The organism is Paenibacillus filicis (assembly GCF_038070315.1).
GTDB lineage: Bacteria > Bacillota > Bacilli > Paenibacillales > NBRC-103111 > Paenibacillus_G > Paenibacillus_G filicis.
The window spans coordinates 230,687-275,842 of record NZ_JBBPCC010000009.1 but is presented as its reverse complement, the minus strand read 5'-3'; the positions used below and the strand labels follow the sequence as shown (position 1 = coordinate 275,842).

Annotated in this window: 39 protein-coding genes (1 of these 39 running past the window's edge); 3 read left to right on the top strand and 36 right to left on the bottom strand. The window is 56.9% G+C overall.

What is annotated here, in order from left to right:
- The 4 genes from WMW72_RS16055 to addB form a co-directional block, all read right to left on the bottom strand.
- On the bottom strand, positions 1–898 hold an 898-nt coding region (locus WMW72_RS16055), incomplete at its 3' end, for an AAA family ATPase (RefSeq protein WP_341416515.1).
- 46 nt (positions 899–944) lie between these two features.
- Entirely contained in the window at positions 945–2,126 is a 1,182-nt protein-coding gene (locus WMW72_RS16050; RefSeq protein ID WP_341416514.1) for an exonuclease SbcCD subunit D, read from the bottom strand.
- A 16-nt stretch (positions 2,127–2,142) separates the two neighbouring features.
- Complete coding sequence (addA, locus tag WMW72_RS16045) at positions 2,143–6,210, bottom strand: helicase-exonuclease AddAB subunit AddA (protein WP_423227553.1); 4,068 nt, start codon at positions 6,208–6,210, stop codon at positions 2,143–2,145.
- Positions 6,210–10,058, bottom strand: a complete 3,849-nt coding sequence (gene addB, locus WMW72_RS16040) for a helicase-exonuclease AddAB subunit AddB (protein ID WP_341416512.1) — start codon at positions 10,056–10,058, stop codon at positions 6,210–6,212. Before addB ends, addA begins: the two co-directional genes overlap by 1 nt.
- Positions 10,059–10,229: 171 nt before the next feature.
- Between addB and WMW72_RS16035 the strand changes: the two genes are divergently transcribed.
- Positions 10,230–10,439 carry a hypothetical protein gene (locus tag WMW72_RS16035; protein WP_341416511.1) on the top strand — a complete coding sequence of 70 codons (210 nt, stop codon included), beginning with the start codon at positions 10,230–10,232 and terminating at the stop codon, positions 10,437–10,439.
- Here WMW72_RS16035 and WMW72_RS16030 read toward each other — a convergent pair.
- The 20 genes from WMW72_RS16030 to gpr form a co-directional block, all read right to left on the bottom strand.
- Positions 10,436–10,999, bottom strand: coding sequence for a nitroreductase family protein (locus tag WMW72_RS16030; protein WP_341416510.1), 564 nt, complete (start codon positions 10,997–10,999; stop codon positions 10,436–10,438). The genes WMW72_RS16035 and WMW72_RS16030 overlap by 4 nt on opposite strands.
- Positions 11,000–11,021: 22 nt before the next feature.
- Positions 11,022–12,392 (bottom strand): class I SAM-dependent rRNA methyltransferase, encoded by a 1,371-nt coding sequence (locus tag WMW72_RS16025; RefSeq protein ID WP_341416509.1) that lies wholly within the window; start codon positions 12,390–12,392, stop codon positions 11,022–11,024.
- Positions 12,393–12,708: 316 nt separating this feature from the next.
- Entirely contained in the window at positions 12,709–13,137 is a 429-nt protein-coding gene (locus WMW72_RS16020; RefSeq protein ID WP_341416508.1) for an NUDIX hydrolase, read from the bottom strand.
- 104 nt (positions 13,138–13,241) lie between these two features.
- Positions 13,242–14,663: a tRNA (N(6)-L-threonylcarbamoyladenosine(37)-C(2))-methylthiotransferase MtaB gene (gene mtaB / locus WMW72_RS16015; RefSeq protein ID WP_341416507.1), complete on the bottom strand. Its 1,422-nt coding sequence runs from the start codon at positions 14,661–14,663 to the stop codon at positions 13,242–13,244.
- Positions 14,664–15,479, bottom strand: a complete 816-nt coding sequence (locus WMW72_RS16010; RefSeq protein ID WP_341416506.1) for an RsmE family RNA methyltransferase — start codon at positions 15,477–15,479, stop codon at positions 14,664–14,666.
- Between the two features lie 167 nt (positions 15,480–15,646).
- Entirely contained in the window at positions 15,647–16,336 is a 690-nt protein-coding gene (locus WMW72_RS16005) for a site-2 protease family protein (protein WP_341416505.1), read from the bottom strand.
- 11 nt (positions 16,337–16,347) lie between these two features.
- Entirely contained in the window at positions 16,348–17,322 is a 975-nt protein-coding gene (gene prmA, locus WMW72_RS16000; RefSeq protein WP_341416504.1) for a 50S ribosomal protein L11 methyltransferase, read from the bottom strand.
- A 195-nt stretch (positions 17,323–17,517) separates the two neighbouring features.
- Positions 17,518–17,709, bottom strand: coding sequence for a hypothetical protein (locus WMW72_RS15995; protein WP_341416503.1), 192 nt, complete (start codon positions 17,707–17,709; stop codon positions 17,518–17,520).
- Positions 17,710–17,750: 41 nt separating this feature from the next.
- The gene (locus WMW72_RS15990; protein ID WP_341416502.1) at positions 17,751–17,942 is read right to left on the bottom strand and encodes a YfhD family protein; all 192 of its coding nucleotides are present in this window, start codon (positions 17,940–17,942) and stop codon (positions 17,751–17,753) included.
- 147 nt (positions 17,943–18,089) lie between these two features.
- Positions 18,090–19,208, bottom strand: a complete 1,119-nt coding sequence (dnaJ, locus tag WMW72_RS15985; RefSeq protein ID WP_341416501.1) for a molecular chaperone DnaJ — start codon at positions 19,206–19,208, stop codon at positions 18,090–18,092.
- 156 nt (positions 19,209–19,364) lie between these two features.
- Positions 19,365–21,200 carry a molecular chaperone DnaK gene (dnaK, locus tag WMW72_RS15980; protein ID WP_341416500.1) on the bottom strand — a complete coding sequence of 612 codons (1,836 nt, stop codon included), beginning with the start codon at positions 21,198–21,200 and terminating at the stop codon, positions 19,365–19,367.
- A gap of 34 nt (positions 21,201–21,234) precedes the next feature.
- Positions 21,235–21,807, bottom strand: a complete 573-nt coding sequence (gene grpE / locus WMW72_RS15975) for a nucleotide exchange factor GrpE (RefSeq protein WP_341416499.1) — start codon at positions 21,805–21,807, stop codon at positions 21,235–21,237.
- An 82-nt stretch (positions 21,808–21,889) separates the two neighbouring features.
- Positions 21,890–23,434 (bottom strand): TCP-1/cpn60 chaperonin family protein, encoded by a 1,545-nt coding sequence (locus WMW72_RS15970; RefSeq protein WP_341416498.1) that lies wholly within the window; start codon positions 23,432–23,434, stop codon positions 21,890–21,892.
- The gene (gene hrcA, locus WMW72_RS15965; RefSeq protein ID WP_341416497.1) at positions 23,431–24,462 is read right to left on the bottom strand and encodes a heat-inducible transcriptional repressor HrcA; all 1,032 of its coding nucleotides are present in this window, start codon (positions 24,460–24,462) and stop codon (positions 23,431–23,433) included. The genes WMW72_RS15970 and hrcA overlap by 4 nt, the downstream gene beginning before the upstream one ends.
- Positions 24,463–24,628: 166 nt before the next feature.
- Complete coding sequence (locus tag WMW72_RS15960; protein ID WP_341416529.1) at positions 24,629–25,090, bottom strand: N-acetyltransferase; 462 nt, start codon at positions 25,088–25,090, stop codon at positions 24,629–24,631.
- Positions 25,091–25,176: 86 nt separating this feature from the next.
- A complete protein-coding gene (gene hemW, locus WMW72_RS15955; protein WP_341416496.1) occupies positions 25,177–26,343 on the bottom strand; it encodes a radical SAM family heme chaperone HemW in 1,167 nt (388 codons plus the stop codon).
- A 199-nt stretch (positions 26,344–26,542) separates the two neighbouring features.
- The gene (gene lepA / locus WMW72_RS15950) at positions 26,543–28,354 is read right to left on the bottom strand and encodes a translation elongation factor 4 (protein WP_341416528.1); all 1,812 of its coding nucleotides are present in this window, start codon (positions 28,352–28,354) and stop codon (positions 26,543–26,545) included.
- 90 nt (positions 28,355–28,444) lie between these two features.
- Positions 28,445–28,834: a hypothetical protein gene (locus WMW72_RS15945; RefSeq protein WP_341416495.1), complete on the bottom strand. Its 390-nt coding sequence runs from the start codon at positions 28,832–28,834 to the stop codon at positions 28,445–28,447.
- Between the two features lie 68 nt (positions 28,835–28,902).
- On the bottom strand, positions 28,903–30,162 hold the full coding sequence (locus tag WMW72_RS15940) for a stage II sporulation protein P (protein ID WP_341416494.1): 1,260 nt from the start codon (positions 30,160–30,162) through the stop codon (positions 28,903–28,905).
- A gap of 232 nt (positions 30,163–30,394) precedes the next feature.
- Positions 30,395–31,393 (bottom strand): GPR endopeptidase, encoded by a 999-nt coding sequence (gene gpr / locus WMW72_RS15935; RefSeq protein ID WP_341416493.1) that lies wholly within the window; start codon positions 31,391–31,393, stop codon positions 30,395–30,397.
- A 196-nt stretch (positions 31,394–31,589) separates the two neighbouring features.
- Between gpr and rpsT the strand changes: the two genes are divergently transcribed.
- Entirely contained in the window at positions 31,590–31,862 is a 273-nt protein-coding gene (rpsT, locus tag WMW72_RS15930; protein ID WP_341416492.1) for a 30S ribosomal protein S20, read from the top strand.
- A gap of 136 nt (positions 31,863–31,998) precedes the next feature.
- On the opposite strand, the gene holA is transcribed toward rpsT, so the two are convergent.
- From holA to WMW72_RS15910, 4 genes are all read right to left on the bottom strand, one after another.
- Positions 31,999–33,018 (bottom strand): DNA polymerase III subunit delta, encoded by a 1,020-nt coding sequence (gene holA / locus WMW72_RS15925; protein ID WP_341416491.1) that lies wholly within the window; start codon positions 33,016–33,018, stop codon positions 31,999–32,001.
- Positions 33,019–33,189: 171 nt separating this feature from the next.
- Complete coding sequence (locus tag WMW72_RS15920; protein ID WP_341416490.1) at positions 33,190–34,512, bottom strand: zf-HC2 domain-containing protein; 1,323 nt, start codon at positions 34,510–34,512, stop codon at positions 33,190–33,192.
- A gap of 73 nt (positions 34,513–34,585) precedes the next feature.
- Positions 34,586–35,146, bottom strand: a complete 561-nt coding sequence (locus WMW72_RS15915; RefSeq protein ID WP_341416489.1) for an RNA polymerase sigma factor — start codon at positions 35,144–35,146, stop codon at positions 34,586–34,588.
- A 269-nt stretch (positions 35,147–35,415) separates the two neighbouring features.
- Positions 35,416–36,327 (bottom strand): EamA family transporter, encoded by a 912-nt coding sequence (locus WMW72_RS15910; protein WP_341416488.1) that lies wholly within the window; start codon positions 36,325–36,327, stop codon positions 35,416–35,418.
- A gap of 276 nt (positions 36,328–36,603) precedes the next feature.
- Between WMW72_RS15910 and WMW72_RS15905 the strand changes: the two genes are divergently transcribed.
- A complete protein-coding gene (locus WMW72_RS15905; RefSeq protein ID WP_341416487.1) occupies positions 36,604–37,806 on the top strand; it encodes an MFS transporter in 1,203 nt (400 codons plus the stop codon).
- 146 nt (positions 37,807–37,952) lie between these two features.
- On the opposite strand, the gene WMW72_RS15900 is transcribed toward WMW72_RS15905, so the two are convergent.
- The 8 genes from WMW72_RS15900 to WMW72_RS15865 form a co-directional block, all read right to left on the bottom strand.
- Positions 37,953–38,300, bottom strand: a complete 348-nt coding sequence (locus WMW72_RS15900) for a VOC family protein (RefSeq protein WP_341416486.1) — start codon at positions 38,298–38,300, stop codon at positions 37,953–37,955.
- Positions 38,301–38,548: 248 nt separating this feature from the next.
- The gene (locus WMW72_RS15895; RefSeq protein ID WP_341416485.1) at positions 38,549–39,361 is read right to left on the bottom strand and encodes a metallophosphoesterase; all 813 of its coding nucleotides are present in this window, start codon (positions 39,359–39,361) and stop codon (positions 38,549–38,551) included.
- Positions 39,358–40,335: an ABC transporter ATP-binding protein gene (locus tag WMW72_RS15890; protein ID WP_341416484.1), complete on the bottom strand. Its 978-nt coding sequence runs from the start codon at positions 40,333–40,335 to the stop codon at positions 39,358–39,360. Before WMW72_RS15890 ends, WMW72_RS15895 begins: the two co-directional genes overlap by 4 nt.
- Entirely contained in the window at positions 40,332–41,315 is a 984-nt protein-coding gene (locus tag WMW72_RS15885; RefSeq protein ID WP_341416483.1) for an ABC transporter ATP-binding protein, read from the bottom strand. The genes WMW72_RS15890 and WMW72_RS15885 overlap by 4 nt, the downstream gene beginning before the upstream one ends.
- Before the next feature lie 11 nt (positions 41,316–41,326).
- Positions 41,327–42,145, bottom strand: coding sequence for an ABC transporter permease (locus tag WMW72_RS15880; protein WP_341416482.1), 819 nt, complete (start codon positions 42,143–42,145; stop codon positions 41,327–41,329).
- Positions 42,146–42,150: 5 nt separating this feature from the next.
- A complete protein-coding gene (locus WMW72_RS15875; RefSeq protein ID WP_341416481.1) occupies positions 42,151–43,095 on the bottom strand; it encodes an ABC transporter permease in 945 nt (314 codons plus the stop codon).
- 14 nt (positions 43,096–43,109) lie between these two features.
- The gene (locus tag WMW72_RS15870) at positions 43,110–44,693 is read right to left on the bottom strand and encodes an ABC transporter substrate-binding protein (RefSeq protein ID WP_341416480.1); all 1,584 of its coding nucleotides are present in this window, start codon (positions 44,691–44,693) and stop codon (positions 43,110–43,112) included.
- A 23-nt stretch (positions 44,694–44,716) separates the two neighbouring features.
- Positions 44,717–45,156: the 3' portion of an MBL fold metallo-hydrolase gene (locus WMW72_RS15865; RefSeq protein WP_341416479.1), read on the bottom strand. The gene runs 295 nt beyond the window's last position; 440 of the gene's 735 nt are visible here — the last part of the coding sequence; its start codon lies beyond the right edge, outside the window — the gene reads right to left on this strand; it ends in the stop codon at positions 44,717–44,719.

Genomic DNA, 45,156 nt, shown 5'->3' with positions numbered 1-45,156 from the left:
CCGCTCGCCTGCGCACCAGCGGGCGCAGCCGTTCCGCCTCAGCCGCGCGGGCGAGCCGTCCGGCCAGCGCAGCGAGGCGCGGCGCATCCGCAGCGAGCTCCGCGCGGCGGATGCCCTGCGCGTGATGCTCGCGCTGCAGCTCGCGCACCGCGCGCCGCTCGGCGGCGAGGCGCTCGCAGGCCGCCAGCGCTTCGCGGGCGGCCTGTGCCGCAAGGCGCGCCTCGTCCAGGCGCGCTTCGGCAAGCGCCAGCGCCTCCGGCGACGCGTCGCCCAGCCCTTGCTGCTCGGCCTGGAGCTGCTTGAGCCCGGCATCGGCCTCTTTGAAGCGCGCCGACGTCTTGGCGCTAAGCCGGTCGCCGTATGGCTCCAGATGAAACAGGCGCTGCAGCATCGCACGCCGGTCTTTGCCCGCCAAGGTAAGGAACTCTGCGAACTTGCCTTGCGGGAGCACCACCGCCCGGGTGAAGTCGGCCATCGACAGGCCGAGCAGCTCCTGTACCTGATGATTCACCTCACCGGCTTTATCTGCGAGCACCACTGTCTCCCCGTCCTGATAACGGATCAGCCTGCAGACGCTGCCCAGCATGGACAGCTCGCCATTGCGCTTGAACTGCCGGTCTACCCGGTAGCGGATCGCGCCGCCGGGGGATGACAGCTCAAAGCTGAACGACACGGCCAGCAGATCCTCGGCCTGATTCATCACGGCCTGGGTACCACCGGGAGCGCGCTCCACTTTGCCGAACAACGCCAATGTGATCGCGTCCAGCAGCGACGACTTGCCGCTGCCCGTCGGACCGAATATGCCGAAGACGCCCGCTCCCGTCAGGGCGGCGAAATCGATCTCCTGCAGCTCCCTGTAGCTCTGCAGGCCTGTAATTTGCAGCAATATCGGCCTCATGTCAAGCTCCTCCTTATGTACACCGGCAAGTTACCCGTATAGGCTGCTATCCAGCCGCCGGCTCCTCCTCTTCATCGGCCAGCAGCTCCAGAAACAATCGGGTCAGCTCCGCCTCCGGCTGTGCCCCGCCCGTCTGCCGCTCGTAAAACCGCCGGAACAGCTCGTCCATCGGAACCTTTGCCACCTGAAGAACCGTTTCCGCTTCCGTTTGAAGCTCCGGATACAGAGGCCGAATATGGATCAGCCCTTCCCGCTCTTGCCGCAGCCGGTGAATCTGCTCCAGCGAGATCATTTCCTGCAGATGCACCTCCAGGTCGATCCAGGCGGTGGCATCCTTACCTTCCTCCAGCCAGCGCTGAACCTCGGCAAGACCGCCACGAGCCGTCCAGGTCACGAGCGGCCGGCCGCAGGACAGATAGAGCTCCTCCAGCACCGGCTCTCCCCCCGGCTTGATCTCGATAATCGTCACCGACTTGGCCTGCCCGGCTTCAGAGAAGCTGTAGGCCAGCGGAGACCCGCTGTAGCGGAGCAGGCAGTCACCACTTGTCTGCTGCTGGGGCCGGTGCAAGTGGCCCAAAGCCGCATAGCTTGCGCCCACAGACAGGGCCGAAGCATCCACGGTATAGGCTCCGCCTACCTGAATCGGACGTTCCGATTCCGTTTCCTTGCCGCCCATCACATACAGATGGCTCATCAGCAAATTTACCGTATCCGGCCCAAAGTGACGGGCCTGCTCCTGGGCGATATGCCGCACCCGGTCCGAATAAGCTGCGCGAAGCACCGACTCATCGGCCTCCTCGGTCAGCAGCTCCTTGAGCCGGGATTCCGACGGATAGGGCAGCGCGAACAGAACTGCACTCTCCCCGGTGCGCGCCACGTCAATCCGGTGTACACGCGGCTCCGGCAATCCGATCAGCTTCACGCCCAGCTTGTCCGCCAGCGGCGCGGCTGCCGCTAGACGATCAGGATGGTCATGATTCCCGGCGATGACATACACCGGCCGCCTCCCTTGATCGGAGAGGCGGGCGAGCGCTTCATAGAACAATTGCTCCGCCGCTGCCGGAGGATTGACGGAATCATACACGTCACCCGCCAATAGCACGAGATCAATCTGCCGGTCGCTAACGATAGCCGCCAGCTCGTCGATGAACGCCTCCTGCTCCGCAAGCCGGCTGCGCCCTTCGAGCGTACGTCCCAAATGCCAATCCGCCGTATGCAAAATACGCATAGCTTAATCCCTCCCCTTACAATTCCACGATATGAGCCCCGTCGAACAGAAAAACAAACGTGCCCTTCACCGGCTTCTTCCAGATCGCCTCGACGGCGCGTGAGTAAAGCTCCAACTGGAGCCGGTATTTTTCGGCAAGCCGGTTCGGAGACGAGCCCTTGAGCCTATCCGTCTTGTAATCGACGAGCACGAGACCGTCCCCTTCGTCGATGAGGCAATCGATAACGCCCTGAAGCATCACGGTTTCCGTGTTCAGCGAAGCATCCTCGCCTCTGTACACATCCGCCGCAGGCATGCCGAAGCTGAAGGGCAGCTCGCGGTACACCTGCCGGGCGGATAGCAGGCGGCCGCCCAGCCCGCTGCTGAAGAACGAGGCGATAACCTGCGGATCGACCAGTGCCTGCTGAGCCTCTGTCAGCAGCTCCCGGCTGACCATATCCGCCAGAGTCGCCCGGATATCATCCTCTCCCGGAAGGCGGTTCAGCGGAATATGCTGCATCACGGCGTGGAAGACCGAGCCTCGTTCTGCCGCGTTCAGCTCCCGCTGCTCGATAAAGCGCGGCCTGCGGACGATCAGCGGCTGGTAACTTTGCCCAGATCCAGGCTTCACGGAGTCTTTATCCGTATGGCTCGCCTTATCCGGTCCAGCCTGCATAGTTTCCCGGGTCGAAAGCCGCACCCCGGCTCCCGGCTCCGTCTGCCCCCACACTGCCGTTGCGGCATCTTCCGCAAACAGCTCCAGCAGCTTCTCGTGTTCCGAAAGCCGTTTCAGCTCGGTGACCGAGGTCTTGGAGAACACCTGGGTCGCATCCGGATGCTCGTACTTCCAGGACAGCCTCCGCCAGACGTCGCTTTCCCACCGCTCGGTGCCGTCCACCGGCTCCTGACGCATAACAGAGCTCCATCGTTCATCGGCAGCCGCCGCTTCCGTTCCTGACGCCGCCTGCGCGATGTAGGCAAACCGCTCAGGGCTGAATACCTGAATATGCCATTGCGAAGCTTCCTGCCGCATCGACGGATGCGCTCTGCCGTCCAGCCCTATGGCTTCCCGGAGCGTCTCTCCATTCGGATGGCGCATCAGCGCAGGACCGATCCAATCCAGGTAGCACTTCGCTGCAGCCAGTGTATCATCAGGCAGCGCAGGTTCCGCCAAATCCGCATGCCTTGCCCACGAACTGAGCAGCTTCTCCAGCCCGCGAACACTGGCAACGAGAATCAGCTTCTCCTTGGCCCGAGTAAGCGCCACGTACAGCACCCGCATTTCTTCCGCGAGCATTTCCATCCGGATCTTCTGCTTGATGGCCAGCCAGGGAAGGGTCGGATAGCTGACCCTTGTATCCGGCTCCAGGAGCTTAGGACCGAAGCCCAGCTCCTTATGCAGCAGGAAGGCGTCCGTCAGCTCGCGCCGGTTGAACATTTTGCCGCAGCCGGCCACGAAAACGACGGGAAATTCCAGCCCTTTGCTTTTGTGAATGGTCATGATCCGGACCACGTCCTCCTGCTCACCCAGCGCCCTTGCGGTCCCAAGATCTCCTCCACTGTCCTGCATCCGCTCCACGAAACGCAAGAATCGGAACAACCCCCGCAGACTGGTGGCCTCGTACTGTCTGGCCCGGTCGTACAGGGCGCGCAGATTGGCCTGACGCTGCTCCCCGCCGGGCAGCCCGCCTACAAAATCGAAATACCCGGTCTCCCGGTAAATATTCCAGATCAGTTCGGCAAGCGGTCCCTGCAGCGATTGCATCCGCCATACGCCAAGCGCCGCCTGGAAGCGCCGCAGCTTGCTGCTCAGCGGGTCCACATCGCTCTCGGCAGCCTCCGCCCCCGGAAGATGCAGAGCGCGTGCAGCCTGCAGCCCGTCTTTACCCGTTTGCTGCAGCAGGGCGGCGGCGGCATCCTCCCCGTCTTCGACAGCATCAGGCTCTGCCGTCACAAGATCGGACGAAGCTCCTGCCGCATAAGCGCGCACCGCATCGAAGAATGGCCCGTTCCTGCGTGCGATACGGATCGCAGCCAGCTCCTCCTCGTTCAGTCCGACGAGCGGGGAACGAAGCACGCCTGCTAAGGGGATATCCTGATACGGGTTGTCGATAATTTTCAGTAGGGACAGCACGACCTGAACTTCTGTCGCCGTGAAATAGCCGGTATTCAGCTCCGCATACGCAGGAATCCCCTGCTGCCGGAGTTCTTCGATCAGCACAGGCGCCCACTGCTGGGTTGCCCGCAGCAGCACGACGATATCCTTGTAGGCGATGTCCCGCATAGCTTTCGTCGATTTGTCGAAGACCTGGTACTTGCCTCCGCCGTCTGCTCCCATCATCGTGCGGATGCGTTCGGCGAGAAACCGTCCTTCGAGCTGCGCCGTCTCCATGTCGCGCGCCTCGGATGCCGCTTCTGATCCGCCAGCGTTATCTCCCGGCTCCCCATCAGCCTCGGGGATGCTCTCTTCGGACGGCTCGGCCATCGCGGAACGGTCGATCAGCACAAGCTCGGCCGCACGTTCGCCGCCGTCTCCCTCGGGATAGGCTGCGCCGTAGGCCAGCTCCGCACGCTCGTCATAGTCGATCTCTCCGACGCTTTCCTTCATAATCTGGCGGAATATATAGTTCGTTCCGTCCACGACCTCCCGGCGGCTGCGAAAATTCCGCGCCAGATCGATGCGCTGCCCCGGCTCCGCTCCATCGAGCCTGTAGCTCCGGTATTTCTCCTGGAACAACCCCGGCTCCGCCAGACGGAACCGGTAGATACTCTGCTTCACATCGCCGACCATAAAACGATTGCCCGGCTGTTCCCTCGAAATAAGCGCGACGATCGTCTCCTGGACGCGGTTGGTGTCCTGATATTCATCGAGCATGACTTCCACGAACTGCTCGCGGTATTCCCGAGCGGCTGCAGACGGCAGTAGCCCTCCGGGACCGGACTCGGCATCGTACAGGATCTGCAGGCAATAATGCTCCAGATCACCGAAATCCACCAGTCCCTTGTCGGCCTTGGCTAGGCGATACGCTTCTCCGAACTCCGTGACGAGCGAGGCCAGCGTGCGCATCAACGGAGCCATCCGTTCCAGCTCCCCCGCGTATTCCTCCAGACTGCGGCCGAACCACTCCTCCTTCACCGACGCCAGCTTGTCCTTGGCGCTATTCCTAAGCTCCTTCACCTGCTCCTGCAGCGCCTTGTCCACCTGATCGCCCTTGCAGGGCTTCAGCTTGCCAAACGCCGCACCCTGGAAAGCGTGGTACAAGTGATCCCAGGAAGTCCCCCCGCTCATCTCCAGCAAATAGCCCACCGTCGCCAGATCGTCATCCAGATTGGACAAATACGGCTCAGGCCCTCCAGGGCTGCCAGCCAGACGGACCGCTTCACGCAGCAGTCCTTCCATGCCTTGAAGCTCCAGCCTCACGGCCGCTTTCATGCTGGCCAGCCACGGATGGCTTTCTCCCTCCGGACGCTCCTCGAACAAGCGCACACAATCCTGCAGCCATTGCTCCGGCCACGGATGGCTGCGCGAGTCGTCGTACAGACGCTGCACCAGCCGGAACAGGCCATCGTCGTTTTTGTCCCCGCTGAATGTGTCCGCCAGCAGCCAGAACGGATCGCCTTCAGCCGTCTGGCCGTACCGCTGCTCCAGCAGCTCCTCGAGCAGCTCCTGGCGCAGCAGCGCACTTTCCGTTTCATTGGCAATCCGGAAGCCGGGATCAAGCCCGATCGACTGGTAATGCTTCTGGATCACCTCCATGCAGAAGGAGTGCAGCGTCGTAATGAAGGCCCGGGGAATAAGCGCCAGCTGTCTGCGCAGATGGTCGGAACCCGGGTCCACGGACAGCGCCTTCTCGAGCGCATCGCTAATCCTGTGGCGCATTTCGGCGGCAGCCGCCTTCGTAAAGGTAGCGACCAGAAGCCGGTCAACGTCAATCGGCTCCTGCGGGTCCGAGATGCGGCGAATGATGCGCTCCACCAGCACGGCGGTTTTACCTGATCCGGCGGCGGCGGCTACGAGCACGGAAGCTCCACGCACCGCGACCGCCTTCCATTGATCGTCCGTCCAGGTGCTGTTTTCCGGCTTTGGCATAAAATTCGTCGTCATCAAGCTCCCCCACCCTTCCTGTTGCTATCCTTATGACCGGTCTGTCTCTCGCTAGCCTTCAAATCCACTCCGTTCGAGAACCCCTCATGCTGCTCAGCCTCTGGGTCTCCGCCAGTTTCCAAGGCTGCCAGAGGCGTAGGCCGGGACGCTGCGGGACGGAATGTCCGTGGTGCTGGTGCCCCGTTCCGGGGTGTATGGGTATCCTCAGCCTCCGGCTGACGCTTCGGAACCGATCCTGTCGTTCCATAATCAGCCAAACCCGTATCTACCGAGGACCGGCCCCCCTCATCGGGAGCCTGTGTGACCCGGCGCTCCATCAGCTCCAGAGCCAAATCCTTGCCAAGCATCGGCAATTGCTTATAGCTATTGCCGGCAAGCTGCGAATCGAATTGGCATACCGGCTGGAAGGAGCAGGTCTGACATGCGACCGTCGTTCCCTTACGGTACGGCTCAATAGCGATATGACCGTCGGTCATCGACGTGCCGATCTCCCGGATCGTCCGCTGCACATGCCGTCTGACTGTACTCCATTCCTGCTCTGTCGCCACGGAGGAGGATTTATAGAACCCCCCATCCGTCTTCAATGCTACGGGCAGCAGCTCAGAGTACCCGCTCGCCCCGATCAGCGCGCTGTCCATCAGTCTGACCGTATCCGGATCGGCCGTCAGCAGCCCTTTCATCTTGAACCTTTTCTTCAACTCCTTGTCCACCTGCTCGGCACTCAGCGCATTCTTTACCTGCAGCACTGGGTTGTGAACATGGAAGTACAGCACGCCCGCCGGCTGTGCCTGAGTACCCAGCCAAAGCGGAGAATGCCTTAGAATGACGTCCAGATAGGTCATCATCTGCAGCGAAAGGCCGTAATACACATCGCCCAGCTGCAGTGCCCTGGAGCTCGACTTGTAATCGATCACCCGCAGCAGCGCCCCGTTCTCGGTATCCGCCCGGTCGATCCGGTCGATACGCCCGCGCAGGTTCATTCTCACGCCGTTGTCCAGGTCGTAATGCAGCGCCGGTATCTGCTCACCGGCTCCGAACCCAATCTCCAGACCGATCGGCTGGAATTGTCCCCTCTTGGCGTGCTCGCCTAGCATAAACGCCGCCCGGCCGATCACCTGCTTCAACTTGCGGGCGATATAGTGATACCGCTTGGAGCTCAGCAGAATTTCGCCCTGCAGCCTCGGCGAGAGCGCGTCGATGACGAGCGCCGCCCGGCGCTCACATTCCGCTGCCGTCATGCCGCCCCAATCGGCGCCCTCGGCGACGATCTGCTCGGCGAACTGGCTGAGCGCCGCATGGAAGAGCTGCCCCACATCCGGCGCCTCGAGCCGAAACATCCGCCGTTCCTTCAGCCGCAGTCCGTGAGAAGCGAACTGCGAGAACGGACAGGCGACGAAACGCTCCATCCGGGATACGCTCGTATCGATCGTATCCCCATACAGCTCCCGGCTCGTAGCCTCGGCGAGCGGAGCGATCCGATTCGTGTATTGCAGCGACTCCGTCATCCGCGCCAGCTTCCCGCTGAATGCAGGCTGCCTCGCAAACCAATTGTACACCGACCACCATACACCATGAATCGGGGCTCCCCGCATCCATTGCTTGAGCTGTACGACCAACAGCGACAACGCCTTGTCCGGATGCGATACAAAGTCCAACTGCTCTCCGGTCTCTGCCTGCGCTTCAGGCTCGTTCAGCATCAGCCCTTCCGTCAGATCCGGAAACAGCCTCTTCAACTGGCGGATGACATCGGACGGGAGCAATGATTTTCCTTCCTCGTCAGCGAGCGGGTAACTGATCCACAGGCCGTCGCTCGGCGTGCATAACGCGTTGTAGATGAGGAAGGCTTCGTCGAGCAGCCTCCGCCTGCTGTCCTCCGCGAGCTGCAGCCCCTGCGAGGCCAGATGCAGCCGCTCGGCTTCGGTAAGCACCCCGCTCTCAACGATTTTGGCAGGCATCACGCCTTCATTCACGCCCAGCACGAATAGATGCCGAACCCCTGCGGAGCGCGTGCGGTCCATACTTCCGATCAGCACCTGATCGAGGGTAGGCGGAACAAGCCCGAGCTTGATACTCTCCGCACCAGCCTCCAGCAGCTTAACGAATTGCTCCAGCGACGTTTCTTCATCGCCCGTCAGCTCGACGAGCTGGTCCAGCATATCGATCAGCTTGTCCCACACCTGCGCATGCTCACGTGCTTTCTCCGGCTGGCCGTTTTTGAGCGCAGACTGTCCCCAGGCCTCCAGCCTTTCCGGCACATGAAGCCCGGTCAGCAGCTCATACAGCGCCTCCACCCGGCCCCGGACCGTCTTTCGTTCCCGCAGCCGGTCCTGGAAGGCGCCAAGAGGCTCCGAGACCAGCCTGCGATAACGGTTGATCGAGCGCAGGAAGGCCGAGTCCCCGCCCTGATCGTTCTCCTCGTGCTCGATGGATGTATGATAACGGTAAGTCCAATCCGTTCCCTCACGCCATCTGGACCCCTGAATGCCGAAGGCGAGCACGTAGTTCTCCAATTGATCGAAGCCAAGACGGGAAACCCGCTCTCCGGCCTGGCCTGACTCCTTATCGTCCCGTTTCTGCATCGGCAGAAAAAATCCCGTCTTGATACAGCGAAATACCGCGTCATACCGCCAATGCTGCCGGGCTACCTCCAAGGCAGACCGGACGAACTCCACCAGCGGATGATGCAGCACCGAGCGCTTCTGATCGAGGAACAGCGGGATTCCATAATCCGCAAATGTGCCTGCAATCAAATCCCCGTATGCTTCAATATTGCGGATGGAGACGGCGCAGTCCCGCCAGCGCAAGCCTTCCTCGCGGACCAGCCGCCGGATTTCGCGGGCAATACCCTCCACCTCCGCGCGCCGGTGTACAGCTGCGGTGATGTGCAGAGCGCTGCTTGCTCGCTCTTCCGGCCTCATCCGGTAAGCCGGCTTCACACCCATTCCCCAATGCCGCTCCAGATGGGCCAGCACCGGGTTGGACGAGAATCGTACAGGCGGCGAAGCCTCCAGCACGACGGGTGGCTTAACGTCCAAGCCTAGCTCGGCCAGACGCTGGGACACTTGCATCATCGTGCGCGCCGTCGGGTGGAATAGCTCCAGCTCGTGCAGCGAAGTTCCTGCGGCGTAAGGCCGATCCAGATTCAGCGTCATGCTAACTTCGTCCGCATGCAGCGCCAATTGCTCCACAACCGCCGACTCCTGCGGTGTAAAGCCGTGAAAGCCGTCCATCCAGCAGGCCGCATGGCGCAGGTAAGCAGACTGACCGATTTGCCCGGCCAACAGCGTCAAATAATCCTCTCCGTCCAGGTACAATCTGGACAGCTCTGTCTGAAACTCGGCATAGACAAGCTGCAGGTCATGCAGCTTATTGGCAAACGAAGCCCCGCTCCGTTCAGACGAGGCAACGCGAGTGCCGTAAAAATCCGCCAGCTCATCTGCCGAAATCCGATAACGCTTCAGCTCCGTGAAGAGCTGGTTCATATGATCCAGATATCCGGCCTGATCCGCAGCTCCATGCATGCTTCTCAGCCGGTCGCGGTGCTTATGTAGTAAGCGGTGCAGCAGCAGTTTCTTACCCGTATCGTCGATCGGAAGCCTCGCTGTGCCCCCGACCTCCTGCATCACGCGCCAGGCCAGCCGCCGGAAGCTTAATACCTGGGCACGAAGCGTACCGCCCAGCTCAGGGTCTGATATCAGCGCATACTCAGCCTGGAACGTAGCCTGCTCCGGCACCAGCCAGATCAGCGCCGGTCCCTGCGGAGCTTCCTTCAGCTCCTTCTTGATTTCATGTAGACAATAGGTCGTTTTCCCCGTTCCGGCCCGTCCGAGCACAAATTGAAACGCCATATTCCACTCTCCCCCTCCAACCGTACACATGCCAAGGCTCTACTATTCTATCAAATAAAGTCTGTTTTGGGTTCTTCAAGAAGATCTTACCAAAAAGCGGCGATGAGTTCATACCTCTCTCCTATATTATAGCATATTCCCTGCATCAGGAACATTTGTTCTCTATGAATCTTGCAGTCCGATCAGGCACTCTCTGTCGATGCATTGGCCATTAACCGGCCGGCCTCCCTCCAGATCCCCGCCCAAATACAAACACCCGCCCGGCTGCTGCGCTTGAGAGCGCTAGCGGCCAGACGGGTGTCCGTCTGCTTCCAGATTCATAGATTGGGGCAGATGCCGTTCTCCCTAGCGGGCAAGCGGATGCTGCAGAACGTCCCTTAGTCTATGATCCATTCCGTTTTGTCTTCTGCCGGTCTGCGCTTGCCTGCTGGCAGAGGGCTAGCAGGATACCCGAGATAAAGAAGTCCGACCAGCTCCTCTCCTTGCTCCAGCCCGAAGGTCTGCTGCATAAGCGGATGGTACATCGGTTCGCCGGAACGCCAGATGGCCCCCAATCCGAGCGCATGAGCCGCCAGCAGCATATTCTGCGTAGCCGCATGAGCCGCCGCATACTCCTCGATGCGGATCACGCCTTTCTCCGGGGATGGAGAGACGGCTACGGCGATGACGACCGGAGCACGGAACGCTTTCCCCCTATGCTTACCGGCAGCCTCTTCGGACAGATCACCACCGGCCGCTTCCGCAGCAATAGCCGCATAAGCCTCTCCCAGCCGGCTGCGTCCGCTGCCTGTCATCACGAAAAACCGCCATGGCTCCGTCGCATGATGACTGGGCGCCCAGTTGCCCGCCTCCAGAATGCGCTCAATGACCTCTTTGCCGACCGGCTCATCCTTGACGCGCCCTGTCGTCCGTCGTCCTTGTATGGCTTCGAAAATATCCATCTCCAGCCCCACTCCTTTACCGCTACCTTCGAGTTCTTACTTCAAAAATAGCGAATTTCAGATAATGTCCTTCGTCCACACCCAAAATACGGGGGTGGTCCTTTCCGGCTGCGCGGAATTCGATCAGACGCAACGTTTTGCCTGCATCCTCGGCTGCCTCGCGGATCGTCTGCAGAAACAAGTCGGGCTTCATATGATAGGAGCAGCTGGCCGTTACCAGGTAGCCGCCTTCATTGACCAGCTTCATTCCGTGCAGATTGATGTCCTTGTACCCGCGGCATGCGCCTTCGACAGCGCTTCGGGATTTGGCGAAAGCCGGGGGATCCAGGATAACGACATCCCAGGTTCTTCCCTTGGCCGCCATCGGAATGGACGTATCCACCTTGCGGCGGTCCGCCTGCCCCCTGGTCTCCCGCTGCTCTTGACCGCGAACCTGCGCGCGCAAGTAATCGAACGCATCCGCAACCACAAACTCCACCCGCTCGGCGAACCCGTTAAGCTCCACATTGCGTCTGGCCGATTCCACAGCATGCTCGGAAATGTCCAGACAGGTTACTTTCTTGGCTCCGTATTGGCACGCATGCAGCGTAAAGCTCCCCGTATGCGAGAAGCACTCCAGTACGGTTGCCCCATCCCAATAAGGGAAGGTCACTTCCTGGCCGCTCTTATTCACAGGAATCCGCTTCGTGGTTCCATCGTCCATCAGCTGATCGACCGTTCGGATGCCGCTGCGCCCACCCCAGCCCAGCATCAGCGGTGCGATTGCCGCCCGGTTCTCGCGCTGGTCGAAGAAGTAGCCCGTCTTCTGGCCGTCCACGATATCGACCTCCACGAGCAGACCGTTCTCGCGAATCGTCACATGGTTCGGACATTCCCCATACAGCAATCCCTTACGGCGCTCCAGTCCTTCCAGCTCACGCACGGATACGTCGCTCCGCTCGTAGATGCCGGCAGGCTGCATGACCTCGATCAGCGCGGACAGCAGCGCTTCTCTGGCAACCTCCATCCCCAGCGTGAGCACCTGGACGACGAGAATATCCTCAAACTTGTCGACAATCAGACCGGGGAGAAAGTCCGCTTCTCCATAAACAAGCCGGTACGACCGGGCATTCGGCACGAACCGTTCGCGCAATTGTCTGCACGTCTGCAGCTTCTCAGCAAACCACTCCTGCGTCAAAGCCTCCCGCGGTTCGTACGAGACGATACGCACAGTAAGCTGCGACGCCTCATTGTAATAGCCGGTTGCCAGATAAGCACCGTCATGACGATGCACAGCCACAAGACTGCCGGGCACAGGCTCACCCTCTATACGCTCGATCTCCGTCCGGTACACCCAGGGGTGGCCTTCCTCCAGCCGCTTCTTTCTTTTCTTCTGCAAATAAATCGCTGCCATGCGTCTGCTCCTCCGCCTCTACTACCAAGTTATCCTTATCAAGTCGGGATCGCGGAACTGCTCCGCTCCCTGACGGGTTCATAGCCCGCTTTCCAAAAATAACGGAACCACGGTAACTTATCCGCCGCACTCCGGGGAATGTGGATGCTCAGAGCTTTCAAGCACAGCATAAGGTATCCTGGTTCCGCTATTTTCCTCGTCTGATTGATTGTGCATCTACACAGAAAACCCGGCTGCTGGGCAGCCGGTTCTCCGCCTTCCATACGTCACGCCGATGAATAAGCAGCCGGGCGGCCCGCCGGAGCCCGGTCCCTGCCTAGTTCACCTCAAACCCAAGCGCCGTCAACGCTTTTCTAAGCACACTATCATTATTGCCGTATCCGGAAGTCGTCTGCTGATGCCAGGCATCCAGCGGCTCCAGCCACTCCACGCCGCGGATTTCTTCCACTTGTGCCTGGAGCTCGCCGCCCGTAGCTTCAACCAAGTAATAATGCACTTCCTTGTCGACCGGACCGACACCAGTCAGCTGGAATTGATAGGAGATCGTCTCCAGAGGCCGGATGATGCTTCCCTGGATGCCCGTCTCCTCCAGAATCTCGCGCAGAGCCGTCTGCTCCACCGTTTCTCCCGGTTCCATCTTGCCTTTGGGCAGCGTAATCTTCCCGTATCTGTCCTGGATCATCTGCACCTGAAGCCCGTCAGCGGCTTTCCGGTATACGACTCCGCCTGCTGAAATTTCCTTCATCGACAACATCCTTTCCGCATGTACCGCAGCAAGCGCCCCTCTATGTCAAGGCTCCACTCTTGCGTGGGCTTCTGGTATTGATTACAATGCTGGGCCGTAACGGGCTAGACGATGGCTTTAGCCGCTTGCCCGGGAATGGAGTCCGCGCTATCTGCTGCAGACCTTACAGGGCTCGCCAGCTTCAACGCTCCCTTTCCTGCCGTCACAGCTCCGGGTGCGCCAACGATCTCGCCGCGGCATTCGTTCACGCCCGGGGCCGTTACTTGTACCCGGCATACCCGGCCGATCCATTCCTCGCTGCCCTCGAACACGACGGACAGATAATTATCCGAGTAGCCCATAATCAAGCCGCTGTCCAGCTGACCCTTATACTCCCGCTCAGGGATAATCTCCAGCTCCTCGCCGACGAAGCGTTCCGCATACGCAAGCTGCAAACGCTCGGACAAGTCGATCAGTGCATGAACGCGGGTGTTTTTCACTTCCTCGTCCACCTGATCCTCCATACGGGCCGCAGGCGTTCCCGTACGCTTCGAGTAAGGGAAGACGTGCATTTCGGAGAAGCCCATCCGTTCCATAAAGCGGTAGCCCTCCTGGAACATCTCTTCTGTCTCGCCAGGGAACCCAACAATCACATCCGTGGTAATCGCAACGCCCGGCATAATGCGGTGAATATGCTCAATCTTCGCGGCGAACTCCTCGGTCGTGTACTTGCGGCGCATCCGCTTCAGCACCTCATTGTGCCCTGCCTGGAGCGGGATGTGGAGATGGCGGCACATTTTGTCCGAATGCTGGAGCACCTCCAGCACCTCATCCGTAATCTGACTGGCCTCGATGGAGCTGATCCGGATCCGCTTCAAGCCCTCGACCTTATCCAGATCCCACAGCAGCTTAGCCAAACTGTAGTCTTCCAAATCCTCGCCGTAGCCGCCTGTATGGATACCCGTCAGCACGATCTCCTGATACCCGGCGTCGACAAGCATCCGCGCCTGGTTCAGCACGCTTTGCGGCTCGCGGCTGCGCATTAGTCCGCGCGACCACGGGATGATGCAGAAGGTACAGAAGTTGTTGCAGCCCTCCTGAATTTTCAGAAATGCCCGCGTCCGGTCGGCGAAATCAGGAACGTCCAGCTCCTCGAACGCCCGCGTCTTCATAATGTTGCGTACAGCGTTGATCGGCTGGCGCTCTGCCTCGAGCTGCTTGACATAGGTCAAAATTTTATCCCGGTCCTGGGTGCCGATGACCAGATCGACACCCGGGATCGCCAAAATTTCCGCAGGTGAGGTTTGGGCGTAGCATCCCGTTACAGCCACGATGGCCTCGGGATTGCGTCGGATGGCGCGCCGGATCATCTGGCGGCTCTTCTTGTCTCCGGTATTCGTTACCGTGCAGGTATTGATGACATAAATATCCGCCGTCGATTCGAAATCGACCTGCTCATAGCCTTCATGCTTAAATAACTGCCAGATCGCTTCCGTATCATAGAAGTTTACCTTGCAGCCGAGTGTGTGAAAAGCGACTGTCGACATCTATTCTTCTCCTCCCATTTCTCCGGCCTCGTACAGGATACAAGTGAGACCTACCATCGCCGCGGTTTCCGTCCGCAGGATACGCTTGCCGAGCGATACCGCCCGGCAGCCGGCTTCCTCTGCCAGCGCCGCCTCGCGCTCGGTAAATCCGCCTTCCGGTCCGACAATCAGCAGCAGCTTGAGCCGCTCCTGACCGGGTGCACCGGACTTGTCAGCCCCGGCTTCCAAACCTTGGCCCGCAGTGGCGGACTTTAGAAGGGCTGAGCGGATCAGCGCGCGCAGCTCCTGCGCATCCTGCTTCTCATAGCAGAACCAGGCCGCATCGGCGGCAGCCGCAAGCTCCATAAGCCCCTTCCAGTTCCTTACCGCATCCACGGCAGGAATCCGGTTGCGGTGAGCCTGCTCAGCGGCCTCCTTGGCAATCTTCTGCCAGCGGTCTAGCCGTTTGCCTTCCTTCTTGGCATCCCACTGCACGACCGTCCGTTCCGAGGAGAAGGGGATGAAGCGAGCCGCCCCGATCTCCGTTCCCTTCTGAATCACCAGCTCCATCTTGTCGCCCTTGGGCAGGCTCTGAGCAATCCATACGTCGACGGAAGGCTCGCGGTCCATCGGCAGACGTTCCTCAATCTCAGCGTCCACCTCGCCACCCTCCAGCGTACGGATGACGACGAGCGCTTCCTGCAGGGCGCCATCGCTGACGATGACGCGGTCGCCGGCCTTAGCCCGCATCACGCGGATCAAATGATGGGCGTCATCGCCCGATATCTTGACATGATCAGCGGAAAATTGTTCCGGCTGAATGAAATATCTTTGCATCGCAACCATCGCTTTCACAAAAAAAAGGTGAGACCGTTATACAAATTACGTAGAACGGTCAACCTTCATCATACACGTTTTTCGATTAAATTACCAGTATAAGCCCTGGAATCATCAAGGCTGCAGGAAGCACCAGGACCAGCCTTCAGCCTGAGCCATCTGCCAGCCTACAGACCGTTTAGCGGCCCGAAAACCGGAGTTAGCACCCGGATGAAAAAGCCTAATATATCGTATTGCAACGCAAAAATCGGACCCAGCGTGACCGCACGGAGCGGGGGAATGAAGAACATGAGCAGCACCGCGTAGAACAGCCACTGCTGCACCTGCTGCAGCTTGATGGCCCAGCGGACCGGCAGCAAATCCTCCAGAATCCGGTAGCCGTCGAGCGGCGGGAAAGGAATCAGATTCAGAATGAACAGGAAAATATTGGTGATGACCATGTACCTCAGAAACGTAGAGACCGCCAACGCCGTCCCTGCGCTCATCCCCTGCAGCCAGCCGAAGCTGTGCACCATGAACATCAATACCAGACTGATAAAGCCGAGCACTAGATTACTGAACGGTCCTGCGAAGGACACCGCGATCCCCATCGCCCTCGGACGCTTGAAGCGCCCACGGTTGATCAGGACTGGGCGCGCCCAGCCGATCCCCACGATCAGGAAAAAAATCATCCCCAGCCAATCCAGATGAGCGCGCGGATTCAACGTGACGCGGCCCATCGCCCGCGGCGTAGGATCACCGAACTTGTCCGCCAGGTAAGCATGCGAGAACTCATGTACGGTAAAAGCCAGCAGCAGCACAAGAAACACAAACGGCAGTTCGGCGACGGGGTAGGCTAGGAAAGAATCCCAGTTCATGCTTGCCTCACCTACGGCTTTCTGGCGACGAGCACAACCCAATCTTGATCCTCGTTCACCTCGGATACGATAAAGCCTACCGCAGCAAGCCCGTCCTGCACCACTTCCTGCTTGCTTTTAATAACACCGGATACGATATATGTTCCGCCGGATACCAGCGCATCGTACACGTCCTGGACGAAGAGCAGAATAATCTCTGCCAAAATATTCGCGACGACCACCTGTACCGGAAGCTGTACGCCCAGCGCGGACGATCCGCTCTCACGGTTTTCGTTCAGCACCTGCAGCAGATCGCTGAGCTTGATCGTGATCCGATCCTCCAGCCCATTGAGATGCGTGTTCTCGGTAGCGCTGGATACGGATACCGGATCGAGATCGAGCGCGAGCACATGCTTGGCTCCCAGCTTGGCGGCCGCAATAGCCAGGATGCCGGACCCTGTCCCAACGTCGATCACTTCATCGCCGCTCTGAACAACCTTCTCCAGCGTTCTGAGGCAAAGAGCCGTCGTCGCATGGGTTCCCGTACCGAAGGCCATACCCGGATCAAGCTCGAGGATAATCTCGCCCTCTCCGGCCTCATATTCCTCCCAGGTCGGCTTGATCGTCAACCGGTCGGACACGCGCAGCGGCTTGAAATATTGCTTCCACGCCGTCGCCCAATCCTCGTCATCGACTTCTTTCCAAGTGTAGACCGGATTCCCCGTATCGATATCGTAATCAGCCAGCCGTTCAACGGCCGACTTCAGATCGGCAAGCACGGCTTCGGTATCCGTGCCTTCGGCAAAGTAGCCCTTGATCTCCGCGCGTCCCTCGGGAATGTCATTGAGCGGCAGCTCATACCATTGCCCAAGCGAAGTATCGCGCTGCTTGTTCAAGGTACCGGACTCCTCGATGGAAACGCCCCCTGCGCCAAGCTCATGTATAAAGTTCGTGATCATTTCGATCGCTTCTTCGGTCGTATGTACGGTAATTTCATGCCAACGCACCGGTTTTCCTCCCCTATCGGTCAAATAAACGCATAACCCCAAGTATACAACAATTATGAAGGCCGGTAAAATAAGTGGCTCTACCCGATGACATCACACTTATTCTTTCACTGGTTTCAGACAAAAACAGCTCCCGGCTTGAGTGGTCTCATAGCCGCGGAGCCGTTGGCAGTTGGATGCATGGTGAAGCCTTGGTCAGCAGCTGCCGCCCGCTTCGCGGATGACGCGTAGCGCCTGTTCATAAGCAGAGTCGCTGACCATACCCGTCAATTGAAGCTCATCCTGATCGATGTGCAGATCGGAAGCCCGCAGCGCCTGCAGCTTCGGGATACAGCTCAAGGCTTTCTCCGGGGAGCGGAAGGAAGCTGCAATTCCTTTTTCCGTCATGAGTGGGCCTCTCTTCTTATGTTTTCGTTGTGTTTAGCCGCTCAGGAATGCTCCTGACGGGCATCGGCCTGCGCAGCACGCTCGGCCGCTTCCCGGTCGTCGGCGTCAGCCAGCGACTCGGAGAATTCCACGTCTTCGTTCTCAGCTTGCGGAAGACGCTGCTCTTCATTGGACGTAGCTATGACGGTAGCCTCCTTTCGATGAGAGGTAATGGACCTTTCTATTGTGAGCATAATCTGCCCGAATATGCGGAAGCATCGGAAAAACCCGGAAAAAAACAAACTCCGGGCAAAACAAAAAGCCTGTTGATCTGTATCAACAGGCGGACGGAATGGCCAGGTAAGACCTGTTATCCGTTGGGGTTATGAGCCTGTGCGCGTTTACTCGCCCAGGAATGCTTTTTTCATCCGTTCAAAAATCGACTGGTTCTGCTCATGCGTATGCTCGCCGCTGAGACGGCTGAACTCGCGCAGCAGCTCGCGCTGCTCCTCGCTCATCGAGGTCGGCGTCACGACGACGACCTTCACATGCTGATCACCCTGACCGTAGCCTCGCAGATGCGGAACGCCCTTGCCCTTGAGCCGGAAGTACGTATCCGTCTGGGTACCAGCCGGAATCTTCAGCTTCACCTTCTCGGTCAACGTCGGGATTTCGATCTCATCTCCGAGCGCTGCCTGCGCGAAGGTAAGCGGAACCTCGCAGTAAATATCGTCGTTCTCCCGCTCAAAGAATTCATGCGGCTTCACGCGGATCACGACGTACAGATCTCCTGCCGGACCGCCGCGCAGTCCGCCTTCGCCCTCGCCCGTTACCCGCAGCTGAGCGCCGTCATCCACACCGGCCGGGATATTGAGGTTGATGGTGCGCTGCTTTTTGACTTTGCCTGCGCCGTGGCACGTGCCGCACTTGTCCTTGATGATCTTGCCTTGCCCTTGACAAGCCGAGCAGACGCGGCGGTTGACGATGCGGCCGAACGCCGTATTCTGCACAACCTCCTGCTGTCCCGTACCATGACAGACGCCGCATGTATCCGGCTTGGTGCCAGGCTTCGCTCCGCTGCCTTGGCAGGTATCGCAGTTTTCAGTACGCGGAATGACGATATCGGTTTTCTTCCCGAACACCGCTTCCTTGAAATCAACAGTCAGCGTGTATTGCAGGTCGTTGCCGCGCTGAGGCGCATTCGGATTGCGCCGCTGGCCGCCGCCTCCGAAGAACATATCGAACAAGTCGCCGAAGCCACCGCCGAAGTCTGCTCCGCCGCCGCCACCCATACCTTGGTTAGGATCCACATGGCCGAAGCGGTCATACTGAGCTTTTCTCTGATCGTCACTCAGCACGTCGTACGCTTCTTTCGCCTCTTTGAACTTCGATTCGGCGTCATCGGCTTTGTTGACGTCAGGGTGATATTGACGGGCAAGCTTGCGGTAGGCTTTCTTAATCTCTTCCTGCGAAGCGTCCTTACCTAGCCCTAGCACTTCATAGAAATCGCGTTTACTCATCCTTCACTCCCACTCCCTAGCCTTCCGTTAAAGCGGCGTCCTCGCGGATGCCGGGGCTTCTTCCAGTAAGAAAGCCGAAAGTCAAAGCCGCTGCCGGCTTTGACTTCACGACTTACCGTATACTAGACGCAGCCTCTACCATTGTACGACAATTACTTACTTCTTGTCGTCTACAACTTCATAATCGGCGTCAACTACATTGTCTTTCTTGGAAGCGCCTTGCGGCTCGCCGCCCGCTTCACCAGCGCCTTGGGCTTGCGCCGCTTGCTCGTAGAGCTTCACGGACAATTGCTGTACGATCTCCGTCAGTTCTTCGCTGGCTGCCTTGATCTCATCCAGGTTGTCGCCCTCGAGTGCTTTTTTGAGCTTCTCTTTACCCTCGTTCGCTTTAGCGATCTCCGCCTGATCGACCTTGTCGCCGAGGTCCTTGATCGTCTTATCCACCGAGTACACCAGTTGATCCGCATTGTTGCGGGCTTCTACGGTTTCCTTACGCTTGCGGTCTTCCTCAGCGTGGGATTCGGCATCCTTCATCATGCGATCGATTTCTTCATCGGACAAGCCGCTGGAGGAAGTGATCGTGATTTTTTGGCTCTTGCCTGTGCCTTTATCCAGTGCGGATACGTTGACGATCCCGTTGGCATCGATATCGAAGGTAACTTCGATCTGCGGAATGCCGCGCGGAGCCGTTGGAATATCGCCGAGAATAAAGCGGCCGAGTGTTTTGTTATCGTTAGCCATCGAACGCTCGCCTTGCAGAACGTGAATTTCAACGCTTGGCTGGCTGTCGGCATAAGTTGTGAATACTTGCGATTTGGTCGTAGGAATCGTCGTGTTACGGTCGATCATCTTCGTGAAGACGCCGCCTGCCGTTTCGATACCTAGGGACAGCGGAGTAACGTCGAGCAGGACGACATCCTTAACATCGCCTGTCAGTACGCCCGCTTGTACAGCGGCACCGAGAGCTACAACTTCATCCGGGTTAACACCCTTGTGAGGGTCTTTGCCTGTCAGACGCTTAACAGCTTCCTGTACGGCAGGAATCCGTGTGGAGCCGCCGACGAGGACGATTTTGTCAATTTTGTCAGCCGTCAGGCCGGAATCGCTAAGCGCTTGGCGAGTTGGGCCGAGCGTGCGCTCTACCAGTCCTGCGGACAGCTCTTCGAACTTCGCACGGGTCAGGTTGATCTCCAAATGCTGAGGCACGCCGTCTACAACCGTAATAAACGGCAGGGAGATGGTTGTCGTCAGTACGCCGGACAATTCCTTCTTAGCTTTCTCAGCTGCATCCTTCAAGCGTTGAACAGCTGCCTTGTCTTTGCCCAGGTCGATGCTGTGCTCTTTTTTGAACTCGGCTACCAGGTAGTCGATAATCACTTGGTCGAAGTCGTCGCCGCCGAGTTTGTTATCGCCGCTAGTCGCTTTAACTTCGAAGAAGCCGTCGCCCAGCTCAAGGATCGATACGTCGAACGTACCGCCGCCAAGGTCATAGACGAGGATCGTCTGGTCTTCGGATTTCTCCAGACCGTAAGCGAGTGCCGCAGCCGTAGGCTCGTTGACGATACGCAGTACTTCCAGACCGGCGATTTTGCCCGCATCCTTCGTTGCTTGACGCTGGCTGTCATTGAAGTAAGCCGGAACGGTGATAACGGCTTGGGTAACCGTTTGGCCCAGGTAGGCTTCTGCGTCAGCTTTCAGCTTCTGGAGGATGATCGCGGAAATTTCCTGCGGCGAGTAATCCTTGCCGTCGATCGCTTCCTTGTGGTTCGTACCGATGTGGCGCTTGATCGAAATGACGGTGCGGTCCGGGTTCGTGATCGCTTGACGTTTAGCCGTCTCGCCGACGACGCGCTCGCCGTCCTTCTTAAAGCCTACAACGGATGGGGTTGTGCGGTTTCCTTCGGCGTTAGGGATTACGACGGCTTCGCCGCCTTCCATCACGGCAACGCAGGAGTTCGTGGTTCCAAGGTCAATCCCGATTACTTTACTCATGAGGAAATGCCTCCTTTATTTGATTGAATCGATGTTATGAGCTCACTTTAACCATAGCCGCACGCAGCACTTTGTCCTTCAGAAGATATCCCTTCTGAATTTCTTCGACAACGATGCCTTCCTCGTGCTCTTCGGATTCCACCTGCATAATCGCCTGGTGGTATTCCGGATTGAACGGCGTACCGACGGCTTCCATCGGTCTCAGTCCTTCCGCCGCCAGCACTTGGTCCAACTGACGGAATATCATATCAATACCCTTTGCGAGGGCGTCATAATCTTTGTTATCCTTGCTGGCCGACAGCGCGCGCTCGAAGTTGTCAACGACCGGCAGCAGCTGCTCAATCACCTTGAGCGAGCCGTACTTAGCCGTCTCTTCCTTTTCCTTCTGCGTCCGTCTTCTGAAGTTATCGAAATCGGCTTGGGTACGCAGCAAACGCTGGTAGTGCTCCTCAGCCTGCTTCTTCGCCTCATCAATCTGCGCTTGGACAGCATCGGATGGTGCATCGGCAGTTCCCGTTTCCGCTTGCTCGAAAGCTTCATATGTAGCGGATTCGACCTGCTCGTGTTGACCGGCCTGTTCTTCTTGCTTCTTTTCTTCCGTATTCAAAATCTGTCACCTCCTTAATCAAATCTGTTCCTCTATCTATTGTAACCACATGGGTAGACCCGAAACCCGCCAGCCGAGAGAACTACTCTTCCCGTAACTGGCGCATCCGGATGACCGTGTGAATGCGCAGCACCGCTGCGGCCACCTCGCCAGCCGCCTGCAGCGCATGCAGCTTGACATCGGCTGGGTCGACGACTCCGGCCTCAGTCATGTCCAGCACAGCTCCGGTATCGCAGTCAATGCCGAGGGCATCGCTGCCTGCCTGAAGCTGGGCGGCCTTCGCTTCCTCGACCTTCTCCAGCGGGTTGTAGCCGGCGTTGACCACGATCTGCGACAGCGGCTTGCGCAGCGCGTGAGCGACGGCTTCGACACCGAAGCCCTCCATCCCCCGCACCGTCTCGCGGTAGCGGTCCAGCTCATGCGCGGCGGCAATCTCCGCTGCTCCGCCTCCGGGCAGCCAGCCGCTACGCAGGGCGGCCTGCAGCGCCGATGCCGCATCGCGGGCGATGCGCAGCCTCTCCCCCGCTATCTCGTTCGTGCTCGCGCCGACGACGATGGAGACCTGCGGTCGGCCGCGCCCTTCGGCGATCCGGACGCAGCCGAGCCGCTCATCGTAGGCGATATGCCCGGCATAGCCGAGATAGCCTGCCCAGTCTGACGCCGGCCGGTACAGCGCCGAGCGGCGCACCGGGCGGGCGCCGGCGTATTCTGCCAACCGCCGCAGCAAGGAGCGCGGTACTCGCTGCAGAACCATGATTCCGCGGTCGGTACAGAACTGCTCCGCCTCGGGGTCTACGCTGCGCTCGCTGGCCACCAGCCCTACACCCAGCTCGGACAAGCGCTCCAGAGCTGCGACAAAATGCTCCCGAAGCTGCAGATGCCTGCGATAGCCGGCCTCGGTCGTCAGAGCCTCTTCCTCGACCGCTTCCGGGGCAAACTCATCCTGAACAATCAGGACATGTGCCGCTCGCTCGGGGAACTCGGCCTGGGCGTTGGCCGGGCGCTTGGATACAATCAGTCCCGGCCATACCTCGCCGCGGGCTTGGCCCAGCGACTGCACGACGTCGGCGAACCGGAATGTTTCCTCGCGCAGCTTGGCTGCGCCAAGCTGCCGCGCTGCGCCGACGATCAGCTCGGCAAGATCAGCCTGCTCGCGGCCTGCCACATAGGCGATCCGGTACAGCACCGGATCTTCCAGACCCTCGATCGGTCGGGCCCGTGTCGTCAAGGAGCGGGCTGCCTGAGCGACACCGTCCTGGATACCCCGGACCACCTTGGCCACCGGCACGCCGCGTGTAACTTGTCTTGCTCCTTCGGCGACAAGCGCTCCCGCAAGCACGGTAGCCGTGGTTGTGCCATCACCCACCCGCTCCTGCTGGGAGCGGGCGACCTGGACGAGCAGCTGCGCCGCGGGATGAGAGACATCCATCTTCTCCAGGATCGTAACGCCGTCGTTGGTGATAATTACCTCGCCGTGGGAGCCAACCAGCATCGTGTCGAGCCCCTTAGGGCCCAGCGTCCCTTCCACAGCGGAGCAGATGGCTTGAACGGCATTCAAATTGTTGCGCAGTGTGGCGTATGCCTCATCGCCCTCTTGCCCTGCGCCCGGCGGTCTCGTCTGACTCATTTATACCAACGCTCCATGAGCTGAGTCATGTCTTTGGACAAATGGTCCAGCAATTTGATCATCTTGGCATAATCCATCCGCGTCGGTCCCAGGATGCCGATCGTACCGAGCATCTGCCCTTCATACGAGTAGGTGGCGGTGATCAAACTGCAATCATTGACAGCCTCCAGCTTGTTCTCGCTACCTATGCGGACCTGGATACCGCTTGAGGCCCCCGTACCCTCGAAGAGCTGGATAATCTTCGGCGTTTCGGCGAGAAGGTCGAGGATGCTCTTCACCTTGTCTACATCCTTGAACTCCGGCTGCGTCAGCATATTCGTCGTGCCTCCGAGGAATACCCGCTCTTCTTCGCGCTCGATGATCGAATCCAGCATAATCAGCAGCTCTTCATAGCCCGATACGTAGCGGCTCATCTCTGAGGCAATCTCCGTATACAGCTTGGACTTGAAGTGCAGCAGCGGAACGTTCTTCAGCTTGGCGTTCAGAATAGAGACGAACTTCTCAATCTCCGACATCGGGATGCCCTCGGGGATGGTGACCGTTCTGTTCTCAACCTGCCCCGTATTGGTCACGACAATCGCCACCGCCGTCCGGTCGTTGAGTGGAACGATCTGCAGATGCTTCATCGTCGTCGTCAGCATCTCGGGACCCATGACGATCGACGTATACGGAGTCACCTGGGATAAAATCATCGCCACCTGCTGGATGACCCGCTCCATCTGCTGAAGACGGTCCGCGAAAAACCGCTTCATGACATCGACATCCTCATCAACGCTTTGTTCTCCGTAATGCATCAGATGATCGACATAATAACGATAGCCTTTATGGGAAGGAATCCGGCCCGCCGACGTATGCGGCTGCTCCAGAAAACCCATTTCTTCCAAGTCGGACATTTCATTGCGGATGGTGGCGGGACTAAACCCCACGTCGCCGCGTTTGGATATGCTGCGAGAGCCGATCGGCTCCGCGGAACGGATATAGTCATCTACAATGGCGCTCAATATATGTCTTTGTCGTTCGGTTAGCATATGCGAAATCCACCTCCGGGTTGAGGACATTTTTATCCTCATTAGGCTATAGACATAGCCCGAAGCGTCCCCCGGCCACTACGCCGGTCTTGCGCTTCGTTAGCACTCCAGTCTAGCGAGTGCTAAGCTACTACAAAAATAACAGACCTCAAGGGTCTGTGTCAAGTCAATCCAATCTTTTGAGCACCGCGATTTCATCGCAGCAGTGCTGTTTTTTACAGTGAATGCAATCCCGCCATACCTTCTCCGGGAAGATTTCCTTCTGTACAACCGTGAAGCCTATTCTTTCAAAAAAGGCAACCTCATAGGTGAGCGCCATAATTTTTGGAATCCCTTGCTTACGAGCGTCTTCAATGAGCAGGTTGACGATCGATTTGCCGATCCCCAGACCCTTGTAGCCATCGGTCACGCCCAGCGACCGGATCTCCACCAGATCCGGGCCCAGCTGGGTATTGGACCCGCAGCCGACCAGCTCCCCGCCTACTTCGGCAACAACGAACGTATCAAGCTGTGCGGTCAGCATCTCCTTCGTTCGCGGAAGCATGATGCCTTTCTCCGCATAGCCTTGAATAATGTTATACAATGTATCGATATCCTGTTCGGTTGCCTTCCGGCAGGTCAGGGTCATAGTCACTGTGAATCCCACCAATCGAATGTAAGTAAGAATGATATGAATAAATATACATCATAACGTATAAATAGATCAATCATTTTTTAAACGATTTCGGCTGCCTCCAGAAACTGGCCGAAAACGTCATTGCCCAGCAGAATTCCATGCTCGCTCAGCTTGTAGCCATCTTCCGTTTCCTCCAGCAGTCCTTTGTCCAGCAAGCCCCTGATCGCGGTGCCGAATACGGCTTCCAACGAGAGCTCGAACTGCTCCGTAAAGTCCATACGATGGACGCCCCGCAACAGCCGCAGTCCGACCATCATGAAGTCTTCCATCGCTTCGGTCCGGTCCACTTCATGCTTGTCCAGCAGAGGAAGGCCCTTGCGGGTACTGTCGATATAAGGCTGTACGCCCTTGATATTCACATGGCGTCTGCCGTGAACATAGCCGTGTGCGCCTGCCCCCAATCCGTAATAAGGCTGGTTGAGCCAATACGTCGAGTTGTGCCGGCTCTCGAAGCCCGGCTTCGCAAAGTTGCTGATCTCGTACTGCCCGTATCCGGCCTCGCTCAGCCGCTTCATGATATGAAGGAACATGCCTACTTCCTCTTCCTCCTCAGGAAGTGGCAGGTCGCCCCGTTCATAGAGGGCGTGGAACAACGTATTCTCTTCCACCTTCAAGCTATAGATGGAATAATGACGCAGATCGAGCGCCAGCGCCTCTTTCAACGTTGCTTCCATAATCTCGATCGTCTGCCCCGGCAGCCCGAACATCAGATCAATAGACATGTTCGTGAAGCCCGCCTTGCGCGCGTTCTCCAGGCTGCGGTATACGTCGTCCGTATTGTGAATACGCCCGATCCGCTCCAGCAGTGCATTGTTGAAGGACTGCACGCCGAAGCTGATCCGGTTCACGCCGCCTGCCTTCATCGCCTGCAGCTTCTCCAGATCCGTCGTCCCCGGATTGGCCTCCATCGTAAATTCGATATTCGGGGCCCACTGGCCGAAGTAAGTCCGAACCCGCTTCAAGAAGCTCTCCATCTGCTCGGGGGTGAGCACGGTCGGCGTTCCGCCTCCGACGAAGATGGTCTCGATCTCGCCGGGCGGCACGCTGCGGACCGTCAGCTCCATCTCCCGTTCCAGGGCGTCCAGGTAATCCATAACAGGTTGGCCTTTCAATATATAGGAGTTGAAGTCGCAGTAATGGCACTTGTTCGTACAGAACGGGATATGCACATAAACCGCGGCCGGCGTTTGTGTAAGGTGCTTCATCTCGGGGTACCTCCTTCTGCGCTGCCTGGACGTACCGTCTCTTGCGGCACGCTCCGCCTCTTGCGCCATAGCCAAAAGCAGGGATTCGCTATCCGGCGGAATCCCTGCTTGGCGCACTGCTTCATACCTCTATTGCTTAAAGAGCTTGCGCTTCTTTCATTTCATTCCTTGTATGCCTGTAGGACAGTATGAAGCCGTCCTACTCGTCGATCTTCAGTACGGCCATGAACGCCTCTTGAGGCACTTCCACGCTGCCGACCTGCTTCATCCGCTTCTTACCTTCCTTCTGCTTCTCGAGCAGCTTCCGCTTCCGGCTGATATCGCCGCCGTAACACTTGGCAAGTACGTTCTTACGCATCGCTTTGACCGTCTCGCGTGCGATCACCTTCTGCCCGATCGCAGCCTGGATCGGCACCTCGAACATTTGCCGCGGGATGAGCTCGCGCAGCTTCTCGCAGATGATCCGTCCGCGGTTGTAGGCGCGGTCGCGGTGAACGATGAACGAGAGCGCATCCACCTGCTCGTTGTTGAGCAGAATGTCCATCTTAACCAGATTCGTCCGCTTGTAGCCGGATAGTTCATAGTCAAACGACGCATAGCCCTTGGTGCTGGACTTCAACTGGTCGAAGAAGTCGTACACGATCTCGGACAACGGAATATCGTAGGTCAGTGTAACCCTTGTCGTATCCAGGTACTCCATGTTGATGAACTCGCCGCGCTTGTTCTGGCAAAGCTCCATGATCGCCCCGACATAATCATTCGGCACGATAACCTTGGCCTTCACGAAAGGCTCCTCGACGAACTCGATCTTGCCCGGCTCCGGGAAGAGCGACGGGTTCTCGATGCTGAGCACCTCGCCGTTCGTCTGCGTCACGCGGAACACGACGCTTGGCGCGGTGGTGATCAGCGGGATATTGAACTCACGCTCGATCCGCTCCTGGATGATCTCCATATGCAGGAGGCCGAGGAATCCGCAGCGGAAGCCGAAGCCTAGTGCCGTCGACGTCTCTGGCTCGAAGCTCAGCGAAGCGTCGTTCAGCTGCAGCTTCTCCAGCGCTTCACGCAGGTCGTTGTAGTCGCTGGTCTCAATCGGGTACAGACCGCAGAATACCATCGGGTTGATCTTGCGGTAGCCCGGCAGCGGCTCCAGCGTAGGATTCTTCGCATCGGTTACCGTATCCCCGACCCGGGTGTCGCCGACATTCTTGATCCCGGCTACGATAAAGCCGACGTCGCCGACCTCCAGCGAATCGACGGTTCCCATCCGCGGCTTGAATGCGCCAACCTCGATGACTTCGAACACCTTGTCCGTCGCCATGAACTTAATCTTGGAGCCGGAACGGATCGAGCCGTCGATAACGCGCACGTAGACGATAACGCCCTTGTAAGGGTCAAAGTGGGAGTCGAAAATGAGCGCCTTCAGCGGATTCGTCGATTCTCCCGTAGGAGCGGGCACCTTCTGTACGACCTGCTCCAGAATCTCCTTGATGCCGATGCCTGCTTTGGCCGATGCCAGCACCGCTTCGCTGGCGTCGAGACCGATAACATCCTCGACCTCCTGCTTCACACGCTCTGGGTCTGCGCTAGGCAAGTCGATCTTGTTGATTACAGGCAAAATCTCCAGGTTATTGTCGAGGGCCAAGTATACGTTAGCCAGCGTCTGGGCCTCGATCCCCTGTGCCGCATCCACGACGAGCAGGGCGCCTTCACAGGCAGCCAAGCTTCGCGACACCTCATAAGTGAAGTCGACGTGTCCGGGCGTATCGATCAGGTTTAATATATAGTCCTCGCCGTCATCGGCGCGGTAATTGAGGCGGACGGCCTGCAGCTTGATCGTGATGCCGCGCTCGCGCTCCAAGTCCATCTGGTCCAGCACCTGATCCTGCATCTCGCGGGAGGTCAGAGCGCCTGTAAATTCTAGAATACGGTCTGCGAGCGTCGATTTCCCATGGTCGATATGGGCGATGATGCAGAAATTTCTAATTTTCGTTTGTCTGGCTTGAATATCCATCGGCAGCAAAACCTCACTAAACTCGCTTTTTGTACAATAACTTTCATTATAGCAGTTGTGAAGTCCGCCAGCAATGAGCAGCGCCATCCTTTATTTCAGAAGCTTTTCAAACAAAGACACGACAGCGCGGATACTGTGATAAGCCATGATCTGCAACAGCTCTCCCGCTTTGTTCCCGACACGGTTGATCCCCGTCTCCGTCGCCGGGTCTTCCGGACGCTTGGGGGGCGCCGCCTTGACCGACTGCTTGGCGTCCTTGCCAGCCGTTTCCTGTGGCCGCGCGGCGGCAGATGCCTTAGCCCCTGCAGGCTCTGCACCGAGAGCCCGCGCCGCGTCCGATGCCGCTCCTGACGTGCCAGGGGCAAGCGGGCCGTGAATCCGTTCCGTCCCTTGCGTAGCCAGCGACACACCGAGGAATAGACAAAAGGCCATCCCCAAAGCTACAACCCCGAGCCTCACCCAACCTTTTCCACCAGGCATGCCGCTCTCACTCCCCCATTAAGCTCAGTTATGGCCGATACCTTATCGGCAGACGCAATCAGCTTGGATTAGCTGGACTTCTTCATGTCCTCCGGCGTGCCAGGGCCAGGTTTGGCATCCACCTTCTCGGCGTTCATCACAACCTCGGCTATCGCTATGGCCAGCGCGTCGGCTGTCCGGTAGCATTCCTCCAGGGTGTTATCCACTCCGCCCACCTCGATCAGAGCGCTGTTGGAGGAGAATGTCTGGTTGTACACGCCATTGCCTTCACCCGACTTGGCATGGATGCCCTTGGAGAGCCCGGGAAATTTGGCCTGCAGCACTTTGTCGATCCGCTCCGCGAATTCATAATTTTCCTTGTAGTTCGGATTTTTGCCGCCGATGATGAAATAGACCTGCGCATAGGTTTTGCCGTTGATTGTGGCGGTCGTCTTATCACGGCGCTGAGAATCACGGTGGATGTCGAAGAAATATTTCAGATCCGGATGGCCGGCCGACGCCTCCTGCAGTGTTTTGAGCGAGTATTTATATGAATAGTAGTAGTTGAAGCCCTTCTCAATGGCTGGATAATTTTTGTCCGAATGCACCGCGCCGATCCCTTCTTTCTCCAGCCGCTGTGCGAGCCTGAGCCCAACCTGCGTGACATTTTTCTGGGGATCATACGCCTTATCGGGGTCTTTCTCTCCGGGAAGCTCGGGCAGATAGGATTCCTGGTTATGAGATTGATAGATGAAAGCAACATTCCTGCCAGCCGTCACAGGAGGCTGAGCGGTCTGCACGGTGGAGCCAGGAACGGCTGGCCCGGCTGGCGGAGCCGGCGTACCTGTGGGGATAGCTGTGATGCCACCGGCTTCGCCGAGGTTATCGCGGTTGAACACATCGGACCGCGGACTGTAGTCCTCCGGCGCGTCGATACCGCCTACGGCTCCGTTGAGCGGAACGGACCTGGTCTGCACCATGCCGGGAACCTCACGCGCAATCATGGTTTTCGGATCCTTCGGGTTGAAGTCGGTGACGAGCGCAAATAAAAAGTTCGATACATTGGATTGGGAGAAGGTGAACGTCTTCCCGTCTTCCTTGAGACCCGGCACCTCGAGCCCCATCATATCCATAAAAAATCGGCTCGATACACTGGCCGCAAGCCCCTTCATCGAGGCGTTCGGAGAGCTACCGGAGACGCGTGACTGCACATAACCGAGCAGACCCAGCGCTATAAAAAAGATCAAGCTTCCTATCATCAGGAGCGAGATGGTTTTGGAGTAAACTCCTAGCGCTTGTCCCGTCTTGCGGAACTTGCTTGCGTGGAAAGTGACGGCAGACCATTTCATCGTTCTAATTCCTCCTCTGCGTCGGATCGGTATCGATCACTGCTGTGGCGAACGGGAACGTTGCCTCCCGTCTCTCTAGTAACTACTCTATGAACGCTCCTAGAGAGATAGAACTGCGAATCTCGCAAGTCAGCTGGGATATCTCTCAAAGTGCCAGAGACGGAGAAGCCGAGCCGTTATACAGAAAAAGCCGGCCCCCGCAGCATGGCGGAACAGCCGGCTTGCATCGCCGTCAGTGTGTGTAGGCTGACACATTATTCGCATCCACAGCCTGGTGCAGCGCCGCATTCAGCCCGCTCGCGATAATGTTCGCGATGTCCTCGATGAACTGGTCGATTTCCTTCGGCGTCACCAGCAGATCATGCCCGAGCGGATTCAGCACTTCCTTCACCAGCTCCAGCCGCTCCTGCTCCTGCATCGTGTCCATCATCCCGAGAATCTGCCCCGTATTGGAGGTCTGTCTGGCAAAATGGGCATGCATCATATCAAAGGCATTATTGACAATCGTAGAGGCGTAGACCACCGTCGGCACACCAATGGCGATGACAGGGACGCCCAGCGAGTCCAGCGTCAGCCCCTTGCGCTTGTTGCCGATTCCGGAGCCGGGGTGAATGCCGGTGTCTGCGATCTGAATCGTCGTATTGACCCTCTCCAGCGAGAGGGAAGCGAGCGCATCGATTGCGATGACCAGATCTGGCCTGGACTGCTGCACGATCCCCTGGACAATGTCGCTGGTTTCGATCCCTGTCGTACCGAGAACGCCCGGCGCTACGGAGCTGACAGGCCGGTACCCGGGACTGACCTCGCCCGGCATCAGCTCGAAGTAATGCCGCGTCACCATCACATTTTCCACGACCATCGGGCCGAGTGCATCGGGCGTGACGTTCCAGTTGCCGAGCCCGATGATCAGCACGCTCGCATTCTGCGGGATGCTCAGCTTCACCAGGAACTTCTCGAACTCCTGGGCAAACAGCGTAGCTACCCGGTCCTGCAGGTCCGTATCCTTCTTGCGCAGCTCCGGCACATCGAGGGTCATATAATGTCCGGGAAGCTTCCCGATCGCCTGCGAGCCCTCCTGAGATGTAATATCGATGAGGCTGATGCGGATGCCCTGCTCCTCCCTCTTGGTCATCTGCACGCCGGGAATAGCGGTTCCCGAGGCTGTTGCGAGATCATGCGCCTCCAGCGCCAGGTCCGTTCGCACCGAATAGGCGCTCAAATCTAAACTCATCGGTCGGTTCCCCCTTGGTTAGTTGGATGCTGTCTCCAATTATTGTGCGATATTGGCTGGACGGTTATGCATGGGCGATCTGGATACGTTTTCCCTCACTCTATTGCATTTTGGAAATGCCCATGTTAGAATATCTAGAGTTGTCAACAAATCATGCTAAATGATTGTTCGCAAGTTGTAGTAGGAGGTGAACGTCATGCCAAACATTAAATCCGCGATTAAACGTGTGAAAGTGAGCGAGAAGCGCCGTCAGCGCAACGCATCTCACAAATCCGCGCTTCGTACTGCTGTGAAAGCTTTTGAAACGGCTGCAGCAGGCAGCAACGTAGAAACCGCTAAGGAAGCTTTGATCACTGCCAGCAAAAAGCTGGATAAAGCAGCGACCAAAGGTCTCGTGCATAAGAATACCGCTGCCCGCAAGAAATCCCGCCTCGCGAAAAAGCTTAACGCGCTTGCCGCTCAAGGCTAAGCGACAAGATACAAGCATGCGACAAAAGCGAAGACCATGCACCTCATTCGAGGCTGCATGGTCTTTTTGTTAGACCGCTATCAAGTATGTGAGGAACCACCCTAAATCATAGAGGAGGCCTTAGCCTCCTCCCCCGTCACGCTGCCAGCCTCAGCAAAAACATCTCCAGGCCAAGCACCTTGTCGATCTTGCCGCTCTTCATCTGATAATCCAGCTCGCCGAGCTGCTGCAGGATGCCCGTCAGCCTCTTGGCTTCGAACCGTCCCGCCTGGCCCGCGGCGATCTTCACCGCATAGGGATGCAGCCCGATTTGCGAAGCGATCTGCTGCTGGGAGTACCCCTGCTGGGTCAAATCCTTCACCTGCAGCATGATCCGAAACTGCCGGGCGACCAGGATCACGATCTTGATCGGCTCTTCCTTGCGCCGCAGCAGCTCGGCCAGCATGGTGAAGGCCTGCTCCATCTGCATCTGCACGATATGCTCGACCATCTGGAAGATATCCTGCTCTACGGTCTTGGTGACCAATTGACCGAGCTCGGCTCCGGTGATCGTGCCGCCCGCGCCTATGTACAGGTAGCACTTCTCCACCTCCTTGCCGAGCGTCTGGAGGCTGGTCCCGGTGTACTGGATCAACTGCTCAGCCGCACCTGGGGCAAAGGAGAACCCCGCCTTCGCCGCCTGCTGCTGCACCCACTGAATCAGCTCAGCCTCTGCCAGCACGGCGCACGGCACCAGAGCCCCCGCTTCCTTCAGCGTCTTGACGATTTTCTTCCGCTCGTCCAGCTTGTCCGCATCCACGGTCAGCACCAGAACCGTAAAGTCAGCCGGAGATTTCAAATAAGCAGCCAGACGGTCGAGATTATGTTCGACCTTGCCTGTATCCTTGGCCCCTGTCAGGAACACGGCCCCGGAGGCGACAACCAGCTTGCGTTCGGCCAGAAACGGCAGTGTCTCCGCCTCCTCCAGCACAGCATCGATCGAGGTTTCTGTCAGATCGTACCTGCCCACGGCAAAGGCTCGCTCCTCAGCCGGAATCAGCTTGTCCGTCAGCTTGTGCACGAGCTCCTGAATCAGGTAGCTTTCCGAGCCGTAAGCGATGTATACGGGCGCAATCTGCCCCTTTGCGATATTCTTGAGCGCCTGCTTGTAATCCATTGTTCATCCAACTCCGTTACATTCGTTCAGATTGGCTATCCGTTCATTCATCATAGCAACAACAAAGGGATTACGTCAAAGCCGTTTTGGCGGCAATCACATAATCCCTCTCGATGTGTACTCATACAGCCTGCAACCCTGCGGCAATTACGCGGGAAGCCGGAATGCTTGTCAGTTCTTAATTTCAACCTCGGTCTGAGACTTCAGATCGATCTCAAAGGTTCTCGTCTGTTCGTTCATCTTCACGGTATACTTCAGTTTAAGACCGTTCCACGACAAAAGCTCGATGCGATCGGCTCCCGTCCATTGGTCGAACTTGGAATGGTAGGCTTCCTTGCCGTTCTTATCGTAGATCATCACGAGATTATCCTTCACAGCAGCCTTATAGCTCTTATCCGCAGATTCCAGCTCGTGCTTCGGCGCAGGTGCTAAATCGGGTACAGCGAAGGTCGGACCTAGGACAGGCTCCTGCTCTTCATTCCTTTTCTTGGCTTCTTGGCTCGAATCGGCTACGCCCGCAGAGGTAATGCCCATAGCCTTGTCCGCTTCAGGCGGCGCCTGCACAGGCGGTCCGATTGGTGCTTTGCCCTCCGTCGGCTGGCCGTACTGCTCTTGATGCTTCGCGCCATCTGGAAGGGACCCTGTCTTCTCCGCAGGCGTATCGGACTTCTTAGAGGCATTGCCGACAGGCTCCTGCGGTTTGGGGTCCTGCGTAGAAGGCTGAGCCGGATTGGCCGGCGGCTGAGGCGCTCCCATGCTGGTCACCGGCTTCTGCGAAGCGTCGGCGGCTGCATCGGGCTTCTTGTCCGCAGACTCCACAGGCTCCTTCTGACTCCTCTCCACTGCGGGATCCTTAGGCTGCTCTGTCACTTGCAGCTGCGAGGCGGTATTCCCTGGATCCTCAGCAGCAGGGACTGATTTCTGCTCCTGGATTTGTCCGGATGCACCGCGGGAGGTATCGGCAGCTAAGCCCTGTGCACTGCCGCTAGCCTGATTGGCTGAGCTTGCCTCGCTTTTCGTCTGGCTTGCCTTGGACGCAAGCTCCTCCGCGACCTTGTTGGAGACAGGCGGGGCTTGCTGAAAGACTATGAAGCCGAAAATCAGCCCTGCCGCAACGACCCCTCCGAGCACCGGAAACGAAACCCATTCGCGCATCTGACTGCGCCAGCCCGCTCCGCGAGAAGAGCGCGGACGGGAACCCGGATCTTCCGCGACAGCCGTGCTCTGGCTGGCCGCTTCCTCCTGCGATGGAGCTATCCAGGCAGGGGCCGCTCCCCCGGCTTCGGCTTCGAGGCGCTCAATTTCAGGCAATATGGCGTCGACCAAGCTATAAGGAGGCACGACCTTAGGCAAGCTCTCCAGCTCCGTCGATACTTTAACAAGACGTTCGAACAGCTCAGAGCAATCCGGACACTGCTGCAGATGCCCCAGCATCCGGGCGTATTCGGTTTCTTCGAGATCCTGGTCAAGGTATCTCTGCATCAGTTCGATCACCTCTTGACACATCATCCCCGTACACTACCTTTCCTAACGATTCGTATATCGACTCTAGTGTTGTTCCTTTACATTATCCCCGTACCGCATCGCTGCGTTGTTGTTTGTTATAATCCTTCAATATGCCCTGCAGTTGCTGCCTGGCCCTGAACAAATACGACTTCACCGTGTTGATGGGCAAATCCAGCGATTCCGCAATCTCATTGTACGAGAAATCCTGTAAATACCTGAGTACGACCACTGATCGATGATGCTCGGGGAGCTTGTCGATCGCATCTCGGATGTCCTGCGCGATATACGTAGACATAACTTCGTCTTCCACCGTTTTGTGATCGGTAAAGCTCATATCGTGCTGCTCGATCGAGACCGTTGGCTTTGTCCGACGGAATTTGTCAATACAAAGATTGGTGACAATACGCTGCACCCACGTTTTGAACTGAGCCTTCTCTTCGTAGGAGTTGATTTTAGTATAAATACGGATTAAGGCTTCCTGGGCGGCGTCTAACGCATCCTGCTCATTGCCCAGGATATAATAAGCCGTGCGATAGACATGATTCTCTATTTCTCGCAATAGGGTAATTAGAGCGTCGCGATCGCCCGTCTGGGCAGCCTTGATCAAATCTGGCGCTACCACTGGGATCCCCCTCTCTTGCAACCTTATAAACGTACCCATCTGCACAAATGTTGCACTTTGTTTATCTTATCAAATTTTGGCTTTGATGTACTAGGGAAACGATTCCCTGAAACGACACGATTTGCTGCATGATTATACGCGGCATAGCCGGATTTGTTTCGGTCGCGTGCGCAAGAGCTCCAGCAGCCCTAGAAAAGAACAAAAACCCTCCTTAATGAGGGTTTCTGCTGTCATCTATAATCTGGCACGGCTACGGACCGGAATTCACATCATAGAAGCTTTATTTTCTTGCCTGCAGACAAGCCGGCTCTGGATTCAGACAAACAGACGCCTGCCAGAATCAAGACAACCCCGATCCACTGCCAGCCATCCGGCTGTTCCTGGAGCAGCCAGGCGGAGCAGATCATGACCACCGGCAGCTCGACCGATCCAAGAATCGCGGCCAGGCCGGTATTCAGTGATGGAACTCCCTTAGCAAACAGGTAAGGGGGCAAGATCATGCCGAACAAGCCGAGCACCAGCGCCCACAGCCATAACCCTTCCTGCAGCGAGCCGTTCCATAAAAATTGAGGCGGGTACACGAGCAGCACGACGATCGCCCCGCCCGTCAGCATCCATGCGCTTCTGAGCGATGCGGGCACCTCGACGGCCACTCTTCCGCTAAAGTACATAAATAACGTGTAGCACACGGCCGCAAGCAATCCGAGCGCAATGCCTGCAGCATCATAAACCGCCTGACCGCCCGTCAGCAGACCCGACGCCAGCAGCGTGCCTCCGCCGACGATGACCGCCCCGATAACCTGCATCTGTCCGGGACGCTTACGGTGAAACAGCCACTCTACAGCCAGGCCCATCCAGACGAATTGGAACAACAGCAGTACAGCGAATGACGCATCCAGCCTCTGAAGGGACTGATAGTAGAAAATACCGGTTAGCCCCGTAAAGGTTCCGCTGCCTACCATCTTGAGCATCGTCCTGAGCGTCAAGGCCCGGCATCGCTTCCAATATGGCATACTGAACAGCCACATGACCAGACAACCCGTCAAAACCTGGCTTCCCGTAACCTCTCCTGCCGTGAATCCGCCGGCATAAGCCAGCTTCACGATACTGGAGAGAACGCCGTAGGAAGCCGCACCCACAAGTACATAAACGACCGCTCTCCAGCGGTTGTTCTTCTCCATGGTCCGTCCTCTTTGCTTTTTTCCCTCACCCACCCGCACGATTGTCTTCTCTAAGACACCTGCCATCCCAGAAATATAACAGAAAAGCAGACCTTACACAACATGCAATGTTTGCACGATTTGCTTTCAAAAAAAGAGTGGTTACACCATCTTATCAAGTCCCTCTAAATCATATATAATAAAGCCGTCGTTCATGCTGCAGACATCATGCTCCGGGACGCGCTTGCCGCACCTCATCTTTGAAGGCAACCACCAAACACAGGGAGTGGAATGAACTTGCAGCTTACCGGAACCGTGCGCAAAATGCTGATGATGAACGCATCTGCAACCGTTATTTTCAATTACATCGGAATTTTCGTCAATCTGTACATCTGGGAACAAGGCCACCGGATTTTTGACGTGGCCTGGTTTAATTTAATTATGTTTCTGGCATGGGGCTTTGCCTTCGCCACCAGCTCCCGGCTGCTGTCACGGTACACGACGAGACTGATGATTCAGACGACCGCCATCTGCGGAGGACTGACCTTCCTGCTGCTGACGACGCTAACCCTGGATAACCGGCTGCTCTGGATCGCCATCCTCGCTATGCCTGTCGGATGTATGTGGGGAACCTATGCTTCGACCCAGAATATCACGTTGACCCTCATCGGCAAGGGCCGGGACTTCGAGCAATATTTCGCCACATCGAGCATCGTCGGACAAGTAATCTCCATCATCAATCCGGTTGTATCCGCTCTCGTGATCCAATGGGTCGGCTACAACGGCTCCTTTATGCTCATGTTTGTGTTTGTCACGATCCTGATGGTGGTGTCCTTCTTCATTCCCAAGGTGACACTGTCGGGCCAGTCTGAGACCGTATTCCTCGGCATGGGCTTTCGTCAGGTGTTCTCCTATAGCGCTCTTCGCTGGATGATTCCCTCCTGCTTGGCGGCCGGCATCGTTCTGCAGTTCCATAATCTGTTTACGCTGATCTTCACTTTCTCCGTCTCCGGCGACAAGCTTGTGATCGCGCTGCTGAACGTTTTGTATACGGTTTCTACGATGCTGGCCATGGTGTTCTACCGGAAGCTTCGCATTCCAGAGCGGCGCTGGCTAATCATCGGTGTCGTCGCGATGAGCGCGGGATTTCTATTCCCATTGCTCCAGGTATCGGTATTCCTCGTTCTGTCCAATATTATGATGACCATCGGGATGTTCTACTTCGGCACCGTGTGGAATACCGAGCACTTCCGGCGCATCAGCCAGCATTCGGCGATTGAGCAGGCCCGTATCCTGATCTGGCGGGAGTGGCTGCTTATCGTATCGCGTGTCGTGATTCTGATCTGGATTCTGGGCATCGAAAATTTCCAGGGCGTTCCGTTCGTGCTGCTGCTGGTCATCTCCATTGCCGGGGCGCTGGCCATCCCCATCTTCTCCAAGAAAGCGAAGCAAGCCGAGGAGGCTGCCTCTGTCATCAAAGTCCAGCCGGCAGATGTGTAGACGACAGTAGGCTTTAATACATGGCTCTGTTAAAATTAAATGTTAATTTTTATATATAGGAATTAGGGGAACCTTCATTTGTCGAGGTTCCCCATTCTTGTTCAACTAACGCCCAGTTAGCTCCATAGCAAATGAATTACAACTCGTTATTTCTCCCAAAGCTCGATCAGTCGACCTTCAGGATCTTCAATCCAAATAAACTGTCCAAATTCACTACTCTCTTTTTTCTTTGCAAGAGGTACACCCATATGCTCAAGATGCTTAATAGTGTCGTTTAGATTATGTACTTGGAAATTTAACATCACTTGTTGTTCGGTTGGAAAATAACTGTCATCCTCGGTAAAGAAAGAAAAGATAGTCTCATTTCCTAATTGGGGTTTTATCACAGTCCCATTCCAATTTTCTATTTCAATCTGCAGCACTTCACTGTACCATTTTTTTATAGCTTCAAGATTCTTAGTTCTCCAAAATATTCCTCCAAAACCTAGTATCATCGTATCTAACTCCTGTCTGTCATCAAATTTTTAGCTATCCGATTACATTAGATATTCGAGATTTACATTGAAGCTCCTTTTCAACTATATAGTGCCCAATAGTTATATAAGCACTACGTAATACCTGATCAGTCCGTTGGATCCGTTCACTGGCACCTTGCGAATCTCACCCTTGATTATCCCAAACAAACATAGAAAGACCGCTGGAGAAATGAACCCCAGCGATTCTTTGAGCAAGCACAGTAAATCTATAGAGTGATCGTCTGCAAACAGTCGCGTATTTCTTCGACCGCCGACGTCTTTCGCCACTCTTTGCGGTATCCGAGACAAGCGCAGACCAGCTCCGTTCCCTGATCCTCATATTTCTTCCTGTAATGGACATGACCCATAATCCCGTAGCGCACGTCATAGCGCCGGTAGAGGTTCGCATATTCCGTGCTCCCGAGAAACGCGTTGAAGTACGACCACTGCGGATGAGGCATAGGCACTTTAAAATACGGATGCGTCAGCATATGCGTAACCATGACGATCTGCTTACCTTGGTGTTCGGCCAGTTCCCGTTGCAGACATTCGTAAAAATACTTGTGAATGTCGCGATTGCTTCTTCCCCACGTCACATAAAGGCTGTCCTGCCACGTCCGGTCCATCCCATGCATGCGCTCGAAATCGTCGAACGTATAATCCGGCTCGCCCATCGTGTAATCGTACCAGCCGGAGCTGCCGATGACGACCCAGCCGTTATCCAGCTCGTAGGGTCTTTCGCTTAAGCATCCTTCGAACGATTGGAATTGCCGGTAGATGTCCCACGTGTCGCGTATTCCGTTATCCTTGCTCCAATAATCATGATTCCCCGGGACGAAGAGGACGGGGAAATCGCACTGTTCCTGCAGCCCATGAAGGACCGCTAGACTGCGGTTCACGTCGTTCGAAATATCTCCGGCGATAATCAGGCCGTTCAGCCCGCGCTCGGCGGCAACCTCAAGCAGCGCTTCTTCGATCGGCGGTTCGCCTGAAAGCTCGTTAAGATCTACGTGCAAATCCGATATGACGCCTAATTTCACGTATGGTTCGCCTCCTCGTATAAATGGCAGCTTACTTCGTGTCCTTGACCGACGCGCTTTAACTCTGGCGCCGTCACTCGGCATTTGTCCATCGCCAGAGGACATCTCGGATGAAACGCGCAGCCACCCGGCGGATGGATCGGGCTTGGCACTTCACCCTGAAGCGTCACTCGTTCCTTTTTTCTCTCGGCATCGGGAATCGATGAAAAAAGCGCCCGGGTGTAAGGATGAAGCGGCTCTATCCCCGGCTCCCCAGCCGTGAAAATCTCCACCATCTTCCCCAAGTACATGACGCCTACCCGGTCACTTATATATTCTACAACATTCAGATCGTGGGAGATAAATAGATAAGTTAACCCCCGTTTTTGCTGCAGGTCTTTGAGCAGATTCAAAATTTGCGACTGCACGGACACGTCCAGCGCAGAAACGGCCTCGTCAATGACGATGAACTTGGGCGTAAGCACCAGGGCGGCAGCGATGCCGACACGCTGCTTCTGCCCCCCGCTCAGCTCGTGGGGAAACCGGTTCACATAGCCCGGATCCAGGCCGACCTGCTCCAGTGTCTCAGAGACAATCTTCCGCCTCGTCTGCTTATCTCCCATCTTGTGAATGATCAGCGGCTCTTCAAGAATCCAGCCGATCTTCTTCTTCGGGTTCAACGACGAATACGGATCTTGAAATACGATCTGGATATCCCGGCGGAGCGATTTCAACTCGCCTCTTGAAAGTCCGCTTAGGGTACGACCCTGGTAGATAAGATCTCCACCCGTTTGCTTCACTAGCTGCACGAGCAGTTGACCCGTTGTTGATTTGCCGCAGCCGCTCTCACCGACCAGTCCGAAGATTTCTCCCTCGTTGATCTGAAAAGAAACTCCGTCCACCGCCCGCACAACCTGCTGTTTCTCCAGCAGCCTCTGTTTCGGAACGGGATAATGCTTGGTCAGCGAGCTGGCCTCGATCAGAACTTCCGTCATATAACCCTCCCGCCGTTCGCGTACAAGTGGCACCTGACCTGGTGCCCGGCAGCCACCTGCGACAGCTCGGGAGTGACCGACTCGCAGAGATCGGTGGCACTCGGACATCGGCCTGCAAACGGGCATCCCGGCCCTCGATCGGTGATCGAAGGGACACGGCCGGGAATCGTATAGAGCGGACGACCCCGCTTATCCGCGCTGGGAAGTGACTGCAGAAGCCCCACCGTATACGGATGCTTGGGGTGATCCAAAATCTCCGCTACCGGAGCGTCTTCCACGATATATCCGGCATACATGACGATCACCCTGTCGCATACCTCACGAATCACACCGAGATCGTGGGAAATAAACAAAATGGCGGTGCCTATCGAACGGTTCATATCACGCAGCAGATCGAGAATTTGCCCCTGAATCGTCACATCGAGCGCCGTAGTCGGCTCATCGGCGATCAGCAGCTTCGGACTGCAGATCAGAGCCATCGCGATCATAATTCTTTGCATCATGCCGCCGGAGAGCTGATGGGGATAATCGTCGTACAGACGTTCCACCCGGGACAGTCCGACTTTGGCCATCATCTCCATCGCTAGCCGCTTCGCCTCCTGCTTCGAGACGGACAGATGAGTCATAGCCATCTCGGCAATCTGCTTACCGACCGGCATCAGCGGATTAAGCGCCGACATTGGATTTTGAAAAATCATCGACACTTGCTTGCCTCTGACCGTGCTCCACCCTTCCGATGAAGCTGGCTCCATAGGCTGGCCGTTTAGTATGATCCCGCCCTTCGTCATCGCCGCCGTCTCGGGCAGCAAGCCCATCACGGACAAGGACGTCAGGCTTTTTCCACATCCGGATTCCCCGACGATCCCGACCGTCTCCTTCTCCTCGACCTTAAACGAGATTTGCTGCAGCGCCGGATACGCTCTCTTCCCGATCGTAAACGCAACTTCCATATCCTTAAGCTCAAGCAAGGCGCTTGCCATGATGGTACCTCCTAAGCCTTATTGTCGTAAGCGTCTCTAATCCCATCTCCCAGCAAATTAAACCCCAGAACCATCGCCGTAATGACTGCACCTGTAATGAGGACGTACCAGGGAGCATTCACGATGAACGGCTGAGCCTCACTCAGCATGCGGCCCCAGCTCGGATCGGGCGGCTGTACGCCCAGCCCCAAGTAGCTCAGCCCGGCTTCAGCGAGGATGGACCCGGAGAAGCGTAAGGAGGCCGCTACGATAAGCGGCGAAGTGATATTCGGCAGGATGTGGCGAAAGATGATGCGCAGAGGGCCTGCTCCTCTCGCCACGGCGGCTTTAACGAACGTGAACTCCTTGTATTGGATAAACCCGCTGCGGGCGATTCTCGAAAACGAGGGTATGCTCATCACACCAAGAGCGATGATCGTATTGCCTAGCCCGGGGCCGAATACGGTGACAAGCATAATCGCGAGCAGGATGCCGGGGAACGCGAGCTTCGCGTCGATGATCCGCATCAGAATTTCGTCCAGCCAGCCGCCCGCGTAACCGGCGATTGCGCCGATGATCAAGCCGAAAAACATACCGATCGCTACAGACGTAAAACCAATCAGAAACGCCGTTTGTGTTCCTTCCATCACCCGGCTGAAAATATCCCGCCCGAAATTATCCGTCCCCCACCAGTAATGGGCTTGCGGAGGGGCGAGGCGCATCGCCGTGTTCATCTCATTGGGCCCATACGGGGTGTAGAACAGGCTCGTCACCATGAGCACGAGGAGCAGGGCGATCAGACTCCCGCCAATCATCATAGGTTTGCTTCGGACCAGTTGTTTCCATTTCATCTCGTTCACCTTTTCAGTCGGATGCGCGGATCTATGACCCGATACAGCATATCGACAACAAAATTGATACAGACGACGATCACCGCAATATACAGCACCATCGTTTGCAGCAGCGGCAAATCGCGCGTACCGATCGAGGTGATCAGCAGATTGCCGAGCCCCGGCAGCGCAAACACATTTTCCACGACGATGCTGCCTCCGAGCGTATCTGCGATCAATAAGCCTACGATCGTCAGCACCGGAATGAGCGAATTGCGGAGGATATGCCGATACAGGACGATTTTCTCTTGTAGTCCTTTACTTCTGGCCGTACGCACGTAATCCATGCGGAATTGATCGAGCAGCGTATTGCGCAAATACCGGATGACAACGGCAATGCCGGGTATCGCCAGAGCGAGCGAAGGCAAGAACAGAGACTGGAGCGCCCGCACCGGATTCTGGCTCCACGGGATGTAACCATATGTCGGGAACCATCTGAAAGTAACGGAAAATACGAGAATCAGAATAAAAGCGAGCCAGAAAGACGGTACCGCCAGACCAAGCTGAGTGAACGCCGACAAGAGAAGCGCCGGGAGCTTGCCGTCCTTACGCGCGATATAGATGCCGAGGGGGATACCCAAGAGCAGGGTAAGCCCCAACGACATCAGCGCGATCGACACCGTCACGGGCAGACGCTCTGTGACGATGTCTGCTACCGGACGGTGATAACGCAGCGACTGGCCCAAATCTCCGGCAGCCGTATCCTTGATCCAGGACAAGTACCGTTCGGCTGCCGGACGTTCAAGCCCCATCGTCTGGCGCAGCTCCGCGAGCTGGTGTGGATCCGCATCGACTCCGAGCACAATCTGGGCCGGGTCGCCCGGCAATACTTGAAAAACGAGAAACGTAATGACCGACACGAGCAAGACGGTCGAACCTAAAGTGACCAGCTTGCGGATATAAAATCTCACCGAATTCTCCCTCGTTACTTCGTGTAGTACATAGCGGCAAAATCGTATTTTTGAATCGGGTACATTTTATAGCCTTGCAATTTCTCCTTCATCGCTACCGAACGGCTAGGATCCATGATGTATACCGCAGCAGCCTGTTCCGTGAGAATCGTCTGCGCCTGCTTGTACAGGTCGGCCCTCTTGTTGGGATCCAGCTCCAGACGACCTTTGCCCACGAGACTGTCGAATTCGGCATTGCTGAATTTAAAGAAGTTTTTCGAGTAGGTGGTCTCATAACGCCCCAGTACTTCGTGCGGATCGAGCTTGCCCGTCAGTCCTACGATGGTCGCTTCGTATTTGGCGTTGTTATAGACGTCCTCCAGCCAGCTGCTCCATTCGATTTGCTTAATCGTCGCTTGAATGCCGACGGTTTTCAATTGCTCGGCGATGACCTGAGCCGTGTCCACATGGAACTTATAATTGGATGGAACGGTAATCGTCAGCTTGAAGCCTTTCTCATAGCCCGCTTCCTGCAGCAGCTTCTTCGCTTGTTCGGCATTCGGCTCGTACCGCTTGTCGAGCCCTTCCTTGTAGTACATTTTCATGGCAGGGCTCATATTGGAACCGAGCTTGACTCCGTTGCCTTCGGCGACCGTCTTGATGATCGTATCCTTGTCGATCGCATAGTTGATCGCTTGTCGTACCTTCACGTTGTTAAGCGGCTCGACCGAATTGTTCAGCGCAAGCAGCTGGACCATATTCTGAGGTCCGGACACGATCTGGAATCCATTCCCGAGCTGAAGCGCGCCTTGCGAGGAGATGCCGGGCACCATGTCGATATCTCCGGATTTCAGGGCCAGCACAGAGGCGTTCGGATCCGGCATGAACTTGAATTCCACGCGGTCTAGCAGCGGTGCGTGCTCTTTATCGTAAAAGCTATCGTTTCTCTCCAGGACAAGCTGCTGGCCCGGCGTGTACGCGGAGAATTTGAACGGCCCCGCGCCGATCGGCTTCGTGCTTTGTCCTTCGTAGTCTTTCGGGACGATAGCGACGATGTTGGCGGCCAGAAACGCCGCATCTTTGGCTTTCAGCTTCACGACTACGGTGTAGTCGTCCGGGGTATCGATTTTCTCGATGGTGGCAAACTTGGAGGAGAGAGGCTTTTTCCCGTTTAATCCAGATAATTTGGCATAGGAGTAGTAGACGTCCTTTGCCGTCAGATCCGATCCATCATGGAATTTGATCCCTTTCTTCAGCACGAACGTATACGTCAATCCGTCCTCAGACACTTTGTACGATTCCGCCACAGCCGGTACGAGGTCGCTGTTCTCTCCCCCTTCGAACAAGCCGTCGAATACATTGTCCATCATCGAGCCGGTATCCGTTGCTGCAGACAGGTACGGGTCCAGGTTATCGGGCTCGGTCGCCATCGCGACCCTTACCGTTCCGCCTTTTACCTTCTCGCCGCCGGCTGTGGCAGCAGGTGACGGGGTACCGGTTCCACCATTAGCGGAATTACCGCTATTACCTGGGTTGCTGTTACCACCACAAGCGGACAAAACCATTGATGCAATCATCAGCGAAGAGAAGCCAACCACGAACGTTTTCCTAAGCTTCAACAAGAGAAAAACCCCTTTCACCCTCAAATGTTGATTTGCATATCGCAAAAAGCCAAACGAACCTGTCCTGTGTAATGCCTTGATGCTTCCATGACCAATTGATTCAAATCCCCGTAGTGAGGGAAATGCGTCAGAATCGTTTGCCCGACGCCGGCCAGTGCCGCGATTTTCCCAGCTTCGCCAGCGGTCAAATGTCCGTTCATTCGGCCCGCCTGAAAGTCGTAAAAGCTGCTTTCGATGAGGAGAACGTCCGCCGACCGGGAGAAATCGATCATCGCTTGGCAGTAGCCCGTATCGCCGGAATAGACGAGCGTTTTGCCGTCTCGCGCTGTCAGCTTGACCGCCAGGCACGGAATCTCGTGTACCGTCTCCGAAAACTGCAATCGTACTTGTCCGATCGTCAGTTCCTCGCCTGCCCGGATGGGATGTACGCGGACATAATCCGGGTATTCGAAAGCAAGAC

Coding starts and splice junctions, on each gene's coding strand:
- WMW72_RS16050 (WP_341416514.1), bottom strand. CDS start 2,126: ATGCGTATTTTGCATACGGCGGATTGGCATTTGGGACGTACGCTCGAA.
- addA (WP_423227553.1), bottom strand. CDS start 6,210: ATGACGACGAATTTTATGCCAAAGCCGGAAAACAGCACCTGGACGGAC.
- addB (WP_341416512.1), bottom strand. CDS start 10,058: ATGGCGTTTCAATTTGTGCTCGGACGGGCCGGAACGGGGAAAACGACC.
- WMW72_RS16030 (WP_341416510.1), bottom strand. CDS start 10,999: ATGGATATTTTCGAAGCCATACAAGGACGACGGACGACAGGGCGCGTC.
- WMW72_RS16025 (WP_341416509.1), bottom strand. CDS start 12,392: ATGGCAGCGATTTATTTGCAGAAGAAAAGAAAGAAGCGGCTGGAGGAA.
- WMW72_RS16020 (WP_341416508.1), bottom strand. CDS start 13,137: ATGAAGGAAATTTCAGCAGGCGGAGTCGTATACCGGAAAGCCGCTGAC.
- mtaB (WP_341416507.1), bottom strand. CDS start 14,663: ATGTCGACAGTCGCTTTTCACACACTCGGCTGCAAGGTAAACTTCTAT.
- WMW72_RS16010 (WP_341416506.1), bottom strand. CDS start 15,479: ATGCAAAGATATTTCATTCAGCCGGAACAATTTTCCGCTGATCATGTC.
- WMW72_RS16005 (WP_341416505.1), bottom strand. CDS start 16,336: ATGAACTGGGATTCTTTCCTAGCCTACCCCGTCGCCGAACTGCCGTTT.
- WMW72_RS15995 (WP_341416503.1), bottom strand. CDS start 17,709: ATGACGGAAAAAGGAATTGCAGCTTCCTTCCGCTCCCCGGAGAAAGCC.
- WMW72_RS15990 (WP_341416502.1), bottom strand. CDS start 17,942: ATGCTCACAATAGAAAGGTCCATTACCTCTCATCGAAAGGAGGCTACC.
- dnaJ (WP_341416501.1), bottom strand. CDS start 19,208: ATGAGTAAACGCGATTTCTATGAAGTGCTAGGGCTAGGTAAGGACGCT.
- dnaK (WP_341416500.1), bottom strand. CDS start 21,200: ATGAGTAAAGTAATCGGGATTGACCTTGGAACCACGAACTCCTGCGTT.
- WMW72_RS15970 (WP_341416498.1), bottom strand. CDS start 23,434: ATGAGTCAGACGAGACCGCCGGGCGCAGGGCAAGAGGGCGATGAGGCA.
- hrcA (WP_341416497.1), bottom strand. CDS start 24,462: ATGCTAACCGAACGACAAAGACATATATTGAGCGCCATTGTAGATGAC.
- WMW72_RS15960 (WP_341416529.1), bottom strand. CDS start 25,090: ATGACCCTGACCTGCCGGAAGGCAACCGAACAGGATATCGATACATTG.
- hemW (WP_341416496.1), bottom strand. CDS start 26,343: ATGAAGCACCTTACACAAACGCCGGCCGCGGTTTATGTGCATATCCCG.
- lepA (WP_341416528.1), bottom strand. CDS start 28,354: ATGGATATTCAAGCCAGACAAACGAAAATTAGAAATTTCTGCATCATC.
- WMW72_RS15945 (WP_341416495.1), bottom strand. CDS start 28,834: ATGCCTGGTGGAAAAGGTTGGGTGAGGCTCGGGGTTGTAGCTTTGGGG.
- WMW72_RS15940 (WP_341416494.1), bottom strand. CDS start 30,162: ATGAAATGGTCTGCCGTCACTTTCCACGCAAGCAAGTTCCGCAAGACG.
- gpr (WP_341416493.1), bottom strand. CDS start 31,393: ATGAGTTTAGATTTGAGCGCCTATTCGGTGCGAACGGACCTGGCGCTG.
- rpsT (WP_341416492.1), top strand. CDS start 31,590: ATGCCAAACATTAAATCCGCGATTAAACGTGTGAAAGTGAGCGAGAAG.
- holA (WP_341416491.1), bottom strand. CDS start 33,018: ATGGATTACAAGCAGGCGCTCAAGAATATCGCAAAGGGGCAGATTGCG.
- WMW72_RS15910 (WP_341416488.1), bottom strand. CDS start 36,327: ATGGAGAAGAACAACCGCTGGAGAGCGGTCGTTTATGTACTTGTGGGT.
- WMW72_RS15900 (WP_341416486.1), bottom strand. CDS start 38,300: ATGATACTAGGTTTTGGAGGAATATTTTGGAGAACTAAGAATCTTGAA.
- WMW72_RS15890 (WP_341416484.1), bottom strand. CDS start 40,335: ATGACGGAAGTTCTGATCGAGGCCAGCTCGCTGACCAAGCATTATCCC.
- WMW72_RS15885 (WP_341416483.1), bottom strand. CDS start 41,315: ATGGCAAGCGCCTTGCTTGAGCTTAAGGATATGGAAGTTGCGTTTACG.
- WMW72_RS15880 (WP_341416482.1), bottom strand. CDS start 42,145: ATGAAATGGAAACAACTGGTCCGAAGCAAACCTATGATGATTGGCGGG.